The following is a 57118-nucleotide window of genomic DNA, read 5'->3' on the forward strand; positions in this document are numbered from 1 at the left end:
AAGCGATTCCCCGGCACATGTTTCTGGAATCCGGTCTCGCCAGTCAGGCGTATGTTGATGCTTCGCTTCCTATTGGTCATCATCAGACCATTTCGCAGCCATACATTGTCGGCCGGATGTTGGAGATTTTGCGGAACGGAGCAGCTCTTGATAAAGTGCTGGAAATAGGAACGGGTTGTGGTTATCAGGCCGCAGTATTGTCGCTAATAGCGAAAGATGTTTATTCTGTTGAGCGTATCAAGGCCTTGCACGAATTGGCGAAAAATAATCTGCGGCCAATGCGCATTGCGAATATCCGTTTGCATTATGGCGATGGCATGTTAGGTATGCCTCAGGTTGCCCCGTTTGACGGTATCATATTGGCTGCTGCCGGCATGGAAGTGCCTCACGCCTTACTGACGCAACTGAAAATTGGTGGGCGCTTGATTGCGCCGGTTGGTGATCGGCATCAGGTTTTACAGCTAATCGAGCGTGTTTCAGTAAATGACTGGAACAGTACTATGGTAGAAAATTGTCACTTCGTTCCTTTGCGCTCCGGAGTCATTTGAGGTTGTGGCACAAGATCGTAATTCACCTGTAAATTTGTAATGAGAATGAACAAAATAAAAAGCCTGAAAAATTTAATGGCGTTGGGATGCGTCGCTTCGCTTCTTGCAGCGTGTAGTTCGACGCCGAATAAAGCGCCGGTGGTTGAGCGCGGTACGTCCTCGTCAAACGAGGTTTATGTGCCTCCACCAGCGCCTAAACAGGTGGTTAAACCAGTTGAATCCGCGCGCGGGAATTATGTGGTCAAGCGCGGTGATACTTTGTACCGAATCGCTTTAGATCATGGGCAGAGTTACAGTGATCTGGTCGTCTGGAATAATCTGAAAAATCCGAATGACATCAAGGTGGATCAGGTGTTGCGGGTTGCACCTCCTGAAATCAATGGAGCACAGCCAGTGGCAATCGCATCCTCGTCCTCAATTGAGGTGAAGCCGCTGTCTTCAGGTTCGAGTGGGGCCAAGGTGACACCTAAGGGAGATAAGCGTCCATATTCGGAAAGCAATCTTGCAGAGCTTCAGAAGCCAGAAGGTAGTGGGGGCGCACCCGTCAAAACTGAAGTTGCAGTAGTAAAGCCGCAAGAAAGATCTGCAGAGAGTGCTGCAGATGTTGATGCGGTTGACTGGATGTGGCCAGTTGATGGCAAGCTGTTAGCCGGGTTTGACGATAAGAATAAAGGCTTCGATATTGCTGGGCGTATGGGGCAGGATATTTTCGCAGCTGGCGCTGGTAAAGTGATGTATGCCGGTAGCGGTATCCGTGGCTATGGAAATTTAGTGATTGTGAAGCATAACAACAGCCTGTTGTCAGCGTATGCACATAACAAGACAATTCTTGTCAAAGAGGGGCAGTCCATCACTAAGGGGCAAAAAATAGCTGAGATGGGGAACTCGGACAGCGATGGCGTTAAGTTGCACTTTGAAATACGCTTGCAGGGAAAGCCGGTTGACCCATCACGTTATTTACCTGCGCGCTAGATTTATTTTGTCTGTTTTTATTGGTGATTTGTTTTAAAGAGTGTTGTTGGTAATGTTTTTTTGTTGAGGTTGGTCATTTCTTAAAGTTGTCTGTTTCGTATACATATTTTATTCAGATGGAAATCTATGCAAAAAAATACGATCGACCGCAAGTTAAATGTCGCCGCACACGAAGACGTTGAAATCACTCCTGAAGATTATCTGGATAATGCCGAGACAGGTATTGTTTTGGATGTCGAAGTAAGTGACGATGTTGATGAGTCCAATGGGCGCGAAGTCGATCCCATTTCTTTAATTGTTGCTCCTATTGATGAGCTCAAGACTGTACTGGCGAGTGAATTATCTACTGACACTACCCAGTATTACCTGAATCAAATTGGTACTCGCCCCTTATTTAACTCTGCGGAGGAGTTGCATTTTGCGACGCTGGCAAAACAAGGAGATTTCGACGCCAGACAGAAAATGATAGAGCACAATCTCAGGCTGGTCGTCTCGATTGCCAAGCATTACATTAATCGCGGTGTTGCTCTACTCGATATGATAGAGGAGGGGAATCTCGGTTTAATGCATGCAATTGACAAATTCGAACCTGAGCGTGGTTTTCGTTTCTCTACCTACGCAACCTGGTGGATACGTCAAAGTATAGAGCGGGCAATTATGAATCAGGCGCGAACCATTCGCTTACCAGTTCATGTGGTTCGTGAGCTGAATCAGATTCTCCGGGCAAAGTATCACCTCGAGTCACGTCAGAGTGATGGCCGCGAGGCAAAAGCTGAGGATATCGGATTACTGGTCGATCGGCCAGCGGATGAAGTGCAGGATATCCTTGCATTGTCTGAACATGCAACTTCTCTTGATATGCCTTTGGATAATGACCCGCAATCTAGCTTGATGGATTTGTTGCCAGGCGATAGTGATGCGGCTCCTGATGCTCTGGCTGAGCATCATGAAATGACTATCCTTGTGAGAGATTGGCTTTCGCGGCTGTCCGATAAGCAGCGTATAGTCGTTATCCGGCGTTTTGGGCTGGATAATGATGATCCGGCCACTCTGGAAGCTCTGGCTGATGAAATGGGGATCACAAGAGAACGTGTTCGTCAGATTCAGCAAGAAGCATTGATTAAGTTGAAGCGCTCATTTGCATCGCGCGGACTGGGGCGGGATTCTTTGCTGTGACGGGTATTCGTTCTGGATATTCTGCACTTTAGTTGTTTATTGCTAGGGTAGAGTCTCTCACTTCTTTTATAATTCCGCTTTTGAAATCGATCATTAACATGGCGCAGCTGTTTTTCGCGCCAACATTCCCATGAATAAAATTGAAATACGTGCTTTTGATATGGACGCGCGTGGCGTCGGGCATTTGCTAAACGAAGATGGTACGCAAGGTAAAGTAATTTTTGTCGAGGGTGCGTTACCAGGTGAGACGGTTACTTTTAATAGCTATAAAAAGAAGCCAAGCTGGGAAGTGGCGACGCTGACGGATGTCGTTCACGCGTCTTCTCAACGTATTCAGCCTAAGTGCGAATTTTTTGGTACTTGCGGCGGATGCTCGATGCAGCATCTGGAGCCGGATGCGCAGGTGGCGATGAAGCAACGCATTCTGGAAGATAATCTCTGGCATATCGGAAAAGTAAAAGCTGAGACAATGCTGCGCCCGATTTATGGGCCCACCTGGGGATATAGGTACCGTGCCAGATTATCGGTTCGTCATGTCATTAAAAAAAATAAGGTGCTGGTTGGTTTTCACGAAAAAAAATCCCGCTATGTGGCGGATATGGAAACCTGTCAGATATTGCCACCACATGTTTCTGCAATGCTGGTGCCGTTGCGCTCACTGATTGCCTCGTTGTCTATTATTGAATCCTTGCCGCAAATTGAATTGGCGATAGGCGAGGGTGTGACCGCAATGGTGCTGCGCATCATGGAACCGCTGACCCCGGACGATGAAGTGAAGTTAAAAGCGTTTGCAGATGAGCATAGTGTTCAATGGTGGTTGCAGACGAAAGGGCCTGATACTGCTGTGCCTTACTACCCGGCGGAAAGTGATTTGCATTATTTGTTGCCGGAATTCGGCATTAAGATGCCATTCAAGCCGACTGATTTTACGCAGGTGAATCATCATATTAATCGCGTATTGGTGGCACGCGCCTTGCGTTTGCTGGATGTGCAGAAAGATGAGCGTATTGCAGATCTTTTTTGTGGGTTAGGTAATTTCACGCTGCCGATAGCAACGATGGCAAGAGAAGTGGTTGGCATTGAAGGTAGTACTGCACTGACTGAGCGTGCTCTTGAAAATGCAGTGCATAATGGCTTGGCGGAGAAAACCTCGTTCAGTACGCGGAATTTGTTTGAGGTGACGGCGGACGATTTGATTGCCTTGGGCAAGTTTGATCGCTTCCTGATTGATCCGCCGCGTGATGGTGCCATGGCCCTTTGTCAGGCCTTGATTGATTTGACCGAGAAAAAACCTGAATTAAAACCGAAACGACTTGTCTATGTTTCGTGTAGCCCATCCACGCTGGCCCGGGATGCAGGTATGCTGGTAGGAAATGCAGGGTACAAGTTGAGTTATGCTGGCGTGGTGAACATGTTTCCGCATACTTCGCATGTCGAATCGATGGCGGTATTTGATCTGATTGACTAAGCCCGATCGCGATGGTGTGAGGCATTTGGCTTTAGCTTACTCTAAAGACATGTTCTGCCAAGTGTTTCATGCTAAAATCGAAGGTTAGATGAATTCTTGAGTTTTTGTCTTAACCCTTTCTTTTTATTGGAGTTTTTGATGGCTATCGAACGTACATTGTCTATTATTAAACCTGACGCAGTTGCGAAAAACGTAATTGGTCAAATTGTCAGCCGTTTTGAAAACGCAGGTCTGAAAGTTGTTGCTGCTCGCCTGACTCAATTGTCCCGCGCTGAAGCAGAAGGCTTTTACGCTGTTCATGCAGCACGTCCATTCTTCAAAGATCTGGTTGACTTCATGATCTCCGGCCCTGTATTCGTGCAAGTTTTGGAAGGCGAAGGCGCGATTTTGAAAAACCGTGATCTGATGGGTGCAACTGATCCTAAGAAGGCAGAGAAAGGTACTATTCGTGCTGATTTCGCTGAGTCTATCGATGCAAATGCAGTGCACGGTTCTGATGCTGCTGAAACAGCTGCAGTTGAAATCGCTTACTTCTTCCCAGCATTAAACGTGTATTCACGTTAATTTGAAGTAGATTGATTAGTAATTAGAAATTATCTCCCTGCGCCACAAAATGTTGTGGTGCGGGGTGTAAGAAAGAAAAACGCATGACGGTACTCATTAATTTATTGGATTTAGATCCTGCGCAGCTCACTGCATATTGCGGCGAGCTGGGTGAGAAGCCGTTCCGTGCAAAGCAGTTGCAACGCTGGATTCATCAGTTTGGCGCGAGTACTTTTGACGAGATGACTGATCTTGCGAAGTCTTTGCGAGAAAAATTGGCAACCAGAGCGGTTATCGCTGCTCCCTCAGTAATTAGTGATCACACTTCTTCTGATGGTACCCGTAAGTGGTTGGTTGATGTAGGACAGGGGAATGCTGTTGAAACAGTGTTTATTCCTGAAGAGAATCGTGGGACATTGTGTATCTCGACGCAAGCGGGATGTGCGGTGAATTGCCGCTTTTGTTCCACTGGTAAGCAAGGATTTAATCGTAATCTGACCGTTGGAGAAATCATCGGTCAGTTATGGATGGCAGAGTTTGAGTTAAGAAAAACTAAAGGTGTAATTCCTGGTCCAAAAGGTGAGCGTCAGATCACGAATGTGGTGATGATGGGAATGGGGGAGCCGCTGTTAAACTTTGAACCCACGGTCGCCGCGTTGCGTTTGATGCTGGATGATAATGCGTATGGCTTGTCCCGTCGGCGTGTTACGGTGTCGACCAGTGGTGTTGTTCCTATGATGGATAAGTTGTCGCAGGAGTGCCCGGTTGCGCTGGCAGTTTCTTTGCATGCGTCGAACGATGTGCTGCGTGACAGTCTGATACCGTTAAATAAAAAATACCCGTTAAGCGAGTTGATGGCGGCGTGTAAGCGTTATCTGGAATTTGCGCCGAGAGATTTCATCACCTTTGAATATTGCATGTTGGATGGCGTCAATGATACGGATCAGCATGCACGGGAGCTGATTCAATTGGTTAAAAATGTGCCTTGTAAGTTTAATCTGATTCCGTTTAATCCATTTCCGGAGTCGGGGCTGAAGCGTTCTGCCAATCCACGGATTAAAGCATTTGCGCAGGTGTTGATGGATGCTGGTATCGTGACAACGACACGTAAAACGCGGGGTGATGATATTGATGCAGCATGTGGTCAGTTGGCGGGTGATGTAAAGGATAGGACGCGTGTGCAGGAGCGCATGCAAAAAATGGCGGAATATCAAAAGAAATTTGGCGAAAATTTTGGCAAGATCGTGGAGATCACACAGTGAAAATTTTTGAATTTGGCTCTCGTGCAAAACAGGTATTGCTCCTTTCTCTGGTTTTGTCTATTTCTGCTTGTGCGTCCAGGCATTTGGATGCGCGTGTCGACGAGTCCGCTGTCTCAGCGGAAAAGCTTGAACTGCAGAAGCGTGCATCCATCAGGATGCAATTGGCTGTTGGTTATTATCAGCAAGGACAGCACAAAGTTGCACTGGAAGAGATCAGGCAGGCGTTATTGATTTATCCGGATATGGTTGATGCCTACGCTGTTCGTGCCGTTATTTTTATGGATACGGGTGAAAAGCAACTGGCGGAAGATAATTTTTTGCAGGCACTGAAGCTATCTCCTGGTAATGTCGATGTGGAGAATAATTATGGCTGGTTTCTTTGTCAGAATGGTCGCGAAAAGCAGGGCTTGGCTTATCTTGATCGTGTTATAAATAATCCTGCATATGCCAATTTAGGCAAAACTTATAACAATGCAGGTCTTTGTAGTCTGAGGATGAAGGACTCGCCTCGCGCTGAGAAATATTTCATCGAGGGGTTTAAGCAAGATCCCTCAAATCCGGGTATTAATGCAAATCTCGCCAAAATTCTGTATGACCGTGGTGAATATGGTCAGGCTCGTTTTTACATCAACAGAGTAATTAAGTTTGATGTATTAACTGCAGATGTTTTGTGGCTTGCAATTAAAATTGAAAAGCGACTTGGAGATGAGGCTGCAATGACTGGCTATGCGACGCAATTGCGCCGACGTCATCCGGGTTCGCGTGAATTTGGCCTTTTGCAGCGGGGATCTTTTGATGAGTGATGTGGGATTGAGTCCAGCGTCAGAGGTGCTGCCTTCTGGAGGTGAGTCTAAGCCTGTGTTAAGTGTTGTTCAGACTGCCGGTGGTCTGTTATCTGCAGCCCGCACTTTGGCCGGTCTGAGCGTTGAGCAGGTAGCTGGACAGCTTAAATTGTCTCCTCGTCAGATTATTGCGTTAGAAAATAATGCTTTTGAACAGTTGCCGAAGTTAGTGATTGTGCGGGGATTTGTACGTTCCTACGCTAAGCTGCTTAAACTGGATCCTGCCGAGCTTATTGCTTGTTTGCCTGATGAGCAAACCGGGCAAGCGCTGGATGCTGGTCTGCAACCTACGCTGGCAACCCCTTTTCAGGAATCGCGCTCACCATTTTTGGGAAGAAGTGAAAATAATAATCGCAAATATTTGATAGCTGCCGCCTTTTTTGCGGTGGCTGCATTGTTATTTGTGTCGTATCAATATGTCGAACAATCCTCTTATGTGAAGGCCTTTTTCGCGAGACCATCTGTTCAGGTTGATGCTCTGTCTGTTTCGGCAAGTTCTGTAGATGCAGTTTCTGCATCTGCGCCCGTTGTTGAAAAAGTCAATTCTGTTTCAGTGCCGTCTTCTGTGGTTGCCGAGATTACCAAAAGTGCGGATGCTGAACGCAGTGAGCCGGCAAAAACCTTAGTCGAAGTGACATCTGCCAGTCATCCCGCTGTTGCAGTAGCTACATCTAATACAGCTGAGAATACGCCTTTGGTTCAACCTGTTGCTGCAGGTAATGATAAGTTGCGGCTGAAGTTTCGCCAGGATTCATGGGTGCAGGTTAAAAAAGAAAATGGCACAGTTCTCACTTCACATTTGGCAAAAGCGGGGACTGAAGAAGTGTTTGAGGTGAAAGAAACCTTGCAACTGAGATTGGGCAACGCCGCGGGTGTTGATGCGTCGCTTCGTGGTAATGCAATGGATATCACAACAGGCAAAGACTCGAATGTCGTTAATTTGATTGTTAAGTAAGTATGGAGTCCCTTTTGTCCGAAATTTTGTCTGGTTCTCGCCAGAGGCGTCTCAGTCGTACGGCAAGCATCGTCTATGGAAAGCGCAAAGTTGTAATCGGCGGTGATGCGCCGGTTGTTGTGCAATCAATGACAAATACAGATACTGCCGATGTAATTGCGACCGCAATTCAGATCAAGGATCTGGCGCGGGCAGGTTCTGAATTGGTACGTATCACTGTCAATAATCCTGAGGCGGCTGCGGCGGTTCCGGCAATTCGCGAACAACTCGACAAAATGGAGGTTGATGTTCCGCTGGTCGGTGATTTTCATTATAACGGCCATACCTTGCTACAGGATTTTCCTGATTGCGCGCAAGCCTTGTCGAAGTATCGGATTAATCCTGGTAATGTAGGTCAGGGGGCAAAGCGGGAATCTCAGTTTGCTCAGATGATAGAGTTGGCCTGCCGCTATGATAAACCGGTTCGTATCGGTGTTAACTGGGGTAGTCTGGATCAAACCCTGTTGGCAAGAATTATGGATGAGAATGCTCGCCGTTCCGTACCTTGGACTGCGCAATCTGTCATGTATGAAGCGTTGATTACGTCTGCGATAGAAAATGCGCAGCGCGCAGAGGAACTGGGACTGGCTGGGGATAAAATTATCTTATCGTGCAAGGTTTCTGGTGTGCAGGATTTGATTGCGGTGTACCGTGAACTTTCGACACGCTGCGAATACCCTTTACACTTGGGTTTGACCGAGGCAGGAATGGGAAGTAAAGGGATCGTTGCTTCCACCGCTGCGCTCTCGGTATTGTTGCAAGAGGGGATTGGCGACACCATACGTATATCGTTGACTCCCGAGCCTGGCGGCGACCGTTGTCGTGAGGTGATTGTAGGTCAGGAAATTTTGCAGACCATGGGGTTGCGGAAATTTACGCCGATGGTGATTGCTTGTCCTGGTTGTGGTCGCACGACTTCCACGGTATTTCAGGAATTGGCAGACGATATTCAGACTTTCTTGCGTGAGCAGATGCCTGTCTGGAAGAAGCAGTACCCTGGCGTTGAGAGTATGAATGTTGCTGTCATGGGATGTATCGTGAATGGTCCTGGTGAGTCAAAACACGCAAATATCGGTATTAGCCTTCCGGGTACAGGTGAGTCGCCAGCTGCACCAGTGTTTATTGATGGTGTAAAAGCGATGACATTGCGTGGAGATAGAATTGCTGAAGAATTTCAGGCAATTGTGCTGAACTATGTCGCAAAGCGTTATGCACCAACAGTAGTTGAATAATTGAACTGAGTTTCTTATGTCAGAAAATAAAAAAATAGAAAAAATAGTCGGTGTTAAGGGAATGAATGATTTGCTCCCTGACGATTCCGCACTCTGGGAACTATTCGAAAATACGGTTCACTCAGTATTAAAGAGCTATGGATTTCAACAGGTTCGTACACCGATAGTTGAGCCTACTCCGCTGTTTGCCCGCGGACTTGGTGAGGTGACAGATATCGTCGAAAAAGAAATGTATTCATTTGAAGACTCGATGAATGGCGATAAGCTGACGTTGCGCCCAGAAGGAACTGCGGGTGTGGTGCGCGCAGCAATTGAGCACAATCTTGTTTATGATGGTCCTAAGCGCCTTTGGTATGCGGGTCCTATGTTCCGACATGAAAAGCCTCAACGTGGACGCTATCGTCAGTTTCATCAGGTAGGTGCTGAGGCCTTGGGTTTTAGTGGGCCAGATATTGATGCTGAATTGATTATGCTGTGTCAGCGGCTCTGGGATGATCTCGGTTTGCAGAATGTGTGTCTTGAGTTAAATTCGATCGGTGATGCAAGCGAGCGAAATTTGCACCGTGCAGCGTTAATCAGTTATTTTGAGAGTCACTCTGATATTCTCGATGCAGAAGCGAAGCGTCGCTTGCATAGCAATCCACTGCGGATACTTGATACAAAAAATCCAGCGATGCAAGAAATGGTCAATGCTGCGCCAAAACTGTTGGATTATCTCGGTGCTGAGTCGCTGGCTCACTTTGATGGAGTACAAAAAATACTGCGTCACAATAGTATTCCGTTCACGATTAATCCGCGTCTTGTGAGAGGTATGGATTATTACAATCGCACTGTTTTTGAGTGGGTGACAGACGAGTTGGGGTCACAGGGAACAGTGTGTGCTGGTGGGCGCTATGATACTTTATTCTCAACTTTTGCTGGAAAACCAACTCCTGCGTGTGGTTTTGCAATGGGGATTGAGCGGCTGATTGAATTGATGAAGGTTGCTGGTGATGTTCATCAGCCTTCCTTGTGTGATGTTTATCTGGTTCACCAGACTGACGAGGGACAAATGCAGTCTTTGGTTCTTGGTGAGCGATTACGCGATGCCGGGCTTGATGTTGTGCTACATTGCGCAACCGCGACCGGGATTGGTAGTTTTAAATCGCAAATGAAGAAGGCAGATGCCAGTGGTTGCGCATACGCGGTGATTATTGGTGAGGACGAGGTTGCCAATAACAATGTCAGTATAAAATCCATGCGATCCGATATTGCTGAAAATAATCAAATCAGTGTTCCGTTTGATGCTGCGGTAGATTATCTGGTTGATCAGATTGCAGGCACTGGTGATGACAGCTCTTGCTGCGATGACCCGAATCATATTCATATTAACCATTAATCTTATAAAAACATGGCATACGATCTCGAAGAACAAGAGCAACTCGCAACACTGAAAGCAACATGGAAGCAATATGGTAATTTGATTACCTGGGTTTTGATCATTGCGCTTGCTGCCTATGCAGGATGGGTGCAATGGAATAACTATCAAACGAATCAGGCAGGGCAAGCCTCTCAGTTATATGAAGAGTTGCAGAAGTCTGTAACAGCAAAAGATGCGGCAAAGATTCAGCGCGCTGTGGGTGACTTAAAAGAGAAGTTTCCTGCGACGTCATACGCTTCGATGGCCGCATTGGTTTCAGCTAAAACATCGTTTGATGCAAATGATTTGAAGTCTGCTAAAAGTCAGCTCCAGTGGGTAATTGACTCTGGTAAAGGCGACGAGTACAAGGCTTTAGCAAAGATACGTCTGGCTGGTATTTTGTTGGATGAAAAATTATTTGATGAAGCGTTGAAACAGTTGTCAGGTGAATTTCCAGCTGAGCTGCAAGCAGATGTTGCTGACAGAAAAGGCGATATTTTCGTTGCGCAGGCTAAATTGGATGACGCTAGAAAGTCCTACCAGGTTGCATTGGACAAGGCGACAGAAAAAAATTCAGTAAAACAATTAATTCAAATTAAATTGGATGCGATTGGTGGATCTGTTGAGTCTGTAAGCAAATAACAGGAGTGTTTATGCATTTTTCTGCCAAAATAATTTCGGCGGCTGCATTGTGTGTTTTGGCAGGATGTTCTTCGTGGAATCCATTCTCCTCAAAATCTGAAAAAAATGTACCGGCAGCATTGTTAGAGATAAAACCGACTCTTTCTGTTAAACAGTTATGGTCTGTTCAGGTCGGTTCGGCTCAGAACTACGTGTTCTCGCCGGCAATTGTTGGACAGCAGCTCTATGTTGCTGCCGCTGATGGAACCTTGCTGAAGATTGATGCGGCCAGTGGTCGTGCAGACTGGCGTATTAATGCTGGCGTGCGTTTGACGGGCGGTGTCGGAGCAAATGCCAGAACGGTCGTCGTTGCAGGTGATAAGGGTGGTTTGTTTGCTTTCGATAATGAAGGCAAGCTGCGTTGGAAAAATCAGGATTCCACAGAAATTTTATCTGCCCCGGCGTTATCTGATAGCTTAGTTGTTGTTCGTAGTATTGATAATAAAATTAGCGCATATGACGTTGAAACCGGCGCCCGTAAATGGGTGGTTGAGCGTACTTTGCCCGCTTTAACGTTACGTGCGTTCCCAGGTTTGGTCGTTGCAGGTGATCAGGTGATCATCGCTTTGCCAGGTGGGCGTATGGCAGCTTTATCTCTTGCCAATGGCGGCTTGCGCTGGGAGGCCGTGGTTGGTGAGCCAAAAGGTGCGACTGAACTTGAGCGTGTTGCGGATGTTTCAGGATTTCCTGCGATCATCGGGCGTGATGTTTGCGCCAGTGCTTATCAGGGTCGGGTCGGTTGCTTCGATCTGAATACAGGCGCTGTTCGTTGGGTAAGGAAATTATCCAGTGAGGTTGGTGTCGGTGTCGATGAGCGCTTTGTCTTTGCTGCAGATGTTGGCGGTGCTGTGACTGCTTATAATCGTGAGTCAGGCTCTAGTGCTTGGAAAAATGATAAGCTTGCCAATCGGCGCTTGTCAGCACCTGTTTCTTTCGGTCGCTCTGTTGTCGTGGGTGATCTGGCAGGTTACGTGCATTTTCTCTCCAGAGAAGATGGTTCTTTCATCGGTAGGTTGCCTACTGATGGTAGTCAGATTTTAGCTGCGCCTGTTGTGGTTGGCTCAAATTTGATTGTTCAAACAAAATCAGGATTAGTGGTTGCTATCGCAACTGAGTAATATTAAATGAAGCCGGTTATTGCACTTATAGGTCGACCAAATGTCGGCAAATCCACGCTGTTCAATCGGCTTACCCGTTCACGTGATGCCTTGGTGGCTGATTTGCCAGGGCTTACTCGTGATCGTCATTATGGCGAGGGACGTATTGGTGAGCGACCTTTTCTGGTAATTGATACTGGTGGCTTTGAGCCAGTAGCGAAAGAAGGTATCTTGCATGAGATGGCAAAGCAGACCAAGCAGGCAGTTGCTGAAGCTGATGTCATTATTTTTATCGTTGATGGACGTCAGGGTTTGACGCCGCACGACAAAACGATCACAGATTTTTTACGTAAGTCTGGTCGCTCGGTGATGTTGGTTGTCAATAAAGCCGAAGGTATGAAGTATTCTTCAGTAACAGCAGATTTTTACGAGCTTGGACTTGGTGATCCGTATGTGATCTCAGCCGCCCATGGGGATGGTGTCGTTGATCTTGTAGAAGAATCGCTCGATATTGCATTTGCACAGCGACCGCCAGAATCGGAGCTAGCTGAGGATGCGGTTAAAGGTATCCGGATTGCTATTGTTGGGCGCCCGAATGTCGGTAAGTCAACCTTGGTGAACACCTTGCTTGGCGAAGATCGTGTGATTGCCTTTGATATGCCAGGGACAACGCGGGATTCAATTGAGATTCCGTTTGAGAGGGATGGTAAGCATTATTCCTTAATCGATACTGCTGGTATTCGCCGGCGCGGTAAAGTTTTTGAGGCTATTGAGAAATTTTCAGTGGTCAAAACCCTGCAATCTGTTTCTGAAGCGAACGTGGTTCTTTTATTGCTGGATGCGCAGCAGGATATTTCTGAGCAAGACGCGCATATTGCTGGGTTCATTCTCGAGTCAGGCCGAGCCTTGGTTGTCGGTGTGAATAAATGGGATGGCTTGCAAAGCGATCGGCGAGATGAAATTAAAATGGACATTGAGCGGAAGTTGAATTTCCTCACCTTTGCAAAATTCCATTTCATTTCAGCCCTGAAATCGACAGGCATCGGCCCATTAATGAAGTCGATAGATTCTGCTTACGCTGCTGCGATGGCGAATTTATCAACGCCGAAATTGACTCGTGCTCTGATTGAGGCGGTTGAGCATCAGCAACCGAAGCGTAAAGGTTCGATCAGGCCAAAATTACGTTATGCTCACCAGGGCGGGCAAAATCCGCCTATCATTGTGATTCACGGTAATGCGCTGGACGCCGTCGGTGATGTATATAAACGTTATCTGGAGAAGCATTTCAGGGAAACGTTCTCATTGGTGGGAACTCCTTTGAGAATAGAAATGCGCTCCGGTAAAAATCCGTTTGATAAAACGAAGTAATTAGTTTTCACGGTTTTGTATGACGCAGTATTTCTGCGAATTGAACTAAAAAACATTACAGATATCTGTAATTTCGGATGGATTGCTTGAAAAATACAAGATAATCCCAAACTCCTGATCACAACAACACAATGGAGCTGTCATGAGCAACAAAGGGCAACTGTTACAAGACCCGTTTCTGAACGCGCTGCGTAAAGAACATATTCCAGTATCTATCTACCTGGTGAATGGTATTAAGTTACAGGGGCATATTGAATCTTTCGATCAGTATGTCGTGTTGCTGAGAAATACCGTCACGCAAATGGTATATAAACACGCTATCTCCACCGTTGTTCCTGCGCGCGCTGTGAGTATTAATTCTGAAGCTGAGGCTGAGTAATTTTTGGCTCCTGATAATTTGGATACATGTCTTTAAATATGCGCGCCGCTTTGGTCGGTGTTGATTTCGGCAAAGATGGTTTTGCTGATAGTCTTGAAGAGCTTTCACTGCTGGCACAGTCTGCCGGAGCGGATGTTGTAACGACAATCACCTGCAAAAGATCAGGGCCGGATGCCGCATTATTTATCGGCTCTGGCAAGGCTGATGAGGTGCTTGCTGCTGTTGCTGATTCTGAGCTTGATTTGGTCATTTTTAATCACGCTTTATCTCCGGCTCAACAAAGAAATCTTGAGCGTCGTCTCAAAACTCGCGTGATTGATCGTACTAGTCTCATTCTTGATATTTTTGCCCAGAGGGCGAAGAGTCACGAGGGAAAGGTTCAAGTCGAGTTGGCACAGCTGCAGCATCTTGCGACGCGCTTAATTCGTGGCTGGACTCACCTTGAGCGGCAAAAAGGTGGTATTGGTTTGCGCGGGCCGGGTGAGACTCAGTTAGAGACGGATCGGCGTCTTCTGGGAGAGCGAGTCAAAATGCTCAAGGCGAAGCTGGATAAGCTGCGTCAGCAGCGGGAAACTCAGCGGCGCTCACGTGATCGCAGTAAAACCTTTTCGGTTTCATTGGTCGGTTACACAAATGCTGGTAAGTCGACACTGTTTAATGCTCTGACGAAGGCTGGTGCCTACGCTGCAAATCAATTGTTTGCGACGTTGGATACGACATCTAGACGCCTCTATCTCGGTGAGGCTGGAAGTGTTGTTATCTCAGATACGGTTGGATTTATCCGTGAATTACCGCATCAACTGGTAGCGGCATTTCGTGCAACGCTTGAAGAGACTATTCACGCTGATTTGCTCGTGCACGTAGTTGATGCAAACAGCCCCGTCAGGACAGAGCAGATTTTTCAGGTCAATCAGGTCTTGAAAGAGATTGGCGCTGACCATATTCCGCAGTTGATTGTGTTTAATAAGATTGATCTGGCGGGTCTGGAACCATCAGTTGCCCTGAATGAATATGGTAAAATTGATCGGATTTTTTTGAGTGCCCGTACTGGCGTCGGACTAAGTCTGTTACGCGACGCAATCGCTGATTTCGCTTCTGTTAAAGCGCAACAAATGTCAGATGAAAAATTGACTTCTCAATTTGATGACGTTCGTTTTAATCTCCAGTAGTTCGAAAATTACTCATTGGATATCTAAAGAATGATTGGTTCATTTCTAAAAAAAATTGGTGTTACGTTATCGCTGAATGATCCTCAGTGGGGACGTGGATCAAAAAATAATCAGGATGGCAAGAAGTCACCGGAAACCCCTCCCGACCTCGATCAGGTCTGGAAAGATTTGAATCAGCGTTTATCCCGTTTCTTAGGGCAAAAAAACGGCGGCGGTGATGGCGGCGGATTTAATCCTGATTCATCCACTACCCGATTTGGTATCGGTGCGATTGCTTTTATTTTTGTTTTTGTATGGCTGGTGAGCGGTATTTTTATTGTCCAGGAAGGGCAGAATGCTGTTGTCACGACCTTTGGGAAGTATAGTCACGTGAATGGCGCTGGTATGAATTGGCGCTGGCCTTATCCGATTCAGAATCACGAAATTGTGAATGTGTCACAGGTACGTACTATCGAAGTCGGCTATCGTTCAAATGTGAAAAATAAGCAGGCACATGAATCCTTAATGCTGACTGATGACGAGAATATTGTCGATATCCAGTTCGCAGTTCAGTATAAATTGAAAAGTGCTGCTGAGTGGCTTTATAACAACCGGGATCAGGATGAAATGATCCGTCAGGTCGCAGAAACTGCGATCCGTGAAATTGTCGGTAAAAGTAAAATGGATTTCGTCCTTTACGAGGGGCGGGAAAAAGTCGCAATGGATGTTGGTGCACTGATGCAGCAGATACTGACCCGTTATAAGGCAGGCGTTCAGATCGCGAATATCACTATGCAAGGCGTTCAGCCACCGGAGCAGGTGCAGGCAGCATTCGATGACGCTGTAAAGGCGGGGCAGGATAAAGAGCGACAAAAAAATGAAGGTCAGGCTTATGCTAATGACGTGATTCCAAAAGCACGTGGCGAGGCATCCCGCACCTTGCAAGAGGCTGAAGGTTACAAATCACGAATTGTGGCGAATGCGGAGGGGAATGCCTCTCGCTTTAAGCAGGTATTGAGTGAGTATCAGAAGGCGCCTGCGGTGACGAGGGACCGGATGTATCTCGAAACAATGCAGCAGATTTTTACCAGTACGAGTAAAGTTTTGATGGATACAAAACAAAGCAACAACATGATCTATCTGCCGATTGATAAAATGATTTCCCAAGAAGCAAATAGTGTTAAACCAGCTGTTGTACAGTCTGTTGCTCCAACGACTGCAGAACAAATTCCATCTGTGGAGATGCGTTACAATAAAGATGGGCGTGCCAGAGATACTCGTGATTCACGTGACAGAGAGGTGCGCTGATGAATAAGCTGATTTCATTTTTTCTGGCTGTAATCGCAGCACTTTTAGTCGCCTATTCGACAATTTTTATTGTTGATCAGAAGTCGCATGCGATTGTGTTCGCGTTTGGAGAGGTCAAGTCGGTAATCAGCGAACCCGGCTTGCATTTCAAATTACCTCCGCCATTCCAAAACGTTTTGTTGCTTGATAAACGGATTCTGACGATTGATTCAGCTGAGGCAGATCGCTTCATTACAGCGGAAAAGAAAAACATTCTTGTCGATTCCTATGTTAAATGGCAGATTACTGAACCGAAGCTGTATTACGTGAGCTTCAGCGGTGATGAGCGCCGGGCAAAAGATCGCTTGTCTCAGATCGTAAAAGCGGCACTGAACGACGAAATTACAAAGCGGACTGTGCGTGAAGTGATTTCAGGCGAGCGCGGCAAAGTAATGGAGGCGATCAAAAGCAAAGTTACTGACGAAGCTAAACAAATTGGTGTTGATATTATCGATGTCCGTTTGAAGCGGGTTGATTATGTTGAGCAGATTAATAATTCGGTTTATGACCGCATGAAATCAGAGCGTTTGCGTGTTGCGAATGAGCTTCGCTCTACAGGTTCGGCTGAGTCGGAGAAAATCAGGGCTGACGCAGACCGGCAGAGAGTTGTGATACTTGCTGAGGCTTACCGTGAAGCTGAGCAAATGCGCGGTGAAGGTGATGCAGAGGCGTCGCGGATTTATGCGCAGGCATTTGGGCAAAATCCTGAGTTTTATAAGTTTTACAGAAGTCTGGAGGCTTACCGGGCCAGCTTCAAAACTAAGAGTGACGTCGTTGTCGTTGATCCTAGTTCTGAATTTTTCAAATATTTTAAAGCTCCCGGCAGTTCTGTTAATGGTGGCTCGGCAGTAAAGTCTAAGTAATACTTATATATTTTGATCAAACAGCGATCTACGCCAGCTTTGGCGCAGGTCGCTGTTTGCCGGATGAGCTCAATAAAGTTCATTCTCTCGTTTTCTTAATTTTTGATTGTTTTTCATGCCGAACTGGCTCTTACCAGAAAATATCGCTGATGTCTTGCCCTCTGAGGCTCGCAAGATTGAAGACTTGCGTCGTGTTTTTCTAGATCATTTCCGTTTGTATGGTTATGAATTAGTTATGCCTCCTTTGCTGGAATATATAGAATCACTCTTGACCGGTGCAGGTCAGGATATGAATCTACGTACTTTCAAACTGGTTGATCAGATATCTGGTCGTACGATGGGTGTGCGTGCAGACATGACTACTCAGGTGGCACGTATTGATGCCCATCTTTTAAACCGCAGTTCGGTGACTCGCCTATGCTACGCTGGCAACGTCTTGCACACTAAGCCATCAGGGTTACATGCAACGCGTGAACCGATTCAGATCGGTGCTGAAATATACGGACATGCAGGACTCGAGGCGGATGCAGAGATTCAGGAGCTGGTGATTGCCTGTTTAAGGCTGGCTGGCATTGAGCAAGTGCGCCTGGATTTGTGTCACGTGGGTGTGTTGCGTGCAATACTCGAAACAGATCCACTTGCGAAGCAACAAGAGAATATTTTGTTTGCGCTGTTAGAGTCCAAGGATATTCCGAGTATAAAAAGTGTCAGCGAAGGTTTTTCTCCTGAGGTCAGGCGTGCTTTGCAGGTCTTACCAACTTTGTATGGCGATGTATCTGTCATTGACCGGGCAAGAAAGGAGTTACCTAATCTGGGTGGCGTTATGTCTGCGTTATCTGAGCTTGAGTATCTTGCTAATCTGGTTGGTAACGACAAGGTAACGATAGATCTGGCAGACCTGCGGGGTTATCACTACCACAGTGGTGTTATGTTCAGTGCGTTTGTTCCAGGTTTGCCTAATGCCGTTGCGCGTGGTGGGCGTTACGATCACGTGGGTGAGGCTTTTGGGCGCTCCAGGCCTGCAACGGGTTTTTCTTTGGATTTACGCGAATTGGCACGTCTGATGCCTGTTGCCGAGAGAAAAGGGGCGATCCGTGCTCCTTGGAGTCGTGATGCAGGTTTGTTGTCGAAAATTGCAGCGTTACGTAGTGAAGGGGAGGTGGTGATTCAAAATCTCCCTGGGCATGAGAATGAACAAGATGAATTTGACTGCAATCGTGTGGTCGTATTCGATGGTGAACAATGGATTCTTCAAAATGTAGGTTGAGTAATGTCAAACAATAAAATTGCAAAAAATGTCGTTGTCATTGGTACCCAGTGGGGCGACGAGGGTAAGGGAAAGATTGTTGACTGGCTGACGGATCATGCTCAAGGTGTGGTTCGGTTTCAAGGTGGCCACAATGCAGGTCATACGCTGGTGATAGGTGGGCAAAAGACTGCGTTGCAATTAATTCCTTCTGGAATTATGCGTGAGGGTACGGCTTGTTATATCGGTAATGGCGTGGTTTTGTCCGTTCCAGATTTGTTGCGCGAGATCGATAAATTGCAGGCAAACGGCGTAGAGGTTGTTTCCCGTCTCAAAATCTCTGAGGCATGTCCGGTCATTCTTCCTTACCATGCCGCGTTGGATGCAGCTCGCGAGGCTGCTCGTGGGGCCGCCAAAATTGGCACCACAGGTAAAGGTATTGGTCCCGCCTACGAGGATAAGGTTGCGCGTCGTGCAATTCGTGTCGCTGATTTATTAAATGCAGAGCGTTTTGCTGAAAAGCTGAAGGAAAACCTGGATTATCACAACTTCGTGTTAACGAATTATCTCAAGGCGCCAGCGGTTGATTATCAGAAGACTCTGGATGACACGTTGGCTTTGGTTCCGCGTATTCGTCCTATGGTTACCGATGTTTCCAGTGCTTTGTATGCGGCGCACAAAGCTGGCGCAAGTCTTCTGTTTGAGGGCGCGCAGGGCAGCTTACTGGACGTTGATCATGGTACTTATCCTTTCGTTACGTCAAGTAATTGCGTCGCAGGCAATGCTGCTGCAGGTACGGGCGTTGGCCCAAATATGCTGCATTACATTCTTGGAATTACTAAGGCGTATACGACACGTGTTGGTTCAGGCCCATTTCCTTCCGAATTGCCGACGGATCAGGGTGTTGGTAAGCATTTGGCGAGTGTTGGGCATGAGTTTGGCACAGTAACTGGGCGTGCCCGTCGTTGTGGTTGGTTTGATGCTGCACTGTTGAAGCGATCTGTTCAGATTAATGGCATTTCTGGCATGTGTTTGACCAAGCTTGATGTGTTGGATGGTGTTGAAACTTTGAAGCTGTGTACTGGTTATAAACTGGGTGGAAAAATTGTTGATATTTTCCCGGTTGGTGCAGAAGAGGCGGCGATGTGCGAGGCCATCTATGAGGAAATGCCTGGTTGGTCTGAGTCAACTGTAGGTGCGAAGAGCATGGAAGCTTTGCCCGAAAATGCCCGCAATTACATCAAGCGCATAGAGGCGCTCGTCGGAGTGCCAGTTGATATGGTCTCTACCGGTCCTGACCGTGAGGAGACTATCGTATTGCGCCATCCGTTTATTTAAAGGAAAAATATAAATGAATACACCTGCTTCTACGGATAAGGATCTGTGGGTTTCTTGGGATGCTTACCATCGTTCAATTGAGCAGTTGGCGCTTAAAGTGCATGAGTCAGGCTGGAAGTTTGACCAGGTCTTGTGCCTTGCACGTGGCGGTTTGCGACCAGGTGATATTTTTTCCAGAATTTTCGACGTTCCTTTGGCAATTCTTTCGACAAGTTCTTATCGTGAGGATGCTGGTACTGTTCAAGGCTCTCTGGATATCGGCAAATATATCTCGATGACCAAGGGAGCTTTGCAAGGCCGTGTTTTGGTTGTTGACGACCTTGTTGATTCCGGTGTGACGCTTGAGCGTGTTCTACATCACTTGCGCGAAAATTTTCCAGCGGTAACGGATGTTAAGTCCGCGGTGATCTGGTATAAAGCTTGCTCTTCTGTCGCACCTGATTTTCATCTTGATTATCTGGCGACGAATCCATGGATTCATCAACCATTTGAAGAGTACGATAGTATCAGGCCGCATCAGTTAAGTGCTTGGCTGAAAAAAGGTGAGACGGCTTAATGGTGTGAAATAAAAACGGGAGTTATTTACTCCCGTTTTTATTTGGTTGATTGCTACGCTTAATTTTAGGATTAATTTTGAGCAAGAAAAAGCCCGTTGATAAAATCAACGGGCTTTCAGTAATTTGGTGCCCACGGAGGGACTCGAACCCCCACACCTTGCGGCACATGGACCTGAACCATGCGCGTCTACCAATTCCGCCACGTGGGCGACAGAAGGCGTAATTATAGAGTAATCAGGATTAATTTACTACGACTTTCAGTCGAAAATTTGAATTACTTTTTCGGGGGGGGGGGATGCGAGATCAGTGGACTTTGGAATTATGAAATAGAAAAAGCCCGTTGATAAAATCAACGGGCTTTCAATAATTTGGTGCCCACGGAGGGACTCGAACCCCCACACCTTGCGGCACATGGACCTGAACCATGCGCGTCTACCAATTCCGCCACGTGGGCGACAGAAGGCACTTATTATAGATTGTTTCGGTATTATGTCAAGACGTGAGCCTGATCGGATTAGAATAGTTAGCTAAATAACGTGCGCTCCGGTAAACTGTAACGATGTCTTGTATATTCGGGGCAAGATTTAACTTTTAGAGAAATTCACAACATTTGAATAAGCATTTATACACAATTCCGAGTCGCGAAGATATTTTAGGCGTTCTGCGTACAACTAAAGTAAAGCTGACGGCGAATGCTATTGCAGCGAAGTTAGGCGTAAAAACCGAGGAGCTTGATGGTATGACGCGACGATTAAACGCGATGGAACGCGACGGTCAGATTACATCAGATAAATCTGGAAATTTCGTGCTGGCGAATCAGGATAATTTTATTTCGGGTAAGGTCAGCAGCCATCGAGACGGTTACGGCTTCTTGATTCCTGAGGACGGCAGTGAAGATTTGTTTTTGCCTGAACGGGAAATGCAGAAGGTACTGCATGGTGATCGTGTGACAGCACGAGTTACAGGAACCGACAGACGTGGGCGTCTCGAAGGCAGCATTGTTGAAATACTGGAACGGGCAAATACGCATGTCATCGGACGTTTATTAAACGAAAATGGCGTCTGGATTGTCGCGCCGGAAGATAAGCGTTATAGCCAGGACATTTTACTCGCGGGCTCTCCCGGCAAAGCGAAAGCAGGACAGGTTGTCAGTATAGAGTTGACTGAGCAGCCAACTCGTTATGCACAAGCGGTTGGAAAAATTGTTGAGATTCTGGGAGATATCGATGACCCTGGAATGGAAATAGAAATTGCTGTCAGAAAATTTGGTGTTCCTCACGAGTTTTCGGACGCAGCAAAAAAAATGGCGTCCAAATTACCGTCTGAGGTGCTGGCTAAGGATCTGGAAAACAGGGTAGATTTGCGTGATATTCCGTTGGTCACGATTGATGGTGAAGATGCGCGTGATTTTGATGATGCGGTTTACTGTGAACCCGTAAAGATAGGGCGTAGCAATGGACATCGCCTGATTGTTGCTATTGCTGACGTCAGTCACTATGTGACGCCGAATGACGCGTTGGATGAGGATGCGTTGTTGCGTAGTACATCCGTTTATTTTCCACGTCGTGTTATTCCCATGTTGCCGGAAAAACTGTCTAACGGTCTGTGCTCACTGAATCCAGAGGTAGATCGATTGACGTTGGTTTGCGATATGGTGATAACACAAGATGGCGATATTAAAGCCTACCAGTTTTATCCAGCGGTAATTCATTCGGCAGCGCGTTTTACGTATACTGAGGTGGCTGAGATTCTCGGAAATACGAAAGGAACGGCCGCTGCCAAGCGCATGTTGCTGGTGCCACACCTGAGCAATTTATACGCAGTGTTTCAGTCATTATTGAAAGCCCGTCAAGCGCGCGGCGCGATTGATTTTGAAACCACGGAAACGTACATTATCTGTAATGCCGCGGGTAAGATAGAACGAATCGTTCCACGCACAAGAAATGACGCGCATAAGTTGATCGAAGAATGTATGTTGGCCGCCAATGTATGTGCTGCGAATTTACTCGAAACCTACAAGCATCCGGGTACGTACCGGATTCATGCCGGCCCGACTAAAGAGAAGTTAACGCAAGTCAGAAATTTTCTGAAACAAGTCGGCTTATTTCTTGGTGGTGGAGACAGCCCGTCGGCGTCTGATTATGCTGCGCTGATGGAAAAGGTAAAAGGACGACCGGACGCGCAGTTGTTGCAGACCATGCTACTGCGCTCTATGCAGCAAGCAGTCTATAGCCCAGACAACATAGGTCACTTTGGTTTGTCCTATGAGGCTTATGCGCATTTCACCAGCCCGATCCGACGTTATCCTGATTTGCTGACGCACAGAGCGATCAAAGCGGTTTTGCAAGGAAAGGTTTATGAGCCCAAAGGCATCAATCTGAGTTTGTTAAATACGACGATTTCAAATGCTGCGCGTAAGCAGCAGGTTGTGGATAAAGCAGCGGGTAAAAAGAAGCCGGAGAAAGATCTCACCATCTGGGACGCTTTGGGAACTCATTGTTCTGCAAATGAACGTCGCGCTGATGAAGCATCCAGAGATGTTGAAGCATGGTTGAAGTGCTACTTTATAAAAAATAAGCTGGGCGAAGAATTCACAGGCACGATTACCGGGGTTACGCAGTTTGGTATTTTTGTTCAGTTAGACGACATCTTTATTGAGGGCTTGGTTCATATCACCGAGCTTGGCGCTGATTACTTCCAGTTTGATGAAGCCAGACATGAGCTGCGCGGCGAACGTACCGGAAAGCGTTACCAGTTGACCGATAAGGTAAAAGTGCAGGTTAGTCGCGTAGATCTTGATGCACGCAAAATTGACTTGAGCCTGGTTCAAAATGTTGTCGGTAGTACGGTTGGTAATCGCGGATCAGGATCAGATAAGTCAAAAAGAAATACTCCGTCACTTCCTGCATCTGCAGGTAAAACGGTTTCAGGGGCAAGACGAGGATCAACCACTGAGTATGTGGAATTGGAACGCGCATCTTCAGGCGGTCGTCCTTCTAAATCATCCAAAAAATCTCCTGTAGTCGGAAAAAATAAATTGCCATCGAATGGTAAACCGGCAGGAAAAACTGCAAAAAGAAGACGTTAAGTTAATTAGTAAAGAGCAATATGAAAAGTAAAATGATTTTTGGTTTCCACGCAGTGACTTCCCGTATTCGTCACGAAGCGTCGTCGGTGGAAGAGATTTATGTTGATTCCGGACGTAGCGACCGGCGTATGCAGGAGTTGTTGCATGCAGCAAAATCTGCAGGTATCCGGGTTATTCCAGCAGATGATCAGCGCTTATCGAACATCGTTGGTACCCGTCGGCATCAAGGTGTCGTCGCAAAAGCAGGAGAGTTATCTCTGGCTCGCAATCTTGATGAGTTATTGGATGCGATTGATGGTCCGCCATTGTTATTGGTACTGGACGGAATTACTGATCCGCATAATCTTGGTGCTTGTTTGCGCGTTGCCGATGGTGTTGGTGCGCATGCCGTTATCGCACCAAAAGACCGGGCCGTAGGATTGAATGCGACTGCAGCAAAAGTTGCCAGTGGTGCGGCTGAAACTGTGCCCTATATCACTGTTACCAACCTTGCACGCACATTGAGAGAGTTGAAAGAGCGCGATATTTTGCTGGTGGGGACATCTGATGATGTCGATCAAACCATTTATGACGTGAATTTTACGGGTGGCAGTGCGCTGGTGATGGGCTCTGAAGGTGAGGGGATGCGCAGGCTGACCAGAGAGACCTGCGACGTTCTGGTTAGCGTACCCATGTTCGGTTCGGTTGAAAGCTTGAATGTTTCAGTGGCTTCAGGTGTTTGTTTGTACGAGGCGAGACGTCAACGCTTAATCAAAGCTGTTTAAAACCAAAATTGATCTTTAATACTATTTCAGTGCGCTTCGGCGCACTTTTTCTGAATAAGCTACTATCCTAGTCCGTCTATTTATTGCACTCCCACATGTTCAGCCATTTTCGTGAAGATATTGCCAGTATTATTAAGAAAGATCCGGCCGCCCGGAATGCGTGGGAGGTAATGACTTGCTATCCGGGTTTTCAGGCTATCGTGATGCACCGTTGGGCAAAATGGTGCTGGACTCATGGTCTGAAGTGGTTGGGGCGTTTTATCTCCTATATCGCCCGAGTGATTACTGCCATCGAAATCCATCCGGGGTCAACAATCGGCCGCAGAGTATTTATTGATCATGGTTTTGGTGTTGTGATCGGCGAAACCGCAGAGATAGGTGATGACTGCACGATTTATCAAGGTGTGACTTTAGGTGGAACATCCTTATCGCGCGGAGCAAAGCGGCATCCCACCCTTGAGCCAGGTGTCATTGTTGGCGCAGGTGCCAAGGTGTTAGGGAGCTTTACGATAGGTGCTGGCGCGAAAATTGGTTCTAACTCTGTTGTGCTGAAACCGGTTCCCGCTGGTGCAACTGCTGTTGGTAACCCTGCGCATATCGTCAAAAAAGAACCCAGTGCAACTGACCAAGTCGGTGACAGTTTGTTTTCAGCGTATGGTGTTACGCAGAGCAGTGATGATCCTGTCTCAAAGGTATTGCATAAGTTGATTGATCACGCTGTATCGCAGCAAGAGCAGATTGAAAAATTAACCGCCGCGATTTCCTGTGCCGGGATTGTTTGTGAGCAGGCGACAGAAAAATTAAACCCAGAGCAAATAAATAGCCTGGTTGAGTAAATTTTATACCTGGTTACGGTGTGAATTTACCAGTGAGTTGAGACCAGCTCTGATTTCGACCGGTAATTCACTCGCGCATATACCGATAGGCCCGACTCCTTTGCTAACCAGAATGTCGGCGGCATTGCCGTGTACCCATGTCGCCAGTTGCGCTGCATGAAAACAATCGAATCCTTGCGCTAACAAAGCGCCGCAGAGACCCGCCAGAACATCGCCGGTGCCACCTGTCGCTAATCCCGGATTGCCACTTGTATTGATGCGCAAAGAACCGTCAGGGCGTCCAATGATACTGCCAGCACCTTTCAGTATCACGACCGCATTGAACTTAGCGGATAATTGGTTTGCTGTAGATAAGCGGTTGCTTTGAATTTCTTTTGCGGTTACCCCGAGCAGCCGTGCCGCTTCCAGTGGATGTGGTGTCAGAATCGTTGTCGTCGTTCTGTTGCTGAGTTTTATTTGAAGCTCAATGTCCGATGCGATTAAATTAAGTGCATCGGCATCAAGCACCAATGGCGCATTTGAAGCTAATATTGAATGCAGAATGTCTTTGGCGGTTTGACATATTCCCATGCCAGGACCAGCAACAATAACTCCCGTTGCATACTGAATGTCTTTCGCATTCCTGCACATGATTTCTGGGTAGGATGAGTCGTAAGTTATTGCTGAATGGATGAATCCGATAAAAACTTTGCCCGCGCCTGAAAATAGTGCAGTTCGTGCAGCGAGTATTCCGGCTCCGGTCATGCCGTTCGCCCCCCCGATAATGACGACATCGCCGTAACTTCCTTTATGGCTATTCTGTTTGCGGTCAGGCACAGCGAATTCGAAACTTTCCGGACAATTCAAAAGACAGGTGCTTATCGGGTAGAGATATTCTGGGATATCTAAATCAGCAACGGTTACTTTGCCCGCGTAGTCTTTACCGTCGGCGGTATGTAATCCCGGTTTGTTTCCTATAAACGTCAGCGTATAGTTTGCCCGTATCGCAATGTTGTGTTCACCGAGTACAACTCCGGTATCTGCATCGAGTCCGCTGGGAATATCGAGGGCTAATATGGGAATATTTTTTTCACTTGATATGGAGTTCAGCTTGGTGACGATATCGGCGCAGACACCAGTGATTTCCCGTGTGAGGCCGATACCGAATAGTCCATCAATAATCAGACGCCAGCGCGGTTCCAGTATTGCTTGAAAATCTTTTGGTGAAATAACTCGTGCACCGTTGGCGACAGCGTGCTCGAAGCAAAACAGCGCATCAGGTGAGTATTTTTCAGAGTTTGCGCAAAGTAAAATACTGACGTCGTACCCATGTGAGGATAAATTGGCGGCAGTTTCACAAGCATCGCCACCATTATTCCCTGGTCCCGCCACAACCAGAATCGGCGCGCAGACTTGTCCCAGTAATGACATCACAAAATTAGCGGCGGCTTCGCCAGCTTTTTGCATTAACGATGTCCCGGGACTCTGTTTTTTTCCTGACGTTTCCAGTTCCCTGATTTGTTTTGAGGAAAAAAGTGTTAAGTAGTCAGGCATTGGTTTATCCGTCACATTATTTACTGGAGGGAGGTTTTAATTGTGGCGTTGAAGTTGCCGCTGGTGCCCCTAAGGATTGTATTGTTTCTAAACCTTGTTGAAATAAATTTTCAATCGGCAGTAGTAGGTAAGGCAATATCAAACCCACCATCAGGAAACCAACACCGATCGTAATTGGAAAACCGATACCAAATAAATTGAGCTGAGGCGCAGCGCGGGTCAGTATTCCAAGAGCAACGTTAATGACGAGTAGTGCCGCAACAATCGGCAATGCCAGTCTGAGTCCGGTGATAAAAATCTGCTCGCCCCAAATAACCAGTTTATGGACATTAAATCCACTTTGCAGAGTCGTTGATATTGGTATCGTTTTGAAGCTCTCAATCAACGCACTGAGCAGTGCAAGATGCGCATTCGATGTCAAGAAGATTAAGGTTGTCAGCAACACCAGAAATTGCGCAATGGCAGAAGAGCGCCCCTGACTCAAGGGATCAAAAAAAGTGGCGAAACCCAGACCCATCGTTAGACCTGATACCTCACCAGCCATTTCTACAGCAGCAAAAACGATGCGTATAACAAACCCCATGCCTAAACCGATAACGAGTTGTTGAGCAAGGATCACCATCCCCGTCAGTGAGACTGGATCAACGTCAGGGTGTACAGGAATCGTTGGCGCGACAATGAGGGCAATTATGACTCCCAGTGCAATCTTAATTTGTACAGGAACAGTGTTATTGCCAAAAGGAGGGGTGATCGCAATCATCCCCAGAATTCTTGTCAGAGGCCAGATGAACGACGTAATGAGCGCGATTAACTCGCTGCTGCCAACGGAAAGCATAGTTGCGATACTACCCAGCCATCGTTGCAATGCTGGTGAATGCTTGTCTCATATAGTCAGTGAGTATGGTCAACATCCAGGGACCGGCAATAATTAATGTAACGAATATTCCGACCAGTTTCGGAATAAAAGAAAGCGTGGTTTCATTAATCTGGGTCGCCGCTTGAAAGATACTGACTAACAGGCCGATGACCAACGCAACCAGCAGCATTGGTGCTGAAACCAGTAATGTCACTTCAATTGCCTGCCTGCCAAGCATCATTACGCTGTCGGGGGTCATATTCTTCCTTAGTAAAAGCTTTGCGCCAGAGAGCCTATGATTAATTGCCAACCGTCCACCAATACAAAAAGCATGAGCTTAAATGGTAATGATACGATGGACGGTGACACCATCATCATACCCATAGACATCAGGACGCTGGCGACGACCATATCAATAATCAAAAATGGAATGAAAATAGCAAAGCTGATTTGGAATGCTGTTTTCAATTCGCTGGTAATGAAAGCTGGGATCAATACCCGCAAAGATACTTCTTCAGGGCCTTGCAATTGAGGGGTATTCGATAATTTGACGTATAACGCGAGATCGGCCTGACGGGTTTGCTTCATCATGAATTGCTTCAGAGGTGCAGCTCCCTTGTCCATTGCTTCCATCATGGAAATTTTATTTTCCGCAAAAGGTGCATAGGCTTCGGCATAAATTTTGTCGAGCACCGGTCCCATCACAAATAGCGTTAAAAACAAAGAGAGTCCGACCATGACCTGATTCGGCGGTGCCGACTGTGTTCCCAATGCCTGACGTAATAAAGATAAGACGATGATGATGCGGGTAAAACTCGTCATCATCAGCAACGCTGCAGGAATGAAGCTGAGTGCAGTCAGGAATAAAAGTGTTTGTATGCTCAGGGAGTAATTTTGTCCACCGCCCGGAGCTGGAGTGCTTGTAATCGCCTGTAAAGCGCCGCTAGATTGAGCCAGTGCAATATCCGGGAAAATGAGTGAAATCAGAACGACAATCTGACAACAATAAAGAAGTGAAGTGCGCAGGATTTTCATGCGGAATTTACGTATTTGTATCAGTTGGCGTAGTCACACGCTTTTCGATTGTTCGTTGCAGCCAATCCTGAAAAGAGCTGTGATTTGCCGGTGTGACTTGCAGTAAGGACTCCTGTTTTGGGAGTGTCGCCAAATTGTTGATATTTGAAGCTGTGACGCCAAGCACCAGCCATTGATCTCCAACTTCAATAACCATTACTCGTTCACGATTTCCTACATTCAGACCGCCCAGAATCTTCATTGGAATCTTGTTTGCGGAGGTTGCCGGGCCAATCCGCTTGAAAGCCCAGGCAGCGAAAAACATTAAACCGAGAACAAAAAGCAGAGCCAAGGTGATTTGCAACAAGCCAGCTCCGGGCGTCAGCGGGGCAGCATCTGCGGCGAGGGCATAGTCAGACGCAGCCAGTAAAAATAACGATATGAATTTACTGTGAGGTTTCATTATTTATTCAGTTTGCGAATTCGTTCTGCGGGGGTCACGATGTCAGTCAAACGAATACCGAACTTATCATTAACAACCACAACTTCGCCTTGAGCGATCAGGCAGCCGTTCACCAGTACATCCATCGGTTCACCTGCCAGACCATCAAGTTCCACAACGGAACCCTGCGCCAGTTGCAGCAAGTTTTTAATCGCGATCTTGGTTCTTCCCAATTCAACTGTCAGCTGCACAGGGATATCGAGAATGAAGTCGATATCGTTGTGTGTTTCAGTCGAACTTCCTTTTGCGCTGAATTCTTTAAATATCGCAGGATTTGCTGGCGGTTCGGATTTTTGGCTCGCCGCTGCAGCTGCCGCAGCGGCATCGGCTTTCTCCTGCTCTGCAATTGCTGCACCCCAATCGTCTTCGCTGATCGGGCTATCTGTATTTTCATCCATGGTTTTCTCCTTGTGCTGCTACTTCTTGTACGCTGGAACTGATCAGTTTTTCCACGCGTAACGCATATTGTCCGTTGAAGACACCGTATTTGCATTCCATTACCGGGGTGCCATCAACCTTGGCAGAGATCACTTCCGGAATATTTAAGGGAATGATGTCTCCGGTTTTCATATTCAGAATGTCGCCTAGTGTGACACGGGTCGTGCCTAAGTCAGCAACTATTTCCACTTCCGCAATCTGAATCTGCTGTGTCATCAAACGAACCCAGCGTTTGTCAACTTCCAGTGTTTCACCTTGCAGGCTACTCGTCAGAATATCCCTGATAGGCTCAATCGTGGAGTAGGGCATGCAAATATGCATTTCACCGCTAACTGGCCCCAATTCTATGGTGAAGGTTGTCGATACCACTACCTCGTTTGGTGTCGCAATATTGGCAAACTGGGTATTCATTTCAGAACGAATATACTCGAATTCAACTGGATAGACTGGCTCCCACGATTTTGCGTAGGTTTCAAAAATAATTTCCAGAATGCGTTGAATAATTCTTTGCTCAGTCTGCGTGAAATCACGTCCTTCAACACGAGTGTGGAAGCGACCGTCACCACCAAATAAATTATCGACCAAAAGAAATACCAGGCCAGGGTCGAGCACTACCAGCGAAGTTCCCCTGAGTGGTTTCATGTGCACCAGATTCAGATTGGTCGGTACAACCAGATTACGGATGAATTCACTGTATTTGGAAACTCTGACCGTTCCAACGGAAACTTCTGCGCTACGGCGTAAAAAATTAAATAACCCTATGCGTAAAAGACGGGCAAATCTTTCGTTGATAATTTCCAGCGTCGGCATACGGCCGCGAACAATGCGCTCTTGCGTCGCAAGGTTATAGGGACGTACACCCGACGTGTCTTCTTGAGACTGAGAGTCATCTTGATCTCCCGTGACGCCCTTTAACAGCGCATCGACTTCTTCCTGGGAGAGGAAATTATCTGACATAGTGCTATTGAACTACAAAGGAAGTAAAGAAAACGCCCGTTACTTTTTGCGGTTCACCTTTCGCAGTAAAAGGTTGATTAACTTTTTCAATGATTTCGTCTACCAGTTTATCTTTGCCCTCAGTGGAGAGAATATCATTGGCATCTTTGCTCGATAAAAGTAACAGCAAGCGACTGCGCACCTGAGGCATATTTGCTTTAATCAGTGATGACTGATCTTCACCTTCGACCTGAAGTGTCATCGCGATTTGCAAATACTTATCGCCGCTATCTGATTGCAGATTTACCGTGAACGCATCTAAAGGAAGAAATACCGGCGCCTTCGCTGGTTCTGCTTTGTGCTCTTTTTCTTTTGACGCAGATTTTTTCGATAAAAAGAAAGCAGCACCACCACCGACGCCACCGAGAACAAGTACCGCGGCCGCAATGATAATAATTAATTTTTTCTTTGATTTTGCTGGAGCAGCTTCACCGGTTTCGGGAGCTGCCTTAGCAGGTTTCTTCGCCATATTTTTCCTCTCAAGCAGCGGTATTTTTCCGCTATTTCTTATATTATCTTCGAAAAAAAGCACCGAATAACAGTAGAAAAGATGGACAAATACCACTCATCTTTTCAATTCTGAAAAAATAATAATGCGGCCTATGCATGAAGAACGCATTATTCCCGGTTAAATGCTTTATTTCTTTATTCTACCTGTTTGAGAGACAAGTTTTTCAACTAAGCACTATGCAAACGTATCGACAGCCCCAATGCGAGAGATTATTTTGGTCGTTTTGACGTCGGATATAGGTTGGTTGCTGATAACGCTTTCGCTCCCACCATTTCTGACAATTGAGGTGGATGGATTTGTTTGTCTGAATTCGCGACTTTGCTGCCCCTGATTAGATGCTTCTGCGTTGACTGAGAAACCTGATAGTTGGACTCCGGCATCATCCATCATCTGACGCAATTTAGGCAGAGAAGCCTCCAGTGCCTCCCTGACATCTGGATGTGCGGAGATAAAAGTTGCGTTTGCCTGATCGTTCGTGACATTCAATACGATTTGTAATGGACCCAGATCAGGTGGGTTCAGAGTTAACTCAGCCGATTGCATGCTGGCGCCTACCATCCAGATTACTTTTTGTCCCACCGCTTTATCCCATGTGGACGAATTCAGTGGGGGTGATATCTGGTTAGCAGAAACGGCACCGGTGAGCGTCGCATTCTGCGTAGCGTTAAGCTGTTGTTGTGGCGGCGCTTGTTGGACGTTGGCCGGGCTCATCGCTTCATCTTTTCGTAAGCTTAACGCAAGCTGATCAATAGATCGTTCCAGTTTATCGGCAGAGACATTTGTTTTCGGCGATACATCCTGTGGAGTGCTTGTTTGCAACTTGAGCGGCTCACCTTTTTCTGATTTAAGCTCCAGGTGATCTGCAAATGATGTTGATGTGTCAGATCCTATTCCTTTGTCTTTTACAATCTGGGACGTATCTGTCACTGGAGTTTCGGCTGTGAGCTCGGGGGCGGTTGTCTCCAGGCGGGCTGATAGGGTATTGCTGACGATGACGTCAAAGGCGGCTTCTTTTGATATTCCCGCAGACGGGGACACATTTTTTTCGTTCAGTGGCTGTAGCGATAAGCCGCTGTTTGATGCATCCGAAATGACGCCTGTGTCGCTTTTCAACAAGGCATCATCGCCAGATTTTGTCGGTACCAACTTGGAAATATCATTTAAGGCGTTAAATAATTGTATCAACTGATGATCGCCGTCATCCGTTTCTTTTTTTTCCGTTTGAGTGTCTTCTTTTTCAGTATCTTCGCTTTTCTTCAGCGCAGTGCTAGCGTCATTCAATTCTTCAGGCGGCGTTACAGCGTCTTGCTTAGGTGGCTCGACATTTTTTGTAGGTAATTTGCTATTTGTTTCCCTTGGGGCAGGCGCTGACGTCGCTTTATTTCCGCTTATTTCTTTCTTGAGCAGCTTATTAAAAGAGTTATCAGCATTCACCACTGGATTGCTCTTGCTCGTTTTCGCCGCACTGTTCTGATTGTTGAGTGCGCTGACAATATTGAGTGTTTGCATAGATGTTGCCGTTATTAAGTTGCTACTCTGATTTATAAAAATACGCCCGTGCAGCAAAATCGTCGGTTTGTTTCTGATCCGATTTGGCGTCCTTTTTTTGCTGCACCATTTTTACCCTGTGATCGAGGGTGTTATATGACAGCCGTTTCTTTTCATTCCCTTGCCAATCAAGTTTCGCTGCCTGAACTTTTGATTCAGCATTTCGTATCACTTCTTTTTGACCTTCAACGGCACTGTCCAGTTTGGCTAAAAACCCTAGAAAATTTCCATATTGGCTGGCACTGATACCAGCAGCAGCAGCGGCCTGGAATTTGCTGTCGTAATCATCTCGATACTGGATTAATAAATTCAGCTTACTTTGCGTTTCTTCCTGATACCGAATGGCTTGTCCCAAGCGCTTCGCCGCGTCATCGGTTTCCCGGTCCGCAATCTCAATTAAAGTGTTTATTGGTGATCTCTTTGCCATCTGTACCTAAGTATAGAGCTAACTAAAATTATCTATCCTTGGAATAGAGCCCGAAGTCCATCCAAGCTCTCTGATATGCTGCATTTCTGAGTAATATCTTGCTGTAAAAATGCGATGATTCGCGGATGCAGCCGAATCGCTTCGTCAAGCAAGGGATCTGAGCCTGGCGCATAAGCACCAACGCTGATCAAATCTCTGCTGCGCTCGTATCTTGAATATAGTTGTTTCAACTTTCTGGCAAGTTGCTGATGTTCCGGAGTCGTGATGCTGTGCATCGCCCGGCTGATAGATTGCTCGATATCAATGGCGGGGTAATGACCGCTCTCAGCCAATGTGCGATTCAAGACTATATGACCATCAAGAATTGCTCGTGCAGAGTCCGCGATAGGGTCCTGTTGATCATCGCCCTCAGTCAGTACTGTGTAAAACGCGGTAATCGAACCGCCGCCTTCTTTGCCATTGCCGGCCCGTTCGACAAGCACAGGTAATTTTGCGAAAACCGAAGGAGGGTAGCCTTTGGTTGCAGGTGGTTCGCCGATCGCCAGAGCGATTTCGCGTTGCGCCATCGCATATCGTGTTAATGAGTCCATGATCAGTAGAACGCTGTGTCCTTGATCTCGGAAATATTCGGCGATTGTTGTTGCGTACGCAGCGCCTTGTAAACGCAATAATGGCGGAGCATCCGCTGGCGCTGCTACGACTACCGACCTTGCCAGCCCCTCTGTGCCAAGAATCTGTTCAATAAATTCTTTTACCTCGCGCCCCCGTTCACCAATCAGTCCGACGACGATAATGTCTGCGGTAGTAAACCGTGCCATCATTCCGAGCAGCACACTTTTACCAACACCCGAACCGGCAAACAAACCAAGACGTTGTCCTCGTCCAACGCTGAGCATACTATTGATCGCGCGAACGCCAACATCAAGTGTGTCGACAATCGGTGCCCGTTCCAGCGGGTTGTAAATCCGCGCGGCAAGTGGCGCGGATTCCGTCGTTTTCAGGGCGCCAAGTGTATCTAGCGGACGTCCATTGCCGTCTAGTACACGTCCTAATAGCTGGTAACCGACTGGAAGTTGACGGCTTCTGTCGCTTGGTCTTCTGAGTGGATGACTGGATGTTTGTCGTGACTCTTCGGCAAAAACCGGAGCGCCGGGAGTAACACCTTCGAGGTCGCTATGAGGCATCAGGAACAGCCTGTCTCCATCGAAACCGACAACTTCTGCTTCGATTTTCGCACCGCCCGCTAAATGTATAGAACACGCACTTCCTACCGGCAAGCGCAAACCGACGGCTTCCATAACTAAGCCTGTGACTTTAGTGACTCTGCCGGCGGGTTGAACAGCATCATTTCCGACCAGCAGATCTTTGCTGCCAGTCAGAATAGATTTCCATTGGTCTGTGAAAGCAGTGTCCATGGGATTTACTCTGAATCCGATGCATTTTTTCGCATCATGGCTGTTAAGCGTTCCCATCGGGTTTCAATATTGGAGTCGATGAGATTTTGAGATGTTTCAATTTTGCAGTCACCGCGAGACAGTTGTTGATCGGAGATAATACGCCAGCCGTTGGCGATCAATGTGTCGCCGAGATTATTCTTAACGATGTTTGCATCGGCAGGATTTAAACTGATGCTTGCATTTGTTTGTACTGACGGTAATTGCGCGATCGCATCCTCAACGATAGGGAGAATGATATTTTCATCCAATTCTATCCGCGTTTTTAAAATTGTTGATGCCAGACTGATCGCCAGATCAAGTAAGTCTTTGCCTGTCGCTTTTCCTGCTTCGCCTAATTCAGTTGAGAATTTTTCTGACAAGTCACGCATGCTTTGAAGGTCAGGCTGCATACTTTCTGTCGCCATGCGCTGTCCTGCCTCTTGTCCTTCAATCAGACCGCGTTCATAGGCTTCCTGATAGCCAACGGCATAGCCTTCCTGTCTTGCTTTTTCACGTATTTCTTCCAGTTCATGTTCCGATACAGTCGGAGCGAACCTGGCTGGCTCGGGTTCGTGTTTGGGCTCTGGAATGTGATGAGGGCGCGTTTCACCAAATGATGCCATTTCCCATCGTTGGTAAGCCGAAACGTCGTCTTTTCGTAAGACACTAGACATAAGAGTCTTCACCTTTCGCGCCTAACATAATCTGGCCTTCATCGGCGAGTCGACGCACAACGAGCAGAATTTGTTTTTGCTGCGCTTCCACCTCAGATAATCTGACCGGCCCTTTGGATTCCAGATCTTCGCGCATCATTTCAGCGGCACGTTGAGACATATTTTTAAAGATTTTTTCCCGCATATCCTGATTGGCGCCTTTGAGTGCGATGATCAGCGAATCGGATTGCACTTCGCGCAGCAGCAACTGAATACCCTTGTCATCAATTTCCATGATATTGTCAAAAACAAACATCTCATCCATGATTTTTTCTGCCATGTCACCATCATATTTGCGCAGATTATCCATAACAGACGCTTCGTTTTCACCACTCATGAAGTTCAATATTTCTGCCGCGGCCCTGACCCCACCGATTGATTTTTTCTTCAGGCTTTCATTACCAGTCAGCAGTTTGGTGAGAACGTCATTCAACTCTCTGAGTGCAGCTGGCTGAATACCATCGAGCGTAGCGATGCGCAAAACAACATCATTTCTTAAGCGTTCTGAGAAATTATTTAAAATTTCACACGCCTGATCGCTTTCCAGGTGAACTAAAATCGTTGCGACGATCTGAGGGTGTTCATTTTTGATCAGGTCGGCAACCGACGCTGAGTCCATCCATTTCAGACTTTCAATGCCGCTGGCGTCTTTTCCGCCCAGGATACGATTCAATAAAGACGATGCCTTGTCGTCACCCAGTGCTTTGGTGAGCACATTGCGGATATATTCGTCAGAGTCTAAACCGACAGATGAGCTGAGATCTGCGGCTGCTTTAAACTCGTCGAGAACCTTCGCTATGCGCTCGTGGGGGATTGCACCTATTGTCGCCATAGCAGCGCCAATTTTCTGCACCTCACGTGGGCCCAGAAATTTCATTACCTCTGCAGCACCGTCTTCACCAAGCGCAAGCATGAAGGTTGCTGCTTTTTGTACGCCATCATCACTCATTGTTAATCCATGTCTTGATTACGTTAGCAACAATTCTCGGGTCATTTTTTGCTAATTCTTTAGCCATGTCCAAGGTTAACTCATAACTGTTTCCTTGTTTTGCGGCTTGTATTTCTTCTTCGCTGGAGAGATTGACATACGTATCATCGTCTTCCTCCTGCTGTAATTCTTTTTCAGCCGAGGTGAGTTTTTCCGCTTCTTCAGCTTCTTTTTTAGCTTTTTCTTCGGCGACGTCTTTGCCCATAATTTTGTACAACATGGGTTTCAAATAGCCAAAGAATAAATAGGCGAAAACTGCGGCGATTAATAAGTATTTCCCCAGTTCTTTTGCTAACTGGATTGTTTCTGGTTGTTTCCAGAATGGTACTTCTACTATAGTTTCTTTTTCCGGACCGGCAAATGGGCTATTAACAACATTCAGAGTATCGCCACGGTCTTTATTAAATCCCATCGCTTCGCGCGCCAGATCGGTAATTTGTGCCTTCTCAATATCCGTCAGCGCCCTGGTCGTAATCTTTCCGGATTTATCGGTCTCGTTCTTGTAATTCACAACAACGGCGACGGACAATCGTTTTACGCCACCCATTCCCTGCTGCGTGTAGCGGATAGTTTTATCAACTTCATAGTTGATGGTGGAGTCTTTTTGTACAAGCCCTGCGTTTGATGCTGAAGCAGACGTTGGAGTGCCGCTGGCCACAATCGGCGCTGTTACTGGCACTGGTGGCTGATTGGTCAGTGAGCCGGGAATGCCGGATGCATTATTGTTTTTATTGTAGCTTTCGCTGGATTGCTGGCTGCGTATTGTGGATGCCTCGGGTGGCGAATTCGGACGATAACTTTCCGCTGCCTGTTCAGTTTTTGAAAAATCGATATCTGCAGTTGCTTCTGCACGAACATTATTCGCGCCAACTATCGGAGAAATAATAGATTCGATGCGTTTGACAATATTTTGTTGAAATTCCTGTACGTATTTGAGCTGGGATGGATCAAGATTGTTGCTTCCAGCTTGTTTATTCATATCCGAAAGTAAATTACCGTTTTGATCCACAATCGAGACGTTTTTGGTTGACAGTTCCGGAACGCTGCTGGCGACCAGATGCAGAATAGCGCTGACTTGTTGTTGATCCAGAATCCGGCTTGGATATAAATTCAATAATACCGATGCTGTTGGTTTTTGCTGATCACGTATAAAAACGGAAGATTTCGGAATTGCGAGATGCACCCTTGCTGACTGTACGGCTGATACTGCCTGAATTGATCGTGCCAACTCACCTTCAAGTGCACGTTGGAAATTGACTTGTTCGAGAAACTGGGAAATTCCTAGCTTCTGATTTTCCATTAATTCAAAACCGACATTGCCACCTTTTGGCAAACCTTGCGACGCGAGTTTCAGGCGAGCATCATGTACCTGGCTCGCAGGTACGAGAATCGCACTGCCAGTTTCCGAATATTTATACGGAATGTTCATTTGCTGCAAGGATGCGACGATCGCGCCGCCATCCCTGTCGTTAAAGTTTGAAAACAGCACTTTGTATTCAGGTTGCTGCCCCCACAGCCAGATCCCGGCCATAATCGCCAGTATCAGCGCGGCACCCGCTGAAAGCATTGCTGTGCGGACGCCTGGTGTTTGCGGAATCCCAAATATTTTTTTTGGTTCCACAAGCTCATCAGGAGCCATGATCATGTTTTCAGCGGTTGCCATAAATCACCTGATCAGCATTGAAAATTAAGAAGTGTATTTGCATCATGTTACGAAGCCATTTTGGTTTTTTCCTTACTACTGATTTTGCACTGAATTCTGAATTTCAATCAGGAGAGTAAGCGTCAATTAGTACATCTTTTTATCGAAATGGAGAATTTTTTAGGTGGTAAGGTAGATGCTAGATCAATCTTTATTGACTATGGAGAATGTATGAAAATGGCTGGCATTGACAGCAGTCGCATTGACGCAATGGTTGCTCAGTTAAAAGCGACGGCTGCGAAAATGGAGGCGGGTAGCGGAATCAATCGCACCGAAGAAAGTGATGCGCCCAAACGCTTAGACTTTGCAGATGCGCTGAAAGCATCATTAGATCAGGTAAACAAAGTTCAACTGACGTCGCAGCAGTTGGGAGAAAAATTTGCCTTAGGAGACGATAAAGTCAGTTTGTCTGATGTCATGATTTCAATGCAAAAAGCAAACATTTCATTTCAGACGACGGTGCAAGTCAGAAATAAATTAATCACTGCATATCATGACATCATGAATATGCAGATCTGACCTTAAGCACAATTGAAGTGATCGGTATTTCAGCGGATTCCAGTCATTTTGGAATTCCGCTCTCTTTCTAATTTCATGATGTAGCGTTGAACGCTGGTCAGCACTGAATTTGATAAATTGAAAAACTGGCAGCCTATACGACGATTTGTTTTTCCATTTAATAAAACCAGATCTTGAGAGTTTCTGATTTGTAGCGCTACATCGATCAGACCAATTGTCGGTAAATCCAGTTTGCAATGCTCATAGATTTTTCCTGGAGTGCAGTCGAGGATTTTTTTCTCATCAAGCACGGCAATACCACCGCAACTGATATCGACCAGAGATAATTTTAAAACTTCAACACTATCGTTCACCTCAACAGAAAAGCTTACTTTAATCGGCGTTGAGACTGGAGTATTGATTCGATAATACTCACGTCGTTGCAGTCGGATCAGGTTTGACGGGATGCTGAATTGTAAAGCTGGACGGTTCTCAAATTCGGCACTATGGACACCTGTCGTGGAAAACTGAATGCCGATTTTATCCAATAAACCCTCAAATGAAACCCGGTGTGCTTCAATTATTCTCTGATTGGCCAATTGGCCGGGGGCGCAGTCAACTGTTACCGTATTATTGTTATCGTCAACGTCTAGAATGGAAGTGATAAATACTTCCGCGCCATCGTGAATCAACATGCTGATGAGCTGGTTGCTATCTTTCAGGCCGCGTAATAAGGAAATAATTTCCCTGCGAGAGTCGACCTGAAAAGGACTTTGGTTTTCAGTCCCGAGAGAAGGAGGGGATTGCATGTTTTTTATTTGCTCTTATCTGTCAAAATTTTAAGATGGTAGAGGTGGTACCGTTCAGGGCGTCTCCTGCTCGACCCCGGACTTTTCTTTGTCTATATGGTAAAGCCAAGCGAGCAGTTCTGCAACAGCGATATATAGAACCGGGGGAATGTTTTCGTCCAGATCGACTTTCATCAATAAAGATACCAACTCTTTTGATTCGTGGACGTGGACTCCGTGTTCTTTCGCCCTGCTGATTATCTCATCAGCAATTATTCCCTTGCCTTTGGCAACAACCCGTGGAGCACTATCCCCGCTATGGTAAGCGAGTGCGACTGCGTGTTTATCGGTGGGCTTATTTGCTGTCATTTTTTCTGACACTCAGGCTATCCAGAATCGTGTCTAAAGAGGACAGGGCGGATGATAGTTGTCCAGCGTGAGTTTTAAGAGCGCTTACCGTCGCTTCATTTTCTGCATTGATATTTAAGCTTAAATGATTTGCACGAAAATTAAACGTTGCTGAAACTGTGCCCAGAGAGGGTAAATCAAACTTGACGGTACTTTGCCAGTAATTATTGTCGTCAGGTGAAAATTCGCTGGTTTGATGAGAAGGCTTATCTCTCTTGATTTCCCATTTCATATATTGTCCTTGGAAAAGCTCGCCTTGCCAACGCAGGCTTTGATTTTCCAAGGTTCGCAACTGTTGCTGAATGAGTTGAATTAATTCTTTATTTCCAGCGGTAAGACTGCTTTCTCCGCTGACAATATTCTGACTTAGTGCTGAAAGTACAGCCTGGGGCTCTGTTCGTAAGTCACTTAAATTCTTTTTCCCATCCACCCATTCTGCGAGGTGAGATTCGTAAAAGAGGCCACTCTGACTGATTTTTTTTTCTAATAATACAGCCGTTTTTTCGATGCTATTTAAATCGACTTGCGAGTTTAGTATTGCAGTTTTTCCGACAATCGCGTTGCTTTCGGTACTGGCATCTCCAGACTGCAGAATGGTGCCAATCAGTTTGCTGGCCGTACTTAAAAAAGTAACGCTGCTGTCCGATTGAATGCCAGCCTCCAGATGGGGGAGGGCTGACGTGGATTGGGGAATTGTTTTTATTTGTGCTAACTTGCCCGCATCTTCCAGTCTTGCCTGAGGCGAAGCTGAAAAATCAGATAGCGTTTTTTTGCCAGGTGTGTAGGTTTGCCCGGCAATGAAGCTTTCTGGGATTTGAGATTTGCTTTCTAAGGCAAACGTTGGTTTCGGATCTGTTGAAATTAAACGCAACGAGACTGAGTCTCCCTCCTTAACGCCTTCCGGGAGTTGCATGCGAACGCTAAAATTAGCGACCCGAACAGTAAAGCTGCCGTCCTTTTGTCGGGTAAGGATTTCCCCTTTGAGTTGTTGACCTACAACGAGTTGTGCAAGTTTTGAGGCAACTTCCTGCTTGAGCGAATGGAGTCCTGAACTCGCTGATGCCGCCTCGATATCGGCAGTCGTAATCGAATTATCGAGGCGGTATGGCATATCGGTTACGCCGAGCTTGCGGCTCCATAAGTGTGATTCAGTTTGCGTTCGGCACTTGACGCTTTCATCAGATTTGACAATTCAGCCATCCACGGTTCTGTAATGTCGCGAATTTCTTTATCGTCAGCCAGTATTTTTTTTATGACACGAATTTTTCGCTCTTTGAGTTCCGGCGGTAAGAATGCCGGACTCTCATTATCACGAATTTTTTGAACCTTTGAGCTGCAATCGTTTTCCAGCTCAGTCAATTGTTCCCAGTCTCGGTTGCGGGCGGCATTCAACATTTGATCAGTGAGTACGGCAATATTCTCGTACAGCTTAATAATTTCTATGCTTTCCATTATGAATCAGGCCTCAAAAACGTGAACTTGTCGTGGTTGTAAAGGATCGTGTTCGCTGATAGCCGGCTGCGTTGGTGCTTGCGCTGCGGGTTCTATGGTTTCCCATGTTTGCTTCAGATCACGTAATAAAGTTTGCACTTCCAGTAATTTTTCTTCATCTTTATTCAAATTTCCCAGCAATAGCTGTCTGCTCATATATTCATACAGCGCATCCAGATTGAGTGCAATTTCACCGCCGACTCGCTTATCCAGGCTGGCACGCAAGCCGTTATCAATAATGGAAATGGCGTGGGAAATTGATTTTCCTTTTGCTGCAATTTCTCCCTTTTGCATTTGCTGTAAAGCATTTCCAATCGCTGTGATCGCACCATCGAATAACATGACGATCAGTTTGTGGGGGCTGGCAGCTATGACGCCGGTTTCCACACCAATTTTTGTATATGCACTTGCACCATAGGATTTTGATGAGCCAAACATAGCTAGTCCTTTGAGTTTTCTAAATTATCAGTTGCTTGTTACTTATTCGTTGAGCCGTTCAGAATGCCAATCTGAGCAGTTAAAAAGCTTTGAGTTGCGTTTAATTTCGAGATGACAGTATCAAGAGCAGAATATTGCGCTTGAAGGCGGTTCTGGGTTTTAAGCAAGCGCGCATTCAGCTCGTCGGTTTGTTTCTGTAGTGACGCTAATGTCGTGTTAATACCTTTTGTTGCACTACTGATCGTGCCTGTCGTTCCAAGGAAACTGGTGACAAGATTATTCAGTTTGTATGCGTAACCCTGAGAAAAACTGACTTTGCCGCGGTCACCCGTTGCACCGCCATTCACTAAGATTTGCAAGCCTTCAGAAGGTGAGCCGGATGCGCCAGTCAATATTTGACCTAAACCTGTAGCTGAGACGCCGTTTAATGTACCGGCGACATTTTTACCCGTTGTTCCCGTGTTGACTGTTCCAGTCAATGCACTGACACTCGTGCCAGCATTGCTGGTCAGGCTGACATTGGACGCACTACCAAAACTGCCCGAAGTAATATTCAAGAAGCCATTGCTGTCAATTGAGGTGGTAACCGTGACACCTGCATTGGAGAAACTGGCAGTACCATTGATAGATGACTGTATCATCGAAGCGAGTTGTGATGCGGTGTAGTTTCCTGCCGCTAAACTCACTGTGCCGGAGAGGCCGTCAATTTTGACATCAATTTTTGTGCCCGCAGCAATCGTAGTTGATGCCGAATTCAAGTTGACATCACCGGTTAACACACCTTGCGTGGCAATCTGCGTTACTTTGATTGCATAGTCGCCAGGCTGTGTTGCGGCCGTGGAGCCGGACAAACTGGTCAGACTATCTGTTGTTTTGCCCATTGCCGAAAACAATCCGCCGACATCATTAAAATTATTTGTTAATGCGGTCTGCAGTTTGCTGGAGTCAACTGCCAGTGATCCATCTTTCTGAAAGCTGATGCCGATCTGCGCCAGACTGGTGAAGCCTCCACCCAGACCATTTACTGCGGTTGACAAAGTGTTTCGTACCTGATTTTGAATTGCCTGGACAGTTGGGTCGCCAAGTAACGCCCCCGCAGCTTTTGTCGTTGGATTATATGAAGTCAGTTGTGCAATCGTGCTGTTCAGACTGTTGTAGGCAGAGACAAAAGAGTTAATGCTATTTTGCACTGCCGACGTATTGGTATTGACTGCAATCGATGTGGTGCCGATTTTCTGAGCGTTGATTGTCACACCCTGAATGGCCGTTCCGACCTTATTGCTCGCACTGGAAACGGCAATACCGTTGACGGTCAGGTTGGCATTCTGACCAGTAGTCACTTCTTTGAAATTTTGGGTGCCGGCGGGATCATAAGAAAGCAGATTTTGCAGATTCGCATCTCCGGCAACACTGATTTTCAAACTTGATGTTGCACCTGTTGAGGTCGAGTTCAGCACTAAATGATAAGGAGTCGCACTGCCGTCACCGACGATGGATGCATTCACGCCGATTTTTGCGTTATTGATGGCATCCCGGATGCCTTGCAGCGAATTATTTGTGCTATCAATCGTTACTGTGCCTGTTGCCTGGCTGGCATCTTGCGTAAACGTTGCTCCACTATATATTCCGCCAGTCTGAGTGCCACCTGAAATACTGCCGAACTGAACGCTTAACGTTGTGCTGGCACCACTGCCGATGGAGGCTGTAGTATTGATTTGTCCTGCGCTGGATATAGTCTGAGACTGTGCAAGTTGGGTCACATTGACGTTGTAATTGCCAACACTGGCAGTGCTGCTTGCTGTGACTGAGGCAACGGCTGTATCACTTGCTGTTGCTGCGAGCGTCTTAAAGGTGGACGCACTGCTCAGTGCAATCAGGGAAGACTGGAAGGAGCTGACAGAACCACTCAAAGCGCCTAATGCAGTGACATCTGCCTGATAACTTGTTTGTTTTTTCTGAATAGATGCTAGCGGCAGACTCTCAATGGCCATGAGCTTGCTGACAATGGTGTCAACGGGAAGTCCAGAACCTACACCGGTGGATTGTATGGCCACAATAATTCTCCTTTTGAGGTCCTTACTATATCAAATCTGATTCTTGTTCAATTGAGATGAAAGAAGGGGTTTTACCTGCTATTTTAAAAAGATCGTTACCGATTAAGCTTCGTTCTTAATGAGTAATCCTTTTAATTTATCTAAGGATTTAGATATTTCAAGTGCCTCTTCCGTTGGAATCTGGCGTAACACCTGATTTGTTTGCTGATCAATAATTTTGACAACAACACGCTTACTGTCAGTATCGACGCTGAAACGTAAATCCTGTGAGCGAGCCTGCAGCGCATCGTTAATATGAGCGATTGCTTTATTAACTTCGGTGCTGTCAAATTTCTTATTCTCAGAATTGTCGGCTGCAGTTGCCGTGGGTGCGCTAATGTTATTAGCAGGAGGGGCTGACCGTACGTTGGTGACGGCAGTTTTGTCACTGATCAATTGCCCCGATTGAGGCGGGTTGCCAATCGATGGGATGTCCATGATCATTTCCTTCAAAGTTAGATTCCCCTGATCATAACTGATCAGGGGAATTATCTACATCAATAGAAAACTGAAGCTATTGATTAACGCAGCAGTGCGAGAACACCGTTAGGTAATGAGTTAGCTTGAGCCAAAATTGCAGTACCAGCTTGTTGCAACACTTGAGAACGAGTCATATTTGCTGTTTCCGAAGCAAAATCGGAGTCTTGAATACGGCTACGTGCTGATGCCAAGTTTTCTTGTGATGTTTGCAAGCTGTTGACAGCAGAAGTGAAGCGGTTTTGTATCGCACCCAAAGAAGCGCGTGAACTATTGACCGATGCAATCGCCGAATCGATGGTTGCCAGAGCTGACTGTGCCCCTGCCGCCGTACTCAGATTCAGAGAGGATACACCTGCACCGACTGTGACTGCTGCTGAAGTGAAGCCACCTGTCAAGTTTGCAGCTGTCAAACCTGTACCTGTACCATTTGCCAGAGTAATACCAGCAGAGCTTGTGGAAGACAGGGAAAGTGTTGATGTAGCAATGTCTGTCGCACCAGTTGCAGATACGGTGATACCTGTATTGGCTGCAGCTGCTGCTGCATTAGTACTTGCTGTAACTGTGATATTACGTCCATCAGCAGCTGCCAGGGCAACAGCACCAGTTGTTGTATCAAATGTAGCTGATACGCCAGTTTGTGAGCTGATCGCATTAACAGCAGCAGCAACTTGTGCGCCACGTTGAGCGCCGGAAGTCGAGGCGCTCAATGCACCCAGATTGACACCGTTAATTGTGATGTCACCAGAAGCGATTGCAGTTGCGCTTGTTGATGCTGTACCGGCAACTGTTGTAGAACCAACTGTTGCTGTCACACCAGTTTGACCACTGATTGCGTTAATCGCTGCAGCTTTAGCAATACCACTACCAGTTGCATTAGAGAAGGATACGCCATCACTAGCAGATGCGCCGACTTGGTAGCCGTTGATCGACAAGTCACCGGATGCCAGAGCTGTCGTTGTTACAGCACCTGCACCTGCTACAGTTGCTTTGTAGCTGGATGTGGAGCCAACACCGAGAGACGATGATTTTGCACTGGCAATTGCTGAAATGCTGATCTGATCGTTTGAGCTGCCGTTTGCACCAACCTGGAATGTTTGGTTTGCAAAGCTACCGTCAAGCAGATTCACACCGTTAAAGTTAGAAGAGCTTGCAACACGGTTGATTTCAGAGATCAACTGGCTGGCTTCGTTATTCAGGGATGCGCGGTCTGATGCACTGTTAGAACCGTTGGCTGCCTGAACTGCCAGATCACGAATACGTTGTAAGTTGGAACCGATTTGTTGCAGATCGCCCTCAGCTGTCTGAGCCAGAGAGATACCGTCATTCGCATTACGTGCAGCTTGGTTTTGACCATTCAGCTGCGAAGTCATACGTTGAGAAATTGCGAGACCAGCGGAGTCATCTTTTGCGCTGTTAATACGCAGACCGGATGACAGACGTTGCATGGATGTTTGCAGAGAGCCTTGAGATGTAGTCAGGCTGCGTTGTGCATTCATGGATGCAATATTGGTATTGATATATGAAGCCATTTTGATACTCCTTACCTAAGTTATTAAATTCGGCGTTAAAACCTCAAACTTCGGTCTGTCTGTTGACTGTTGCACCGCCGTTGTAAAGGGTTACGGACGGGAATCAAAAACTTTTAGCTAGTTTCCGCAAATAAATACTATTTTTTTTGCTTAAGTTTTTCGCGATATTCCGCTCAACGACAGCTTTTAAAATTTCTTGAGGGCTTAATTTAAATATCTTTCACCCCTTTATTCGGGCTTAAACATTTATTTTTTCCCTTTAAAATGAATTTCGATGATCATAATGTCCTCGGGAATTATTTTTTGGTCATGTTTTTGGTCTTTGCCACCTTAAAGAGAATAGATAATGAGTAAAGTCGGCTTGCACCCCGGAAATGCATTTAAAGAAGCAAAGGCTTTGTATAAGGCTAATCAGGCAGAAAAAGCGAAAGCACTCTGTCTCCGGATTGTTCAGCAATATCCTTTGCATCAGGACGCCAATTACTTTCTCGCCAAATTAGCTTTTGAAGGCGGCTTGAATGAGGAATCGCTACTTTTTTTACAAAAAGCGTTTTCAGGTGCGCAGCAATTCAACGCAGATAAGCATGCTTATTATCAGGTTCTTAATCGTTATATACAGAGTCGTTCATTTGAACAGCTTGAAGTTGCCAGTCTGTGGCTGACCGGATTTAATCCTAAAGATGGTATTGCCTGGGATTACCTTGGCATCAGCCGCCTGGAACAGGGGAAATATCCCGAAGCCTACGAAGCGCTTCAACACGCCGTGGCGCTATTGCCAAACAATCCTCATGTGCTGGCGAATATTGGTAACGCGCTGATATCTTTGGAGCGCTGTGCCGAGGCAGCTACTTATTTGCGGAAAGCGGTCTCAATTGATCCGGCGATGGTAGTGGCACAGAATAATCTTGGCAATGCCTTGCGCATGATAGGGCAGACGCAGGCTGCCGTAGATACTTTGCAGATTGCGGTACGTCTTAATCCCAGTCTTGCTTATGTTCACAATAATTTAGGTCTGGCATATCGTGAGAATAATCAATACAGCGAGGGCATCAAGTGTTTTTATACTGCATTAGAATTGCAGCCCGATCTGATTCAGGTGTATCCGAACCTGATCGATGCCCTGAGACAGAATGGCGAAGTGCAGCGTGCGATTGAATGCGGTAATGAAGCGATGGACCGTTGTGCGAATATCCCGGAATTCTGGGGGGGCTACGGCGATGCCCTACGCGAGGCTAATCATCTCGATCCTGCGATTGAGGCCTATATGCGGGCGCTGTCATTTAAAAAAGACTCGCAGTCTTCGTTTAATCGAAAAATATTCAGCAATTTATTGTTTTGCCTGAATTACCACCCTGACTTACCCGCAGAAGCCATTTTCGGCGCGTATCAGGATTTCGATCAGCGTTTTGGTTTGCCAAATAAAGTCTTCTGGCGTCCTTTTGATAACGTACGCGATCCAAATAAGCGTTTGAAGGTCGGGTATGTCGCGCAGGCGTTTTATAACCAGGTCTGTAAATATTTTCTGCTGCCTTTGCTGGAAAAGCACGATAAGAGTCAGGTCGAGGTTTATGCGTATGCGAATCCGCCGTTTGAAGATGAAACAACGGAATATTATAAAAAGTCGGTTGATCACTGGATCTACACCCGCGAAATGACCGATGCAGAACTGGCAGAACGTATCCGCGCAGATGGTATTGATGTGTTGATTGATGTTGCTGGACACACAAACAGTAACCGCCTGGGTGTCTTTGCGCGCAAACCTGCGCCGGTCTCCCTGCACTGGCTGGAATACGGCTACACCACGGGTTTGACCGCAATTGATTATTACCTGACCGACAAAGCCACTGTCACCGATAACTGCGCCCACCTGTTTTCTGAAAAAGTCTGGTGTCTGGATGGCCCAGCGTATACCTATCGTCCGGATGTACGTAAAGCTGAGCTGGTGCCACCGCCTGTGCTGGAAACGGGCGTGATTACTTTTGGCAGCCTGTCACGCTCAGTCCGTATCAATCATAAGGTTGTGAAGGTCTGGTCAGCGATACTGGACGCGATGCCGAATTCCCGCCTGATTATTAACAGCGGTGACTTTAAAGACGTCAAAGTGCAGGATGAAATGGCGTCGCGTTTCATGCAATATGGTATCGACCGTTCAAGGTTGGAGATCGGTTTTACCAGCCCGTCATGGGAAGTACTGAAGCAAATTGATATCGGACTCGACTGTTTTCCGCATAATTCCGGTACGACGCTGCTGGAGAGTATATATATGGGTATTCCTTTCATTACACTGGCTGATCGTCCATCCGTCGGACGTATTGGTGCCAGCGTGTTAAGGGGGATGGGCCGCGACGAATGGGTGGCACAAACTGAAATGGAATATGCGCAGAAAGCCCTGATCCTTGCACACGATGTCGATGGCCTTGTCCATTTACGGCAGACGCTGCGCGCCGAGATGGAAGCATCGCCATTGATGGATGAGCCCGGTTTTGCCCGCGATGTTGAAAAAGCCTACCGCGGCATGTGGGAGATTTACTGCAAGGAGAATGCGCAATGAAAGCGGTGATTCTGGCGGGTGGTCTGGGAACGCGGATATCAGAAGAAACCCATCTCAAGCCCAAGCCGATGATAGAAATCGGCGGTCATCCGATTTTGTGGCACATCATGAAGAGCTACTCAGCGCATGGGGTGAATGAATTTGTGATCTGCTGTGGCTATAAAGGCTATCTGATCAAAGAGTATTTTGCGAACTACTTTCTGCATATGTCGGATGTCACCTTCGATATGCAACACAATCGCATGGAAGTGCACGAAAGACATGCCGAACCATGGAAGGTCACGCTGGTGGACACCGGCGAAGACACGATGACAGGCGGGCGGCTCAAACGTGTGGCGCGCTATGTGCAGGATGAAGAAGCCTTTTGCTTCACTTATGGCGACGGTGTGTCTGACCTCGATATCGCCGCTTCGATCGCATTTCATAAAAATCACGGCAAGCTCGCGACAGTGACGGCGGTGTTACCACCGGGGCGCTACGGTGCGCTGGAGCGTGACGGCGATCAGGTCGCCGGTTTTACGGAAAAACCTCGCGGCGATGGCGGCTGGATTAATGGCGGTTATTTTGTGTTGTCTCCCAAAGTGCTCGATTTTATTGGTGACGACGGCGTCAGCTGGGAAGCGGAACCCTTGGCCAGATTAGCGCAACAGCAGCAACTCATGGCCTACGAACACGCCGGTTTCTGGCAGCCTATGGATACGCTGCGCGAGAAAAATCTGTTGGAAGATTTGTGGCAATCAGGGCAGGCGCCATGGCGAACATGGTAAATCCCAGCGTAGTCAGTCCTGGGGACGTCAGCGCATTTCCTGCACCTGAACCCAGCTTCTGGCAGGGGCGACGGGTCTTGCTGACCGGGCACACTGGTTTTAAGGGCGCATGGCTGGCATTCTGGTTGCTGCGTATGGGCGCGACAGTAACTGGACTGGCGCTGGCACCGCGTACCTCGCCAGATTTATTTGATGCGCTGGGGTTGGCAGGTCGCGTGCAGAGTCATATCGGCGACATCCGCGATGCTGCGCTGGTGCGTCAGATCGTGGCAGAGAATCAGCCAGAAATCGTTTTGCATCTCGCGGCGCAGGCGCTGGTGCGGCCGAGTTATAAAGACCCGCTGGATACTTTCTCCAGTAATGTGATGGGCACCGCCAATGTGCTGGATGCTTTGCGTGGTGTGAACAGCGTCCGGGTGGCGCTGATGGTGACGACCGATAAAGTCTATCGTAACCGCGAGTTATTGACGCCGTATCCAGAGACAGCAGAGTTGGGCGGGCATGATCCGTATAGCGCGAGTAAAGCCGCTTCTGAATTAGTAATTGCCGGATATCGCTCGGCGTTTCTGGCAGAGCAGGGCGTGACGGTTGCGGTCGCCAGAGCCGGTAATGTGATCGGTGGCGGTGACTGGTCGGAAGATCGCTTGCTGCCGGATGCAGTGCGTGCATGGCAAAGGCATGAGCGTCTGCAGATACGTCGCCCGGAATCAGTGCGGCCGTGGCAACATGTACTGGAGCCTGTCTCGGCTTATCTGACCCTGGCGCAACGGGCTTACCATTTGCCGGGGCTGGGCGAAGCCTGGAATTTTGGGCCGGACGAAGTCGCCACCGTGCGCGAAGTTGTTGAACTGGCGCAGGGCGCTTATGGTGGCGGAGAGGTCGATTTCGCTCACGACATCATTGGTCCGCATGAAGCAGGTTTGCTGGCGCTGGATGTCAGCAAGGCTAGGCGTGAACTGGGCATACGCGCACGCTGGGATTTGCAGAGCGCGGTGCGCCGCACGATGTGCTGGTATCGCGATTTTGAGCAAGGCGTGAGCGCCAGCGATTTGTGTGAGCGCGACCTGGACGCATTTTTACTCGGTACAGAATAAGGACGCTGTCAGAAAATCCGGTGCAAAGGTAAGTAGAAAGAGGAAAAAAGCAGGAAAATGGCTTCTATATACTCCCCCGGGTATATTTCAAGCTCCTTTGTTTTCAAGGAGATGAGAGGGAAATTTCTCAAAAGTGGGGGGAGTATATGAAAACAGGCAGTGATAACGCCAAATCAGGATAGTGAATGTCGGGCTGATGAAGATAAAAATGTATGGCACAACGATTTGAACTGTTGACGACGCCGATCATCGGTTTGTCGCTCTTGCAGCGTCGGCCGCTGGCGGATGCGCGCGGCTATTTTCAGCGCCTGTTTTGCGCAGAAGAACTGGTGGAATTCGGTTGGACGCAGGGTGTCGCGCAGGTGAATCACACACAGACGCTGGAAAAGGGCAGTGTGCGCGGCTTGCATTTGCAATTGCCCCCGCACGCCGAAATGAAACTGATTACCTGTCTGCAAGGAGCGGTCTGGGATGTCGCCGTCGATCTGCGTAAAGATTCCCCTACATTTTTGCAATGGCATGCCGAAGTGCTGTCTGCCGACAATAAGCGCTCATTCCTGATACCACAAGGGTTTGCGCATGGTTTTCAGACACTGACGGACCATGTTGAAATGTTGTATTGCCATAGTCACGCTTATCAGCCAACGGCGGAAATGGGCTTCAATGTGTTTGACGAACGGCTGGCGATAGGCTGGCCTTTGCCGGTGACGGCGATGTCTGACAAAGACCGGCAGTGGCTGTTGCTGGATGATGATTTTGAGGGAGTGAGCGTATGAAATGTCGGCATTGTGGTCAGGCTCTGACACAGCCTTTTCTGGATCTGGGGAGCGCGCCGCCGTCGAATGCTTACCTGACTGCGGAAGCATTGCATCAGGCTGAAGTCTGGCTACCATTGACACTGATGGTGTGCGATGCATGCTGGCTGGTGCAGACACTGGATTTTACCGGACGCGAAAATCTGTTTGATGCCGACTATGCCTATTTCAGTTCATGTTCGTCGAGCTGGTTGCGTCATGCTGAACAATTTGTCACGACCATGCGTGCGCAACTGGCGCTTGATTCCCAGAGTCTGGTGGTGGAAGTCGCTGCGAATGACGGCTATCTGTTGCAATACGTTCAGGCGGCAGGCATTCCCTGTCTGGGTATTGAGCCTACGCAGAGTACTGCCAATGCTGCACGATCCAAAGGTATTCCTGTACTTGAACGCTTTTTCGGGCGTGAGCTTGCTGAGGAACTGGTCGCGCAAGGGCAGTCGGCGGATTTGACCGTGGCCAACAACGTGCTGGCACATGTGCCTGATATCAATGACTTCGTCGCCGGATTTGCACTGTTGTTAAAACCCGAGGGCGTGGCCAGTTTTGAGTTTCCGCATCTGCTCAACATGGTGCAGCAAAATCAGTTTGACACCGCGTATCACGAGCATTATTCGTATTTGTCTTTGCATGCGGTGCAAACGATATTCGAGCGTAATGGTTTGCAGATTTTTGATGTGCAGGAGTGGCCTACACATGGCGGCAGTTTGCGTGTGCTGGCGCAACGTGCCGATGTCAAAGCCAGAGCCGTGCAGCCTGGCGTTGGCGATATTCTCGCGAAAGAACGTGATGCCGGTATGAATGCGCTGCCGTTTTACCGTGATGTGCAAAGCAGGGCGGAGCAGGCGAAATTCGATCTGTTGCAATTCCTGCTAGATTGCAAACGCCAGAATCTGCGCGTTGCCGCCTACGGTGCTGCGGCCAAAGGAAACACCTTGCTGAATTTTTCCGGCATCCGGCCTGACTTATTGCCTTATGTCGTGGATATTAATCCGCACAAGCAGGGCAAGTTTCTTCCCGGTAGCCGGATTCCGATTGTCAGTCTCGCGCATTTGCTGGCCGATAAACCTGACAGAATTCTGATTTTGCCGTGGAATTTGCGGGACGAAATCATGCATGATCTGGCTACCGTCAAAGAATGGAATGCCCGCTTCGTCGTTGCCATTCCACAATTGCATCTTCTGTAAAGGAGTTTATTGTGATCGAGATTCATCCCGATGCGCGTATTTCCAAGCTGGCAGATATTGAAGATTCTGTGCGCGGCACCCGCATCGTTATCGGTGCTTTGTCCAGTATCGACAGCTTTGTCAAATTCAAACCCGCGGGCGGCAGCGGTGATGTCGTGATCGGAGAGCGCACCACGATTAATTCCGGTTGCGTGCTCTACACAGGCAATGGCATTCGCATCGGCAATGATGTGGCGATCGCGGCAAACTGTACTTTCGCCCCCGTCAATCATGCGTATCAGGATAAAAGCCGACGGATCAATCAGCAGGGTTTCTTGCCAAGCAAGGGCGGTATTGTGATTGAAGATGATGTCTGGATCGGTGCTAATTGCGTGATTCTCGATGGCGCTGTGTTGCGGCAGGGTTGTGTGATTGGCGCGGGTTCTGTCGTGCGCTCTGAGGTGCCCGCTTTTTCGATTAATGTCGGCGTTCCTTTACGCCGGGTCGGGTGGCGCGAATGAGCGTGCCGACCGCAGCGATGCATGCCACTCTGATTGGCGGTCATGGATTTGTCGGGCGTCATTTGCAGGCGCAATTGCGCAGTCTTGGCTGGACCTGCGATGTGCCGTTGCGCGATGATGTGAGCTTGTTTCAACGCGATCTCGGACACGTCTTTTACTGCGCTGGTCTGACGGCAGATTTTCGTCAGCGGCCGTATGACACGGTGGAAGCGCATGTCGCATTGTTGTCGAACGTATTGCAACAGGCTTCTTTTCTGAGCTTGACTTACTTATCCAGTACGCGGGTATATGCCGGGGCAAGCACGACGGATGAGGGGGCGGCGTTACAGGTACGCTCCCACGTTTCCGGCGATCTGTATAACATTTCCAAGCTGATGGGCGAAAGCTTGTGTCTGAATAGTCAGCGCGATGTCCGGATCGTTCGCTTATCGAATGTCTATGGATTACATATGCCAACGCAGAATTTTTTGTCCGAAGTGCTGACATCAGCAGCCAAAGACAAATGTGTGGTCTTCCGCAGTTCGCCGCAATCGCAAAAAGATTACATCGCGGTACAGGATGTGGTGCGCTGTCTGCCCATCATTGCACAACACGGCGAAGCAGGAATTTATAATCTGGCCAGCGGCTGCAATGTGTCGAATGCCGAAATCGCCAGCATCTTGCAGAGGCAAGGAGTACGCTGCAAATTTCAAAACAATGCGCCAGACCTCTTGTTTCCCACCATGAACGTTGCAAAATTACATGCGCTTTGCGGCGCGTCTCACCACGAACTGGCAACGGATTTGCCTACCCTTTACTCACACTATTGCGAGACACCATGAACCCTATTCAGCAATTTGAAGCCGAACGCGCAGCGCGCATAGAACAACTTGGGCAAGACCATGCGTTTCAGGCGCAGTCCCGCGACTGGCTGGAGCAGAGCATGCGCAAGCAGTATGTTTATAATTTTTCGTGGCTCGGCCGTCCGATTATCCAGAATCCCATCGACATACTGGCGATGCAGGAACTGATGTGGACGGTGCAACCCGATCTGGTCATTGAGACAGGTATTGCGCATGGCGGCTCCATCATTTTTTCTGCTTCCATGCTGGAGCTGATTGCTGCATGTGGTGGCAACCCCGATGCACGCGTTCTGGGTATTGATATCGATATTCGTGAACACAATAAGCAGGCGATACTGGAGCACCCGATGTCGAAGCGCATCACGATGCTGCAAGGTTCAAGCGTGGCACCGGAGATTGTCGCGCAAGTACGTGCTGCCGCCAAAGATAAGCAAAAAGTGATCGTTTTTCTCGATTCGAATCACACCCATGAACACGTCCTGGCCGAACTGGAAGCGTATGCGCCGCTCGTCAGCAAAGACAGCTACTGCGTGGTGTTTGATACCTTTGTCGAGGATGTTCCGGCAGATGTGTTCGACAGCCGCCCATGGCAGCCGGGAAATAGCCCAAAAACAGCAGTGCATCAATATTTGCAAACACATCCTGAATTTGAGATCGACAAGGCGATGCAACATAAGTTGCAAATCACAGTTGCACCGGATGGCTTCCTCAAGCGGATTGCTTAATGTGATGCACAAAGCAGCGGCGCTCACAAACAGGGAGGGGGCCGCTGAGTGAGATGATGAATACAAAAAAGGCCGCGATATAGCGGCCTTTTTGTTTCGTTCGTTTATGCGTATCAGTATCAGTTTGCTTTGACCACCCGATTTTTCCCTGATTGTTTTGCTTCATACATCGCCTTGTCAGCACGTTTGATCAGCGTTTCCTGAGCCTCGTGCGGCATACGAAGGGCGACGCCGGCGCTGAACGTGATAAACAGGCGTTGTTCATCTGCAGTGAAGAAATGCTTGGTCAGTTCGCGCTGCACTCTGACCATCGCCTGGGCTGCTTCTTCTAAGCCGGTCTCTGGCATGATAATGATGAATTCTTCACCGCCCCAGCGGGCGATGACGTCAATGGAGCGCAAGGTTTGTTTTACTACCCGCACCAGATGCACCAGCGCTTCGTCACCGGCGTTGTGGCCGTGAGTATCATTGAGTTTTTTGAAGTTATCCAGATCCAGCATGGCGATACAAAGCGGCGTGCTGCGCCGGTCAGCGCGATCAGCTTCGCGCTCAAAAATATCTTCCATGCCGCGCCGGTTCAGGCTGCCTGTCAACTGATCCTCGCGTACCAGTTCACTCATTTGCGCCAGCTTATCTTCGAGACCTTTAATTTTTTCTGCAGCTTCGGTGACTTCTTTCTGCGCGGCGACGATGATGTCGCGTGAGCGCAGGGTTTCTGATTGCACGACCCGGGTTTCATCCAGAATGTTGCCAATGATATTGCTGACTTCGTTGGCGTCGCTGGTGTTTCTGATTTTGTTTGCGTAGAGATCCATCTTGTCCTGATAGACGCCGGCACTGGTTGCCATTGCATTGAGTCTGTCGATAAACGCCGCCATCATATTTTTGACAGAGGTATTCGACTCATCAATACTATTTTTAAGCACGCCCTGTTTGTAGATGACGTCTTTCAGGCTGCGGGTTGCTTCCTGCAACGCACGATGATCTATCGGGCCGGAAATCAGATTTTGCACGACTTCGATCTGACCGCGCAGCCAGTTGTCGTTGTCGAGCAGATCATGAATATTCGTCAGTAACAAATCGAATAAACGCAGTAGTAATTCATGTTGCTCAGCGCTGTCGCCGCTTTGCAGTTCAATCTGAAAACAAAGTTGTTTCAGGCGACTGGCAACCTGATTTAATTCAGGCTCATTATTCGCCTCTCTGACTGCCAGACCCAATGCTTCCGATTCGGTCGCAAGAGCTGGATTGGGTTTCAGCAAGGAACTGAGAGCTAATGTCAGCGTACGATACAGTAAGTCTTTCAGTACGCGTCGGCATGGGTCATCTTGCGCTGGTATATCGACCAAAGAAATCGGTGCAGAGTTGCTGATCACGGAAGGCGCAGGATCAACGAGGCTGATTTGATTGGTAGGGGCAGGTGGCTCCGTAATACGTTGCGTCAGCAGTTCCAGGCCTTTACTGTAATCATCCCAGTTGCCGGTTTTAACGGCGCGGCTGAACCGATGGCCAAAAGTAGATAAATCGCTTTGTGATGCTTGCAGGCTGCTGGCAAAGTTTGCCAACAGATTTTCGGCCTCTGAAGGTTTATCGGCTTGTTGTATCGTTTCGGGAGTCGTTGTGGCAGGCGCTTCCTCGCTGATGCCTGCTACTTCGTTATACAGTTTTCGGTAAGCATCGGGGGTCGGCGCAATCCTCTGTATCGCTAATTGACGAAACGTCTCACGTGCGATGTCTGAGGGACTTTTGAATTGTGACGAAGGAGGTTTGGTCGACATATAGTCTGGTCAAAAACGATAAGCGGTGAACGATAAACAACAAAACGATAAACAACAAAAAATACTCAATCGACAAGCTGATTCTTGATTGCGTAATGTGTCAGTTCTGCATTGTGCCGCAATTTCATCTTTAACAAAATCCTCGCGCGGTATTCACTGATGGTTTTTACTGACAAAGATAATTCTTTGGCAATATCACTCACCGATTTACCTGATGCGATCATCGTCAGAGTCTGAAATTCACGATCTGACAGTGTTCTATGTGGTTCATCTTCATGCTCCTGATTCAGGTTGTTTGCCAACTCCTGAGCCAGTGCCATGCTGATGTATTTCAAGCCATTAGAAACTTGTCGGATAGCAGCCAAGATCTCATCACTGCCACAATGCTCGTTGAGATAACCGGATGCACCAGCCTTCAGACACCGTATCGCATACTGATCTTCGCGAAAATTCGAAAACATCAAAACATTCACTTCCGGCTTTTCGGCTTTGATTTGCTTCAGCACTTCTATGCCATTTTTATCGGGCAGTGCGATGTCGAGCACCATCACATGGTAATCGAGTTTTCTGGATAAACGCACCGCATCCAGCCCGCTGCTTGCTTCGCCCACGACCGCAATATCAGGCGTGGCGGCAATGATTCCTTTAATTCCTTCTCTGACCACCACGCGGTCATCCACAATCATTAACTTAATTGACGCATATTCAGCCATGCATATTCCATTTCTATCTCAGACCTTCGCTATTATGGGAGTTTTACTTTACAGTGAGAAGTCTTGGTACTCGCCAGAATCTGCGCTGTGATCATTGTTCAGAGTTGATCGGAACAGCGCGATCGCTTATTTTATAAGGGATGGCAGAGCTGCGGTAAGAAGATGATGATTAATTTGATCTGCTTCGGCAGAAGATAAAATAAATGAGTAAAGCTTTTATAAAAGAATCTGAGCAGGATGACGATGAAGAGATCGGCGCTCCTGCCATTCCTGCCGGTGCAAAGAATTACATGACGCCGGAAGGCCATCAGCGGATGAAAGACGAGTTCTTGCGTCTGATTGATGTTGATCGCCCGGAAGTGGTGAGTATTGTTTCCTGGGCCGCTTCGAATGGCGACCGTTCTGAAAACGGCGATTACATCTACGGGAAGCGACGCTTGCGTGAAATCGACCGGCGCATACGCTTTTTAAGTAAGCGTCTGGATATCGCGGAAGTGGTTGATCCTCGCGTGCATCATGGTTCCGATCAGATATTTTTCGGGGCAACTATTGTTTATGAAAATTTACAGGGTGAAGAAATTACGATCACTATTGTCGGCGTGGATGAATTTG

57 protein-coding genes and 2 tRNA genes (2 of these 59 only partly in view) are annotated in these 57118 nt (G+C 47.4%); 33 read left to right on the forward strand and 26 right to left on the reverse strand.

Translation table 11 applies throughout. The features are described 5' to 3' along the window. The 20 genes from H8K29_RS15830 to H8K29_RS15925 all read left to right on the forward strand — a co-directional run. Positions 1-548, forward strand: partial view of a protein-L-isoaspartate(D-aspartate) O-methyltransferase gene (locus H8K29_RS15830; protein WP_186898365.1) — the 3' portion only. 295 nt of this gene lie to the left of the window's left edge; the window shows 548 of its 843 coding nt (coding positions 296-843); its start codon lies off the left edge, out of view; its stop codon occupies positions 546-548. 45 nt (positions 549-593) lie between these two features. Next, positions 594-1520, forward strand: a complete 927-nt coding sequence (locus H8K29_RS15835; protein ID WP_186898366.1) for a peptidoglycan DD-metalloendopeptidase family protein — start codon at positions 594-596, stop codon at positions 1518-1520. A gap of 126 nt (positions 1521-1646) precedes the next feature. Further along, a complete protein-coding gene (rpoS, locus tag H8K29_RS15840; protein ID WP_186898367.1) occupies positions 1647-2696 on the forward strand; it encodes an RNA polymerase sigma factor RpoS in 1050 nt (349 codons plus the stop codon). 130 nt (positions 2697-2826) lie between these two features. After that, complete coding sequence (gene rlmD, locus H8K29_RS15845; RefSeq protein WP_186898368.1) at positions 2827-4164, forward strand: 23S rRNA (uracil(1939)-C(5))-methyltransferase RlmD; 1338 nt, start codon at positions 2827-2829, stop codon at positions 4162-4164. Positions 4165-4302: 138 nt separating this feature from the next. Further along, on the forward strand, positions 4303-4728 hold the full coding sequence (ndk, locus tag H8K29_RS15850) for a nucleoside-diphosphate kinase (protein ID WP_176803749.1): 426 nt from the start codon (positions 4303-4305) through the stop codon (positions 4726-4728). Between the two features lie 83 nt (positions 4729-4811). After that, positions 4812-5969, forward strand: a complete 1158-nt coding sequence (gene rlmN / locus H8K29_RS15855) for a 23S rRNA (adenine(2503)-C(2))-methyltransferase RlmN (protein WP_186883542.1) — start codon at positions 4812-4814, stop codon at positions 5967-5969. Beyond that, positions 5966-6772, forward strand: a complete 807-nt coding sequence (gene pilW / locus H8K29_RS15860) for a type IV pilus biogenesis/stability protein PilW (protein WP_317889257.1) — start codon at positions 5966-5968, stop codon at positions 6770-6772. Before rlmN ends, pilW begins: the two co-directional genes overlap by 4 nt. After that, entirely contained in the window at positions 6765-7766 is a 1002-nt protein-coding gene (locus H8K29_RS15865) for a helix-turn-helix domain-containing protein (RefSeq protein ID WP_186898369.1), read from the forward strand. Before pilW ends, H8K29_RS15865 begins: the two co-directional genes overlap by 8 nt. 2 nt (positions 7767-7768) lie before the next feature. Next, entirely contained in the window at positions 7769-9037 is a 1269-nt protein-coding gene (gene ispG / locus H8K29_RS15870) for a flavodoxin-dependent (E)-4-hydroxy-3-methylbut-2-enyl-diphosphate synthase (protein WP_186898370.1), read from the forward strand. Positions 9038-9053: 16 nt separating this feature from the next. Next, positions 9054-10415, forward strand: coding sequence for a histidine--tRNA ligase (hisS, locus tag H8K29_RS15875; protein WP_186898371.1), 1362 nt, complete (start codon positions 9054-9056; stop codon positions 10413-10415). A gap of 12 nt (positions 10416-10427) precedes the next feature. Then, on the forward strand, positions 10428-11078 hold the full coding sequence (locus tag H8K29_RS15880) for a tetratricopeptide repeat protein (RefSeq protein WP_186898372.1): 651 nt from the start codon (positions 10428-10430) through the stop codon (positions 11076-11078). An 11-nt stretch (positions 11079-11089) separates the two neighbouring features. Further along, a complete protein-coding gene (gene bamB / locus H8K29_RS15885; protein WP_186898373.1) occupies positions 11090-12235 on the forward strand; it encodes an outer membrane protein assembly factor BamB in 1146 nt (381 codons plus the stop codon). Between the two features lie 6 nt (positions 12236-12241). Further along, positions 12242-13582: a ribosome biogenesis GTPase Der gene (gene der / locus H8K29_RS15890; RefSeq protein ID WP_186898374.1), complete on the forward strand. Its 1341-nt coding sequence runs from the start codon at positions 12242-12244 to the stop codon at positions 13580-13582. Positions 13583-13724: 142 nt separating this feature from the next. Beyond that, the gene (gene hfq, locus H8K29_RS15895; RefSeq protein WP_186883535.1) at positions 13725-13961 is read left to right on the forward strand and encodes an RNA chaperone Hfq; all 237 of its coding nucleotides are present in this window, start codon (positions 13725-13727) and stop codon (positions 13959-13961) included. A gap of 38 nt (positions 13962-13999) precedes the next feature. After that, positions 14000-15130: a GTPase HflX gene (gene hflX / locus H8K29_RS15900; protein WP_186898427.1), complete on the forward strand. Its 1131-nt coding sequence runs from the start codon at positions 14000-14002 to the stop codon at positions 15128-15130. Between the two features lie 30 nt (positions 15131-15160). Next, complete coding sequence (gene hflK / locus H8K29_RS15905) at positions 15161-16417, forward strand: FtsH protease activity modulator HflK (RefSeq protein ID WP_186898375.1); 1257 nt, start codon at positions 15161-15163, stop codon at positions 16415-16417. Beyond that, entirely contained in the window at positions 16417-17319 is a 903-nt protein-coding gene (hflC, locus tag H8K29_RS15910) for a protease modulator HflC (RefSeq protein ID WP_186898376.1), read from the forward strand. Before hflK ends, hflC begins: the two co-directional genes overlap by 1 nt. A 115-nt stretch (positions 17320-17434) precedes the next feature. Further along, positions 17435-18586: an ATP phosphoribosyltransferase regulatory subunit gene (locus tag H8K29_RS15915; RefSeq protein ID WP_186898377.1), complete on the forward strand. Its 1152-nt coding sequence runs from the start codon at positions 17435-17437 to the stop codon at positions 18584-18586. A 3-nt stretch (positions 18587-18589) separates the two neighbouring features. Continuing rightward, positions 18590-19903 (forward strand): adenylosuccinate synthase, encoded by a 1314-nt coding sequence (locus H8K29_RS15920; protein ID WP_186898378.1) that lies wholly within the window; start codon positions 18590-18592, stop codon positions 19901-19903. A 13-nt stretch (positions 19904-19916) separates the two neighbouring features. Further along, positions 19917-20459: a phosphoribosyltransferase gene (locus H8K29_RS15925; RefSeq protein WP_186898379.1), complete on the forward strand. Its 543-nt coding sequence runs from the start codon at positions 19917-19919 to the stop codon at positions 20457-20459. A 125-nt stretch (positions 20460-20584) separates the two neighbouring features. Here H8K29_RS15925 and H8K29_RS15930 read toward each other — a convergent pair. Further along, positions 20585-20669: transfer RNA gene (locus tag H8K29_RS15930), tRNA-Leu, on the reverse strand. 160 nt (positions 20670-20829) lie between these two features. Beyond that, positions 20830-20914: transfer RNA gene (locus H8K29_RS15935), tRNA-Leu, on the reverse strand. Positions 20915-21070: 156 nt separating this feature from the next. Between H8K29_RS15935 and rnr the strand changes: the two genes are divergently transcribed. From rnr to cysE, 3 genes are all read left to right on the forward strand, one after another. After that, positions 21071-23548 carry a ribonuclease R gene (rnr, locus tag H8K29_RS15940; RefSeq protein ID WP_186898380.1) on the forward strand — a complete coding sequence of 826 codons (2478 nt, stop codon included), beginning with the start codon at positions 21071-21073 and terminating at the stop codon, positions 23546-23548. Positions 23549-23568: 20 nt separating this feature from the next. Then, positions 23569-24312, forward strand: coding sequence for a 23S rRNA (guanosine(2251)-2'-O)-methyltransferase RlmB (rlmB, locus tag H8K29_RS15945; RefSeq protein ID WP_186883528.1), 744 nt, complete (start codon positions 23569-23571; stop codon positions 24310-24312). Positions 24313-24407: 95 nt separating this feature from the next. Continuing rightward, positions 24408-25148: a serine O-acetyltransferase gene (gene cysE, locus H8K29_RS15950; protein WP_186898381.1), complete on the forward strand. Its 741-nt coding sequence runs from the start codon at positions 24408-24410 to the stop codon at positions 25146-25148. Between the two features lie 3 nt (positions 25149-25151). Here cysE and H8K29_RS15955 read toward each other — a convergent pair whose 3' ends face one another. The 14 genes from H8K29_RS15955 to fliF all read right to left on the reverse strand — a co-directional run bounded on the left by H8K29_RS15955 (position 25152) and on the right by fliF (position 37773). Beyond that, entirely contained in the window at positions 25152-26594 is a 1443-nt protein-coding gene (locus tag H8K29_RS15955) for an NAD(P)H-hydrate dehydratase (protein WP_255423414.1), read from the reverse strand. 103 nt (positions 26595-26697) lie between these two features. Further along, entirely contained in the window at positions 26698-27516 is an 819-nt protein-coding gene (fliR, locus tag H8K29_RS15960; protein WP_186898383.1) for a flagellar biosynthetic protein FliR, read from the reverse strand. 10 nt (positions 27517-27526) lie between these two features. Further along, positions 27527-27796 (reverse strand): flagellar biosynthesis protein FliQ, encoded by a 270-nt coding sequence (gene fliQ / locus H8K29_RS15965; RefSeq protein ID WP_186883524.1) that lies wholly within the window; start codon positions 27794-27796, stop codon positions 27527-27529. A gap of 8 nt (positions 27797-27804) precedes the next feature. Continuing rightward, positions 27805-28572, reverse strand: coding sequence for a flagellar type III secretion system pore protein FliP (fliP, locus tag H8K29_RS15970; RefSeq protein WP_186898384.1), 768 nt, complete (start codon positions 28570-28572; stop codon positions 27805-27807). A 7-nt stretch (positions 28573-28579) separates the two neighbouring features. Beyond that, entirely contained in the window at positions 28580-29014 is a 435-nt protein-coding gene (gene fliO / locus H8K29_RS15975) for a flagellar biosynthetic protein FliO (RefSeq protein WP_186898385.1), read from the reverse strand. After that, positions 29014-29451 carry a flagellar motor switch protein FliN gene (gene fliN / locus H8K29_RS15980; protein WP_186883521.1) on the reverse strand — a complete coding sequence of 146 codons (438 nt, stop codon included), beginning with the start codon at positions 29449-29451 and terminating at the stop codon, positions 29014-29016. The genes fliO and fliN overlap by 1 nt, the downstream gene beginning before the upstream one ends. Further along, complete coding sequence (fliM, locus tag H8K29_RS15985; protein ID WP_186883520.1) at positions 29444-30448, reverse strand: flagellar motor switch protein FliM; 1005 nt, start codon at positions 30446-30448, stop codon at positions 29444-29446. Before fliM ends, fliN begins: the two co-directional genes overlap by 8 nt. 4 nt (positions 30449-30452) lie before the next feature. Then, the gene (gene fliL / locus H8K29_RS15990; RefSeq protein ID WP_186883519.1) at positions 30453-30956 is read right to left on the reverse strand and encodes a flagellar basal body-associated protein FliL; all 504 of its coding nucleotides are present in this window, start codon (positions 30954-30956) and stop codon (positions 30453-30455) included. 216 nt (positions 30957-31172) lie between these two features. Beyond that, complete coding sequence (locus H8K29_RS18225; RefSeq protein ID WP_186898386.1) at positions 31173-32432, reverse strand: flagellar hook-length control protein FliK; 1260 nt, start codon at positions 32430-32432, stop codon at positions 31173-31175. A gap of 97 nt (positions 32433-32529) precedes the next feature. Beyond that, on the reverse strand, positions 32530-32973 hold the full coding sequence (gene fliJ, locus H8K29_RS16000; RefSeq protein WP_186898387.1) for a flagellar export protein FliJ: 444 nt from the start codon (positions 32971-32973) through the stop codon (positions 32530-32532). Between the two features lie 32 nt (positions 32974-33005). Further along, a complete protein-coding gene (fliI, locus tag H8K29_RS16005) occupies positions 33006-34388 on the reverse strand; it encodes a flagellar protein export ATPase FliI (protein WP_186898388.1) in 1383 nt (460 codons plus the stop codon). 5 nt (positions 34389-34393) lie between these two features. Next, positions 34394-35083, reverse strand: a complete 690-nt coding sequence (locus H8K29_RS16010) for a flagellar assembly protein FliH (protein ID WP_186898389.1) — start codon at positions 35081-35083, stop codon at positions 34394-34396. Continuing rightward, positions 35076-36071 (reverse strand): flagellar motor switch protein FliG, encoded by a 996-nt coding sequence (gene fliG / locus H8K29_RS16015; RefSeq protein WP_186883514.1) that lies wholly within the window; start codon positions 36069-36071, stop codon positions 35076-35078. The genes H8K29_RS16010 and fliG overlap by 8 nt, the downstream gene beginning before the upstream one ends. Continuing rightward, complete coding sequence (gene fliF, locus H8K29_RS16020) at positions 36064-37773, reverse strand: flagellar basal-body MS-ring/collar protein FliF (protein ID WP_222611505.1); 1710 nt, start codon at positions 37771-37773, stop codon at positions 36064-36066. The genes fliG and fliF overlap by 8 nt, the downstream gene beginning before the upstream one ends. A 210-nt stretch (positions 37774-37983) precedes the next feature. On the opposite strand from fliF, the gene fliE reads away from it, so the two are divergent. Next, positions 37984-38331, forward strand: coding sequence for a flagellar hook-basal body complex protein FliE (gene fliE, locus H8K29_RS16025; RefSeq protein ID WP_186898429.1), 348 nt, complete (start codon positions 37984-37986; stop codon positions 38329-38331). Positions 38332-38360: 29 nt separating this feature from the next. On the opposite strand, the gene H8K29_RS16030 is transcribed toward fliE, so the two are convergent. The 8 genes from H8K29_RS16030 to H8K29_RS16065 form a co-directional block, all read right to left on the reverse strand. Beyond that, complete coding sequence (locus H8K29_RS16030) at positions 38361-39119, reverse strand: flagellar brake protein (protein WP_186898390.1); 759 nt, start codon at positions 39117-39119, stop codon at positions 38361-38363. A 54-nt stretch (positions 39120-39173) separates the two neighbouring features. Next, positions 39174-39467, reverse strand: coding sequence for an EscU/YscU/HrcU family type III secretion system export apparatus switch protein (locus H8K29_RS16035; RefSeq protein ID WP_186898430.1), 294 nt, complete (start codon positions 39465-39467; stop codon positions 39174-39176). Then, positions 39454-40617 carry a flagellar hook-length control protein FliK gene (locus H8K29_RS16040; protein ID WP_186898391.1) on the reverse strand — a complete coding sequence of 388 codons (1164 nt, stop codon included), beginning with the start codon at positions 40615-40617 and terminating at the stop codon, positions 39454-39456. The genes H8K29_RS16035 and H8K29_RS16040 overlap by 14 nt, the downstream gene beginning before the upstream one ends. Positions 40618-40622: 5 nt before the next feature. Continuing rightward, the gene (locus tag H8K29_RS16045; protein ID WP_186883510.1) at positions 40623-40958 is read right to left on the reverse strand and encodes a flagellar protein FliT; all 336 of its coding nucleotides are present in this window, start codon (positions 40956-40958) and stop codon (positions 40623-40625) included. Positions 40959-40964: 6 nt separating this feature from the next. Continuing rightward, the gene (gene fliS, locus H8K29_RS16050) at positions 40965-41435 is read right to left on the reverse strand and encodes a flagellar export chaperone FliS (protein ID WP_186883509.1); all 471 of its coding nucleotides are present in this window, start codon (positions 41433-41435) and stop codon (positions 40965-40967) included. Between the two features lie 38 nt (positions 41436-41473). Beyond that, positions 41474-43489: a flagellar filament capping protein FliD gene (gene fliD, locus H8K29_RS16055; RefSeq protein WP_186898392.1), complete on the reverse strand. Its 2016-nt coding sequence runs from the start codon at positions 43487-43489 to the stop codon at positions 41474-41476. Between the two features lie 102 nt (positions 43490-43591). Then, on the reverse strand, positions 43592-43966 hold the full coding sequence (locus H8K29_RS16060; protein ID WP_223826880.1) for a flagellar protein FlaG: 375 nt from the start codon (positions 43964-43966) through the stop codon (positions 43592-43594). A gap of 83 nt (positions 43967-44049) precedes the next feature. Continuing rightward, the gene (locus H8K29_RS16065) at positions 44050-45537 is read right to left on the reverse strand and encodes a flagellin (RefSeq protein WP_186898393.1); all 1488 of its coding nucleotides are present in this window, start codon (positions 45535-45537) and stop codon (positions 44050-44052) included. A gap of 346 nt (positions 45538-45883) precedes the next feature. On the opposite strand from H8K29_RS16065, the gene H8K29_RS16070 reads away from it, so the two are divergent. The 8 genes from H8K29_RS16070 to H8K29_RS16105 all read left to right on the forward strand — a co-directional run bounded on the left by H8K29_RS16070 (position 45884) and on the right by H8K29_RS16105 (position 54015). After that, on the forward strand, positions 45884-48088 hold the full coding sequence (locus H8K29_RS16070) for a glycosyltransferase family 41 protein (protein WP_186898394.1): 2205 nt from the start codon (positions 45884-45886) through the stop codon (positions 48086-48088). Then, positions 48085-48855 (forward strand): glucose-1-phosphate cytidylyltransferase, encoded by a 771-nt coding sequence (rfbF, locus tag H8K29_RS16075; RefSeq protein WP_186898395.1) that lies wholly within the window; start codon positions 48085-48087, stop codon positions 48853-48855. Before H8K29_RS16070 ends, rfbF begins: the two co-directional genes overlap by 4 nt. Beyond that, positions 48840-49949 (forward strand): CDP-glucose 4,6-dehydratase, encoded by a 1110-nt coding sequence (gene rfbG / locus H8K29_RS16080; protein WP_370527211.1) that lies wholly within the window; start codon positions 48840-48842, stop codon positions 49947-49949. The genes rfbF and rfbG overlap by 16 nt, the downstream gene beginning before the upstream one ends. 212 nt (positions 49950-50161) lie before the next feature. Further along, entirely contained in the window at positions 50162-50725 is a 564-nt protein-coding gene (locus H8K29_RS16085; RefSeq protein ID WP_186898396.1) for a dTDP-4-dehydrorhamnose 3,5-epimerase family protein, read from the forward strand. After that, positions 50722-51948: a class I SAM-dependent methyltransferase gene (locus H8K29_RS16090; protein ID WP_186898397.1), complete on the forward strand. Its 1227-nt coding sequence runs from the start codon at positions 50722-50724 to the stop codon at positions 51946-51948. The genes H8K29_RS16085 and H8K29_RS16090 overlap by 4 nt, the downstream gene beginning before the upstream one ends. Positions 51949-51959: 11 nt before the next feature. Next, entirely contained in the window at positions 51960-52448 is a 489-nt protein-coding gene (locus H8K29_RS16095) for an acyltransferase (RefSeq protein ID WP_186883501.1), read from the forward strand. Further along, the gene (locus H8K29_RS16100; protein ID WP_186898398.1) at positions 52445-53269 is read left to right on the forward strand and encodes an NAD(P)-dependent oxidoreductase; all 825 of its coding nucleotides are present in this window, start codon (positions 52445-52447) and stop codon (positions 53267-53269) included. Before H8K29_RS16095 ends, H8K29_RS16100 begins: the two co-directional genes overlap by 4 nt. Continuing rightward, the gene (locus H8K29_RS16105) at positions 53266-54015 is read left to right on the forward strand and encodes a cephalosporin hydroxylase family protein (RefSeq protein ID WP_186898399.1); all 750 of its coding nucleotides are present in this window, start codon (positions 53266-53268) and stop codon (positions 54013-54015) included. The genes H8K29_RS16100 and H8K29_RS16105 overlap by 4 nt, the downstream gene beginning before the upstream one ends. A gap of 119 nt (positions 54016-54134) precedes the next feature. Here the strand turns inward: H8K29_RS16105 and H8K29_RS16110 are convergent, their stop codons facing one another. Continuing rightward, the gene (locus H8K29_RS16110) at positions 54135-55793 is read right to left on the reverse strand and encodes a GGDEF domain-containing protein (protein ID WP_186898400.1); all 1659 of its coding nucleotides are present in this window, start codon (positions 55791-55793) and stop codon (positions 54135-54137) included. Positions 55794-55858: 65 nt separating this feature from the next. Further along, positions 55859-56506 carry a response regulator transcription factor gene (locus tag H8K29_RS16115; RefSeq protein WP_186898401.1) on the reverse strand — a complete coding sequence of 216 codons (648 nt, stop codon included), beginning with the start codon at positions 56504-56506 and terminating at the stop codon, positions 55859-55861. A gap of 203 nt (positions 56507-56709) precedes the next feature. Between H8K29_RS16115 and greB the strand changes: the two genes are divergently transcribed. Further along, positions 56710-57118, forward strand: partial view of a transcription elongation factor GreB gene (greB, locus tag H8K29_RS16120; protein WP_186883496.1) — the 5' portion only. Its footprint extends 140 nt past the window's final position; the window shows 409 of its 549 coding nt (coding positions 1-409); the start codon lies at positions 56710-56712; its stop codon lies beyond the right edge, outside the window.

Origin of the sequence: Undibacterium sp. CY21W, assembly GCF_014284265.1 — a bacterium.
GTDB lineage: Bacteria > Pseudomonadota > Gammaproteobacteria > Burkholderiales > Burkholderiaceae_D > Undibacterium > Undibacterium aquatile.

Excerpts from the sequence above, each read along its gene's own strand:
- H8K29_RS15835 (WP_186898366.1), top strand. The coding sequence starts at position 594 with ATGAACAAAATAAAAAGCCTGAAAAATTTAATGGCGTTGGGATGCGTC.
- rpoS (WP_186898367.1), top strand. The coding sequence starts at position 1,647 with ATGCAAAAAAATACGATCGACCGCAAGTTAAATGTCGCCGCACACGAA.
- rlmD (WP_186898368.1), top strand. The coding sequence starts at position 2,827 with ATGAATAAAATTGAAATACGTGCTTTTGATATGGACGCGCGTGGCGTC.
- ndk (WP_176803749.1), top strand. The coding sequence starts at position 4,303 with ATGGCTATCGAACGTACATTGTCTATTATTAAACCTGACGCAGTTGCG.
- rlmN (WP_186883542.1), top strand. The coding sequence starts at position 4,812 with ATGACGGTACTCATTAATTTATTGGATTTAGATCCTGCGCAGCTCACT.
- H8K29_RS15865 (WP_186898369.1), top strand. The coding sequence starts at position 6,765 with ATGAGTGATGTGGGATTGAGTCCAGCGTCAGAGGTGCTGCCTTCTGGA.
- ispG (WP_186898370.1), top strand. The coding sequence starts at position 7,769 with ATGGAGTCCCTTTTGTCCGAAATTTTGTCTGGTTCTCGCCAGAGGCGT.
- hisS (WP_186898371.1), top strand. The coding sequence starts at position 9,054 with ATGTCAGAAAATAAAAAAATAGAAAAAATAGTCGGTGTTAAGGGAATG.
- H8K29_RS15880 (WP_186898372.1), top strand. The coding sequence starts at position 10,428 with ATGGCATACGATCTCGAAGAACAAGAGCAACTCGCAACACTGAAAGCA.
- bamB (WP_186898373.1), top strand. The coding sequence starts at position 11,090 with ATGCATTTTTCTGCCAAAATAATTTCGGCGGCTGCATTGTGTGTTTTG.
- der (WP_186898374.1), top strand. The coding sequence starts at position 12,242 with ATGAAGCCGGTTATTGCACTTATAGGTCGACCAAATGTCGGCAAATCC.
- hfq (WP_186883535.1), top strand. The coding sequence starts at position 13,725 with ATGAGCAACAAAGGGCAACTGTTACAAGACCCGTTTCTGAACGCGCTG.
- hflX (WP_186898427.1), top strand. The coding sequence starts at position 14,000 with ATGCGCGCCGCTTTGGTCGGTGTTGATTTCGGCAAAGATGGTTTTGCT.
- hflK (WP_186898375.1), top strand. The coding sequence starts at position 15,161 with ATGATTGGTTCATTTCTAAAAAAAATTGGTGTTACGTTATCGCTGAAT.
- hflC (WP_186898376.1), top strand. The coding sequence starts at position 16,417 with ATGAATAAGCTGATTTCATTTTTTCTGGCTGTAATCGCAGCACTTTTA.
- H8K29_RS15915 (WP_186898377.1), top strand. The coding sequence starts at position 17,435 with ATGCCGAACTGGCTCTTACCAGAAAATATCGCTGATGTCTTGCCCTCT.
- H8K29_RS15920 (WP_186898378.1), top strand. The coding sequence starts at position 18,590 with ATGTCAAACAATAAAATTGCAAAAAATGTCGTTGTCATTGGTACCCAG.
- H8K29_RS15925 (WP_186898379.1), top strand. The coding sequence starts at position 19,917 with ATGAATACACCTGCTTCTACGGATAAGGATCTGTGGGTTTCTTGGGAT.
- rlmB (WP_186883528.1), top strand. The coding sequence starts at position 23,569 with ATGAAAAGTAAAATGATTTTTGGTTTCCACGCAGTGACTTCCCGTATT.
- cysE (WP_186898381.1), top strand. The coding sequence starts at position 24,408 with ATGTTCAGCCATTTTCGTGAAGATATTGCCAGTATTATTAAGAAAGAT.
- H8K29_RS15955 (WP_255423414.1), bottom strand. The coding sequence starts at position 26,594 with ATGCAAAAAGCTGGCGAAGCCGCCGCTAATTTTGTGATGTCATTACTG.
- fliR (WP_186898383.1), bottom strand. The coding sequence starts at position 27,516 with ATGCTTTCCGTTGGCAGCAGCGAGTTAATCGCGCTCATTACGTCGTTC.
- fliQ (WP_186883524.1), bottom strand. The coding sequence starts at position 27,796 with ATGACCCCCGACAGCGTAATGATGCTTGGCAGGCAGGCAATTGAAGTG.
- fliP (WP_186898384.1), bottom strand. The coding sequence starts at position 28,572 with ATGAAAATCCTGCGCACTTCACTTCTTTATTGTTGTCAGATTGTCGTT.
- fliO (WP_186898385.1), bottom strand. The coding sequence starts at position 29,014 with ATGAAACCTCACAGTAAATTCATATCGTTATTTTTACTGGCTGCGTCT.
- fliN (WP_186883521.1), bottom strand. The coding sequence starts at position 29,451 with ATGGATGAAAATACAGATAGCCCGATCAGCGAAGACGATTGGGGTGCA.
- fliM (WP_186883520.1), bottom strand. The coding sequence starts at position 30,448 with ATGTCAGATAATTTCCTCTCCCAGGAAGAAGTCGATGCGCTGTTAAAG.
- fliL (WP_186883519.1), bottom strand. The coding sequence starts at position 30,956 with ATGGCGAAGAAACCTGCTAAGGCAGCTCCCGAAACCGGTGAAGCTGCT.
- fliJ (WP_186898387.1), bottom strand. The coding sequence starts at position 32,973 with ATGGCAAAGAGATCACCAATAAACACTTTAATTGAGATTGCGGACCGG.
- fliI (WP_186898388.1), bottom strand. The coding sequence starts at position 34,388 with ATGGACACTGCTTTCACAGACCAATGGAAATCTATTCTGACTGGCAGC.
- H8K29_RS16010 (WP_186898389.1), bottom strand. The coding sequence starts at position 35,083 with ATGTCTAGTGTCTTACGAAAAGACGACGTTTCGGCTTACCAACGATGG.
- fliG (WP_186883514.1), bottom strand. The coding sequence starts at position 36,071 with ATGAGTGATGATGGCGTACAAAAAGCAGCAACCTTCATGCTTGCGCTT.
- fliF (WP_222611505.1), bottom strand. The coding sequence starts at position 37,773 with ATGGCAACCGCTGAAAACATGATCATGGCTCCTGATGAGCTTGTGGAA.
- fliE (WP_186898429.1), top strand. The coding sequence starts at position 37,984 with ATGAAAATGGCTGGCATTGACAGCAGTCGCATTGACGCAATGGTTGCT.
- H8K29_RS16030 (WP_186898390.1), bottom strand. The coding sequence starts at position 39,119 with ATGCAATCCCCTCCTTCTCTCGGGACTGAAAACCAAAGTCCTTTTCAG.
- H8K29_RS16035 (WP_186898430.1), bottom strand. The coding sequence starts at position 39,467 with ATGACAGCAAATAAGCCCACCGATAAACACGCAGTCGCACTCGCTTAC.
- H8K29_RS16040 (WP_186898391.1), bottom strand. The coding sequence starts at position 40,617 with ATGCCATACCGCCTCGATAATTCGATTACGACTGCCGATATCGAGGCG.
- H8K29_RS16045 (WP_186883510.1), bottom strand. The coding sequence starts at position 40,958 with ATGGAAAGCATAGAAATTATTAAGCTGTACGAGAATATTGCCGTACTC.
- fliS (WP_186883509.1), bottom strand. The coding sequence starts at position 41,435 with ATGTTTGGCTCATCAAAATCCTATGGTGCAAGTGCATATACAAAAATT.
- H8K29_RS16060 (WP_223826880.1), bottom strand. The coding sequence starts at position 43,966 with ATGGACATCCCATCGATTGGCAACCCGCCTCAATCGGGGCAATTGATC.
- H8K29_RS16065 (WP_186898393.1), bottom strand. The coding sequence starts at position 45,537 with ATGGCTTCATATATCAATACCAATATTGCATCCATGAATGCACAACGC.
- H8K29_RS16070 (WP_186898394.1), top strand. The coding sequence starts at position 45,884 with ATGAGTAAAGTCGGCTTGCACCCCGGAAATGCATTTAAAGAAGCAAAG.
- rfbF (WP_186898395.1), top strand. The coding sequence starts at position 48,085 with ATGAAAGCGGTGATTCTGGCGGGTGGTCTGGGAACGCGGATATCAGAA.
- rfbG (WP_370527211.1), top strand. The coding sequence starts at position 48,840 with ATGGCGAACATGGTAAATCCCAGCGTAGTCAGTCCTGGGGACGTCAGC.
- H8K29_RS16085 (WP_186898396.1), top strand. The coding sequence starts at position 50,162 with ATGGCACAACGATTTGAACTGTTGACGACGCCGATCATCGGTTTGTCG.
- H8K29_RS16090 (WP_186898397.1), top strand. The coding sequence starts at position 50,722 with ATGAAATGTCGGCATTGTGGTCAGGCTCTGACACAGCCTTTTCTGGAT.
- H8K29_RS16100 (WP_186898398.1), top strand. The coding sequence starts at position 52,445 with ATGAGCGTGCCGACCGCAGCGATGCATGCCACTCTGATTGGCGGTCAT.
- H8K29_RS16105 (WP_186898399.1), top strand. The coding sequence starts at position 53,266 with ATGAACCCTATTCAGCAATTTGAAGCCGAACGCGCAGCGCGCATAGAA.
- H8K29_RS16110 (WP_186898400.1), bottom strand. The coding sequence starts at position 55,793 with ATGTCGACCAAACCTCCTTCGTCACAATTCAAAAGTCCCTCAGACATC.
- H8K29_RS16115 (WP_186898401.1), bottom strand. The coding sequence starts at position 56,506 with ATGGCTGAATATGCGTCAATTAAGTTAATGATTGTGGATGACCGCGTG.